At 73.1% G+C, this 50352-nt stretch carries 48 protein-coding genes and 1 pseudogene; 26 read left to right on the forward strand and 23 right to left on the reverse strand.

What is annotated here, in order from left to right; translation table 11 throughout:
- On the forward strand, window positions 1–2421 hold a 2421-nt coding region (locus ABD946_RS22740; RefSeq protein WP_345286428.1), incomplete at its 5' end, for a vitamin B12-dependent ribonucleotide reductase.
- 111 nt (window positions 2422–2532) lie between these two features.
- Entirely contained in the window at window positions 2533–3078 is a 546-nt protein-coding gene (locus ABD946_RS22745) for an FHA domain-containing protein (RefSeq protein WP_345286430.1), read from the forward strand.
- A gap of 8 nt (window positions 3079–3086) precedes the next feature.
- Here ABD946_RS22745 and ABD946_RS22750 read toward each other — a convergent pair whose 3' ends face one another.
- Window positions 3087–3473 (reverse strand): winged helix-turn-helix transcriptional regulator, encoded by a 387-nt coding sequence (locus ABD946_RS22750; protein ID WP_345286432.1) that lies wholly within the window; start codon window positions 3471–3473, stop codon window positions 3087–3089.
- Window positions 3474–3541: 68 nt separating this feature from the next.
- Here ABD946_RS22750 and ABD946_RS22755 point away from each other — a divergent pair, with 68 nt between their 5' ends.
- Both ABD946_RS22755 and ABD946_RS22760 read left to right on the forward strand, forming a co-directional pair.
- Window positions 3542–4201 (forward strand): nitroreductase family protein, encoded by a 660-nt coding sequence (locus ABD946_RS22755; protein ID WP_345286434.1) that lies wholly within the window; start codon window positions 3542–3544, stop codon window positions 4199–4201.
- Window positions 4202–4352: 151 nt separating this feature from the next.
- Window positions 4353–4772, forward strand: coding sequence for a hypothetical protein (locus ABD946_RS22760; RefSeq protein ID WP_345286436.1), 420 nt, complete (start codon window positions 4353–4355; stop codon window positions 4770–4772).
- Here ABD946_RS22760 and ABD946_RS22765 read toward each other — a convergent pair.
- Window positions 4759–5577, reverse strand: a complete 819-nt coding sequence (locus ABD946_RS22765) for a helix-turn-helix domain-containing protein (RefSeq protein WP_345286438.1) — start codon at window positions 5575–5577, stop codon at window positions 4759–4761. The genes ABD946_RS22760 and ABD946_RS22765 overlap by 14 nt on opposite strands.
- A 10-nt stretch (window positions 5578–5587) precedes the next feature.
- Window positions 5588–6481: an alpha/beta fold hydrolase gene (locus ABD946_RS22770; RefSeq protein WP_345286440.1), complete on the reverse strand. Its 894-nt coding sequence runs from the start codon at window positions 6479–6481 to the stop codon at window positions 5588–5590.
- 94 nt (window positions 6482–6575) lie between these two features.
- Here ABD946_RS22770 and ABD946_RS22775 point away from each other — a divergent pair, with 94 nt between their 5' ends.
- The 16 genes from ABD946_RS22775 (at window position 6576) to ABD946_RS22850 (ending at window position 24456) form a co-directional block, all read left to right on the forward strand.
- Window positions 6576–7196, forward strand: a complete 621-nt coding sequence (locus ABD946_RS22775) for a TetR/AcrR family transcriptional regulator (protein ID WP_345286442.1) — start codon at window positions 6576–6578, stop codon at window positions 7194–7196.
- A 32-nt stretch (window positions 7197–7228) separates the two neighbouring features.
- A complete protein-coding gene (locus tag ABD946_RS22780) occupies window positions 7229–7447 on the forward strand; it encodes an RNA polymerase subunit sigma-70 (RefSeq protein ID WP_345286444.1) in 219 nt (72 codons plus the stop codon).
- A gap of 3 nt (window positions 7448–7450) precedes the next feature.
- Window positions 7451–8026 carry a Clp protease N-terminal domain-containing protein gene (locus tag ABD946_RS22785; protein WP_345286446.1) on the forward strand — a complete coding sequence of 192 codons (576 nt, stop codon included), beginning with the start codon at window positions 7451–7453 and terminating at the stop codon, window positions 8024–8026.
- 205 nt (window positions 8027–8231) lie between these two features.
- Window positions 8232–9935 (forward strand): sensor histidine kinase, encoded by a 1704-nt coding sequence (locus ABD946_RS22790; RefSeq protein WP_345286448.1) that lies wholly within the window; start codon window positions 8232–8234, stop codon window positions 9933–9935.
- Entirely contained in the window at window positions 9932–10342 is a 411-nt protein-coding gene (locus ABD946_RS22795) for a roadblock/LC7 domain-containing protein (RefSeq protein WP_345286451.1), read from the forward strand. The genes ABD946_RS22790 and ABD946_RS22795 overlap by 4 nt, the downstream gene beginning before the upstream one ends.
- On the forward strand, window positions 10339–10707 hold the full coding sequence (locus ABD946_RS22800) for a DUF742 domain-containing protein (protein ID WP_345286453.1): 369 nt from the start codon (window positions 10339–10341) through the stop codon (window positions 10705–10707). The genes ABD946_RS22795 and ABD946_RS22800 overlap by 4 nt, the downstream gene beginning before the upstream one ends.
- Window positions 10688–11341, forward strand: coding sequence for a GTP-binding protein (locus ABD946_RS22805; RefSeq protein ID WP_345286455.1), 654 nt, complete (start codon window positions 10688–10690; stop codon window positions 11339–11341). The genes ABD946_RS22800 and ABD946_RS22805 overlap by 20 nt, the downstream gene beginning before the upstream one ends.
- Window positions 11338–12582 carry a cytochrome P450 gene (locus ABD946_RS22810; RefSeq protein WP_345286457.1) on the forward strand — a complete coding sequence of 415 codons (1245 nt, stop codon included), beginning with the start codon at window positions 11338–11340 and terminating at the stop codon, window positions 12580–12582. Before ABD946_RS22805 ends, ABD946_RS22810 begins: the two co-directional genes overlap by 4 nt.
- Before the next feature lie 79 nt (window positions 12583–12661).
- Window positions 12662–13894 carry a cytochrome P450 family protein gene (locus ABD946_RS22815; RefSeq protein ID WP_345286459.1) on the forward strand — a complete coding sequence of 411 codons (1233 nt, stop codon included), beginning with the start codon at window positions 12662–12664 and terminating at the stop codon, window positions 13892–13894.
- A gap of 243 nt (window positions 13895–14137) precedes the next feature.
- Window positions 14138–15496, forward strand: a complete 1359-nt coding sequence (locus ABD946_RS22820; RefSeq protein WP_345286461.1) for an ABC transporter substrate-binding protein — start codon at window positions 14138–14140, stop codon at window positions 15494–15496.
- 179 nt (window positions 15497–15675) lie between these two features.
- The gene (locus tag ABD946_RS22825) at window positions 15676–16674 is read left to right on the forward strand and encodes a carbohydrate ABC transporter permease (protein WP_345286464.1); all 999 of its coding nucleotides are present in this window, start codon (window positions 15676–15678) and stop codon (window positions 16672–16674) included.
- Window positions 16671–17570, forward strand: a complete 900-nt coding sequence (locus ABD946_RS22830) for a carbohydrate ABC transporter permease (protein WP_345286466.1) — start codon at window positions 16671–16673, stop codon at window positions 17568–17570. Before ABD946_RS22825 ends, ABD946_RS22830 begins: the two co-directional genes overlap by 4 nt.
- Before the next feature lie 146 nt (window positions 17571–17716).
- The gene (locus ABD946_RS22835; protein WP_345286468.1) at window positions 17717–20800 is read left to right on the forward strand and encodes an Ig-like domain-containing protein; all 3084 of its coding nucleotides are present in this window, start codon (window positions 17717–17719) and stop codon (window positions 20798–20800) included.
- Window positions 20801–21295: 495 nt separating this feature from the next.
- The gene (locus ABD946_RS22840) at window positions 21296–22735 is read left to right on the forward strand and encodes a DUF4153 domain-containing protein (protein ID WP_345286470.1); all 1440 of its coding nucleotides are present in this window, start codon (window positions 21296–21298) and stop codon (window positions 22733–22735) included.
- 312 nt (window positions 22736–23047) lie between these two features.
- On the forward strand, window positions 23048–23731 hold the full coding sequence (locus ABD946_RS22845) for a ribonuclease HII (protein ID WP_345286472.1): 684 nt from the start codon (window positions 23048–23050) through the stop codon (window positions 23729–23731).
- 341 nt (window positions 23732–24072) lie between these two features.
- Window positions 24073–24456, forward strand: coding sequence for a hypothetical protein (locus ABD946_RS22850; RefSeq protein WP_345286474.1), 384 nt, complete (start codon window positions 24073–24075; stop codon window positions 24454–24456).
- A 136-nt stretch (window positions 24457–24592) separates the two neighbouring features.
- Here the strand turns inward: ABD946_RS22850 and ABD946_RS22855 are convergent, their stop codons facing one another.
- The 6 genes from ABD946_RS22855 to ABD946_RS22880 form a co-directional block, all read right to left on the reverse strand.
- Complete coding sequence (locus ABD946_RS22855; RefSeq protein WP_345286476.1) at window positions 24593–25156, reverse strand: hypothetical protein; 564 nt, start codon at window positions 25154–25156, stop codon at window positions 24593–24595.
- A gap of 482 nt (window positions 25157–25638) precedes the next feature.
- Entirely contained in the window at window positions 25639–27876 is a 2238-nt protein-coding gene (locus ABD946_RS22860) for a DEAD/DEAH box helicase (protein ID WP_345286478.1), read from the reverse strand.
- Between the two features lie 453 nt (window positions 27877–28329).
- On the reverse strand, window positions 28330–28491 hold the full coding sequence (locus tag ABD946_RS22865; protein ID WP_345286480.1) for a hypothetical protein: 162 nt from the start codon (window positions 28489–28491) through the stop codon (window positions 28330–28332).
- Window positions 28491–28754, reverse strand: coding sequence for a DUF7848 domain-containing protein (locus ABD946_RS22870; protein WP_345286482.1), 264 nt, complete (start codon window positions 28752–28754; stop codon window positions 28491–28493). The genes ABD946_RS22865 and ABD946_RS22870 overlap by 1 nt, the downstream gene beginning before the upstream one ends.
- Window positions 28755–28979: 225 nt before the next feature.
- Window positions 28980–29165 (reverse strand): hypothetical protein, encoded by a 186-nt coding sequence (locus tag ABD946_RS22875; protein ID WP_345286484.1) that lies wholly within the window; start codon window positions 29163–29165, stop codon window positions 28980–28982.
- The gene (locus ABD946_RS22880) at window positions 29162–29362 is read right to left on the reverse strand and encodes a hypothetical protein (protein ID WP_345286486.1); all 201 of its coding nucleotides are present in this window, start codon (window positions 29360–29362) and stop codon (window positions 29162–29164) included. Before ABD946_RS22880 ends, ABD946_RS22875 begins: the two co-directional genes overlap by 4 nt.
- A gap of 122 nt (window positions 29363–29484) precedes the next feature.
- On the opposite strand from ABD946_RS22880, the gene ABD946_RS22885 reads away from it, so the two are divergent.
- Window positions 29485–30228, forward strand: coding sequence for a GntR family transcriptional regulator (locus ABD946_RS22885; RefSeq protein ID WP_345286488.1), 744 nt, complete (start codon window positions 29485–29487; stop codon window positions 30226–30228).
- 49 nt (window positions 30229–30277) lie between these two features.
- Here the strand turns inward: ABD946_RS22885 and ABD946_RS22890 are convergent, their stop codons facing one another.
- The 12 genes from ABD946_RS22890 to ABD946_RS22945 all read right to left on the reverse strand — a co-directional run bounded on the left by ABD946_RS22890 (window position 30278) and on the right by ABD946_RS22945 (window position 40186).
- Window positions 30278–30649 (reverse strand): hypothetical protein, encoded by a 372-nt coding sequence (locus tag ABD946_RS22890; protein WP_345286490.1) that lies wholly within the window; start codon window positions 30647–30649, stop codon window positions 30278–30280.
- Window positions 30646–30933 carry a DUF5403 family protein gene (locus ABD946_RS22895; RefSeq protein ID WP_345286492.1) on the reverse strand — a complete coding sequence of 96 codons (288 nt, stop codon included), beginning with the start codon at window positions 30931–30933 and terminating at the stop codon, window positions 30646–30648. Before ABD946_RS22895 ends, ABD946_RS22890 begins: the two co-directional genes overlap by 4 nt.
- Window positions 30933–31637 (reverse strand): VG15 protein, encoded by a 705-nt coding sequence (locus tag ABD946_RS22900; RefSeq protein ID WP_446685253.1) that lies wholly within the window; start codon window positions 31635–31637, stop codon window positions 30933–30935. The genes ABD946_RS22895 and ABD946_RS22900 overlap by 1 nt, the downstream gene beginning before the upstream one ends.
- Window positions 31621–32907 (reverse strand): phage portal protein, encoded by a 1287-nt coding sequence (locus tag ABD946_RS22905; protein WP_345286496.1) that lies wholly within the window; start codon window positions 32905–32907, stop codon window positions 31621–31623. The genes ABD946_RS22900 and ABD946_RS22905 overlap by 17 nt, the downstream gene beginning before the upstream one ends.
- Window positions 32904–34490 (reverse strand): hypothetical protein, encoded by a 1587-nt coding sequence (locus ABD946_RS22910; protein ID WP_345286498.1) that lies wholly within the window; start codon window positions 34488–34490, stop codon window positions 32904–32906. Before ABD946_RS22910 ends, ABD946_RS22905 begins: the two co-directional genes overlap by 4 nt.
- 4 nt (window positions 34491–34494) lie before the next feature.
- The gene (locus ABD946_RS22915) at window positions 34495–34740 is read right to left on the reverse strand and encodes a hypothetical protein (protein ID WP_345286500.1); all 246 of its coding nucleotides are present in this window, start codon (window positions 34738–34740) and stop codon (window positions 34495–34497) included.
- Window positions 34741–35146: 406 nt separating this feature from the next.
- On the reverse strand, window positions 35147–35539 hold the full coding sequence (locus ABD946_RS22920) for a hypothetical protein (protein WP_345286502.1): 393 nt from the start codon (window positions 35537–35539) through the stop codon (window positions 35147–35149).
- A 9-nt stretch (window positions 35540–35548) separates the two neighbouring features.
- Window positions 35549–35797, reverse strand: coding sequence for an HNH endonuclease (locus ABD946_RS22925; RefSeq protein WP_345286504.1), 249 nt, complete (start codon window positions 35795–35797; stop codon window positions 35549–35551).
- A 59-nt stretch (window positions 35798–35856) separates the two neighbouring features.
- Window positions 35857–36204 carry a hypothetical protein gene (locus ABD946_RS22930; protein ID WP_345286506.1) on the reverse strand — a complete coding sequence of 116 codons (348 nt, stop codon included), beginning with the start codon at window positions 36202–36204 and terminating at the stop codon, window positions 35857–35859.
- A 59-nt stretch (window positions 36205–36263) separates the two neighbouring features.
- On the reverse strand, window positions 36264–37121 hold the full coding sequence (locus ABD946_RS22935; protein WP_345286508.1) for a phage major capsid protein: 858 nt from the start codon (window positions 37119–37121) through the stop codon (window positions 36264–36266).
- Window positions 37122–37186: 65 nt separating this feature from the next.
- Window positions 37187–37459 (reverse strand): hypothetical protein, encoded by a 273-nt coding sequence (locus tag ABD946_RS22940; protein ID WP_345286510.1) that lies wholly within the window; start codon window positions 37457–37459, stop codon window positions 37187–37189.
- A 1221-nt stretch (window positions 37460–38680) separates the two neighbouring features.
- Window positions 38681–40186 (reverse strand): recombinase family protein, encoded by a 1506-nt coding sequence (locus ABD946_RS22945; RefSeq protein ID WP_345286512.1) that lies wholly within the window; start codon window positions 40184–40186, stop codon window positions 38681–38683.
- 29 nt (window positions 40187–40215) lie between these two features.
- Between ABD946_RS22945 and ABD946_RS22950 the strand changes: the two genes are divergently transcribed.
- On the forward strand, window positions 40216–41634 hold the full coding sequence (locus ABD946_RS22950; RefSeq protein ID WP_345286513.1) for a DUF4192 domain-containing protein: 1419 nt from the start codon (window positions 40216–40218) through the stop codon (window positions 41632–41634).
- A gap of 566 nt (window positions 41635–42200) precedes the next feature.
- On the opposite strand, the gene ABD946_RS22955 is transcribed toward ABD946_RS22950, so the two are convergent.
- Window positions 42201–43514, reverse strand: a complete 1314-nt coding sequence (locus ABD946_RS22955; RefSeq protein ID WP_345286515.1) for an alpha/beta fold hydrolase — start codon at window positions 43512–43514, stop codon at window positions 42201–42203.
- A 1338-nt stretch (window positions 43515–44852) separates the two neighbouring features.
- On the opposite strand from ABD946_RS22955, the gene ABD946_RS22960 reads away from it, so the two are divergent.
- From ABD946_RS22960 to ABD946_RS22970, 3 genes and pseudogenes are all read left to right on the forward strand, one after another.
- The gene (locus ABD946_RS22960) at window positions 44853–46916 is read left to right on the forward strand and encodes a glycogen debranching N-terminal domain-containing protein (RefSeq protein ID WP_345286517.1); all 2064 of its coding nucleotides are present in this window, start codon (window positions 44853–44855) and stop codon (window positions 46914–46916) included.
- Between the two features lie 102 nt (window positions 46917–47018).
- A pseudogene (locus ABD946_RS22965) lies at window positions 47019–47846 on the forward strand (NUDIX hydrolase).
- Between the two features lie 174 nt (window positions 47847–48020).
- Window positions 48021–48629 carry an ATP-binding cassette domain-containing protein gene (locus tag ABD946_RS22970; protein ID WP_345286519.1) on the forward strand — a complete coding sequence of 203 codons (609 nt, stop codon included), beginning with the start codon at window positions 48021–48023 and terminating at the stop codon, window positions 48627–48629.
- A 373-nt stretch (window positions 48630–49002) separates the two neighbouring features.
- Here the strand turns inward: ABD946_RS22970 and ABD946_RS22975 are convergent, their stop codons facing one another.
- Complete coding sequence (locus ABD946_RS22975) at window positions 49003–49206, reverse strand: hypothetical protein (protein ID WP_345286521.1); 204 nt, start codon at window positions 49204–49206, stop codon at window positions 49003–49005.
- A 620-nt stretch (window positions 49207–49826) separates the two neighbouring features.
- Here ABD946_RS22975 and ABD946_RS22980 point away from each other — a divergent pair.
- On the forward strand, window positions 49827–50303 hold the full coding sequence (locus ABD946_RS22980; protein WP_345286523.1) for a hypothetical protein: 477 nt from the start codon (window positions 49827–49829) through the stop codon (window positions 50301–50303).
- The last annotated feature ends 49 nt before the right edge of the window (window positions 50304–50352 follow it).

The following is a 50352-nucleotide window of genomic DNA, read 5'->3' on the forward strand; positions in this document are numbered from 1 at the left end:
TGGTTCAACGTCGGCACCAAGCAGCCCCAGCAGGTCTCGGCCTGCTTCATCCTGGCCGTCGACGACTCCATGGAGTCGATCCTCGACTGGTACAAGGAAGAGGGCATGATCTTCAAGGGCGGCTCCGGCGCCGGCCTGAACCTCTCCCGCATCCGCTCCTCCAAGGAGCTGCTCTCCTCCGGCGGCAACGCCTCCGGCCCGGTCTCCTTCATGCGCGGCGCCGACGCCTCGGCCGGCACCATCAAGTCCGGTGGCGCCACCCGCCGGGCGGCCAAGATGGTCGTCCTGGACGTGGACCACCCGGACGTCGAGGCCTTCATCGAGACCAAGGTGAAGGAGGAGGAGAAGATCCGCGCGCTGCGCGACGCGGGCTTCGACATGGACCTGGGCGGCGACGACATCACGTCCGTCCAGTACCAGAACGCCAACAACTCCGTCCGGGTCTCCGACGAGTTCATGACCGCGGTCGAGAACGGCACCGAGTTCGGCCTGCGGGCCCGGATGACCGGCGAGGTCATCGAGACCGTCGACGCCAAGAAGCTCTTCCGCAAGATGGCCGAGGCGGCCTGGGCCTGCGCCGACCCGGGCATCCAGTACGACTCCACGATCAACCACTGGCACACCTGCCCGGAGTCGGGCCGGATCAACGCGTCCAACCCCTGCTCCGAGTACATGCACCTGGACAACTCCAGCTGCAACCTCGCCTCGCTCAACCTGATGAAGTTCCTGCGCGACGACGACTCCTTCGACGCCACCACCTTCGCCAAGGTGGTCGAGCTGGTCATCACCGCGATGGACATCTCCATCTGCTTCGCCGACTTCCCGACCGAGAAGATCGGCGAGACCACCCGCGCCTACCGCCAGCTGGGCATCGGCTACGCCAACCTCGGCGCCCTGCTGATGGCCACCGGCCACGCCTACGACTCCGAGGGCGGCCGCGCGCTGGCCGGATCCATCACCTCGCTGATGACCGGCACCGCCTACCGCCGCGGCGCCGAGCTGGCCGGCGTGGTCGGCCCGTACGACGGCTACGCCCGCAACGCGGCCCCGCACCAGCAGGTCATGCGGCAGCACGCCGAGGCCAACGCCGCCGCGCACTCCTACGACGACCTGGACGCCCCCGTCTGGGCCGCCGCCACCGAGACCTGGGCCGACGTGCTCCGCCTCGGCGCGCAGAACGGTTTCCGTAACGCGCAGGCCTCCGTGCTGGCCCCGACCGGCACCATCGGCCTGATGATGGACTGCGACACCACCGGCGTGGAGCCGGACCTGGCGCTGGTGAAGTTCAAGAAGCTGGTCGGCGGCGGCTCGATGCAGATCGTGAACAACACCGTGCCGCGCGCCCTCAAGCGCCTCGGCTACCAGCAGGAGCAGATCGAGGCGGTCGTCGCCCACATCGCCGAGCACGGCAACGTGGTGGACGCGCCCGGCCTGAAGCCGGCCGACTACGAGGTCTTCGACTGCGCGATGGGCGAGCGGGTCATCTCCGCGATGGGCCACGTGCGGATGATGGCGGCGATCCAGCCGTGGATCTCCGGCGCCATCTCCAAGACCGTCAACATGCCGTCCGTCGCGACCGTCGAAGAGGTCGAGGAGATCTACTTCGAGGCCTGGAAGCTGGGCGTCAAGGCGCTCGCCATCTACCGCGAAAACTCCAAGGTCGGCCAGCCGCTCTCGGCGAAGAAGTCCAAGGAGGAGGAGCAGACTGCGGCTGCCCCGGTCCCGGCCCCGGTGGTCGAGTACCGTCCGGTCCGCAAGCGCCTCCCGAAGGGCCGTCCCGGCATCACCACCTCCTTCACGGTGGGCGGCGCCGAGGGCTACATGACCGCCAACTCCTACCCGGACGACGGTCTGGGCGAGGTCTTCCTGAAGATGTCCAAGCAGGGCTCGACCCTCGCGGGCATGATGGACGCCTTCTCGATCGCGGTGTCGGTCGGCATGCAGTACGGGGTCCCGCTGGAGACCTACGTCGCGAAGTTCACCAACATGCGCTTCGAGCCGGCCGGTCTGACCGACGACCCGGACGTGCGGATGGCCCAGTCGATCGTCGACTACATCTTCCGCCGCCTGGCGCTGGACTTCCTGCCCTTCGAGACCCGCTCCGCGCTGGGCATCCACTCCGTCGAGGAGCGCACCCGGCACCTGGAGACCGGCTCCTACGAGCCGATCGACTCGGAGGACGTGGACGTCGAGGGCCTGGCCCAGTCCGTCCCGGCCCCCGCCCCGGTGGTCATCCAGGCGGCCCCGGTCGCCCCGGCCGCCGCCGCCCCGAAGCAGGCGCACAACTCCACCGAACTGATGGAGATCCAGCTCGGCCTCAACGCCGACGCGCCGCTCTGCTTCTCCTGCGGCACCAAGATGCGCCGGGCCGGCAGCTGCTACCTCTGCGAGGGCTGCGGCTCCACCAGCGGCTGCAGCTGACCCCGAGCCGGACCGTCGAGGCGGGCCCCGACCACCTGGTGGTCGGGGCCCGCCTCCGTCGTGCCGACCGGTGCTGGACAGGGCCGGTGGGCGGCGCGGAGAATCGCTGACATGGCGTCACTCGAGTTCCGCACCGCGCTGGTACGGCCGTCCGAAGCGGAGCGGGACCGTGCGCTGGAGGTGCTGCGCGAAGGGGTGGGCGTGGGGCGGCTCTCCCACGACACCTTCATCCGGCGGATGGAGCTGGTGCTCACCGCCCGGACCAAGGCCGAACTCGACGACGTGGTGGGCGACTTGGACGCCCATGATCCGGTCTCTCGGTTCCTGCTGCGCACCGTGGCACGGGCCTCGGCGCTGCGGGTCGGGCTGCGGCGGAGCTGGCGGGCGGAGGAGCTGCCCGGGCTGGGCCTGCCCGGGCCCGGGGTGACGGTGCTGCGGATCGGCCGGATCTCCGGCTCCGGGCTGCGGCTGGGCGACGCCACCGTGTCCCGGCACCACGCGGAGCTGCGGCTGGAGGGCTACGAGTGGGTGCTGCACGACCTCGGCTCCAGCAACGGGACCTTCGTGAACGAGCGCCGGGTGGCCGGCGCGGTGGTGGTCCGGGCCGGTGACCGGGTGCGGTTCGGGCGGCTGGCCTTCCGGCTCACCGCGCTCTGACGGCCGGGTCAGTGCTCCGCCGGGTGGCCGGCCCGGGCCCGGAGGATCTCGTTGATGTGGGTCTCGGTCCACCGGCGCAATGCGCTGATCGGTTCGGCCAGGCTCAGGCCGAGCGGGGTGAGCCGGTACTCCACGCGGGGCGGGACGGTGGGGTGGACGGTGCGGGTGACGAAGCCGTCGGTCTCCAGGGTGCGCAGGGTCTGGGTGAGCATCTTCTGCGAGACGCCCTCGATCCGGCGGCTGAGCTCGGTGTAGCGCATCGTCCCGCCGTCGAGCAGGGCGTCCACCACCAGGACCGTCCACTTGCCGGCGATGTGGTCGATGACCTGGCGGGTCGGGCACTTGGCGGAGTACGTGTCGGCGGGCAGGCCGGAGGTTTCCACGAAGGTGGTCATGCCCGGAGAGTAACGCACTTTCAGGTGCCTACTTCCCGTTGGAGAGTGGCTCCCGGAGAGTGGACGGCATGACGATCACTCAGCAGACGCTGTCCGTGGTCGAGGCCATCCGCACCCGCCGTACCGTCCGTCACTACCGGCCCGATCCGGTCTCCGAGCGAGATCTGGACGTGCTGCTGGAGCTGGCCGCCGAGGCGCCCAGCAGCTGGAACCTGCAGGACCGTTCGATCGTGGTGGTCAGCTCCGAGGAGGGCCGGGCGGCGCTGGCCGCCGCCACCGGGGGGCAGCCGCAGGCGCTGGAGGCGCCGGTGCTGCTGGTCTTCCTGGCCGAGCCGCAGGCCTGGCGGGAGGACCGGGCCGACGTGCGGCGCCGGGCGGTGGCGAGCGGAGCGGGGAACGAGGAGTTCGCGGCGGCCTTCGCGGAGGCGTCCACGGCGTTCCAACTGGACCTGGAGGAGCGGGGGTTGACCAGGGAGTACGCCGTCAAGGACGCGGTGATCGCGGCCTCCTTCCTGCTGCTGGCCGCGACCGAACTCGGCCTGGCCACCTCGCCGATGAACGGCTGGGGGGAGGAGGCGGTGAAGGCCGCGGTCGGGGTCGGCGGCCGGGAGGACATCGCGGTGGCGCTGCTGGTCGCGCTCGGGCACCCGGCGGAGAACCGGCCGCATCCGGGGCGGCGGAGCCTGGCCCGGGTGGTCTCCCGGGAGCGGTACCCGGCGGGCCGGTGAGGTGCCCGGCGGGCCGCTGAGCTGGGCCTGCCCGCATTACCTCGGACGTAATCGACCCCCGCCCGGCCGCGCGGCAGAGTTGGTGTCAGCCGCCCGGGGATCTCCCGGGAGGGGCTCCAAGGAGATCGTGTCCCGAGAGGGTGGGTTCGGCATGGCTGTGAACTCGGTTGCCGGTGTGGTCCGTTCGGTCGGTGCTCCGCAGCGTTGGCTGCGGCAGGTGTTGGGGCTGGACGCGGTGGTGACGGGTGGGAACGGGCTGGCGTACGTGGCGTTCGCCGGTCCGTTGGGGGAGTTGCTGGGGGTCTCGGAGGGGGTGCTCCGGGAGATCGGGGTGTTCCTGCTCGGGTACGCGGCGTTGGTCGCGGTGCTGGCCGGGCAGCGGCGGCCCGCGCCGCTGGGCGTGAAGGCGGTGATCGACGCGAACCTGGTCTGGCCGGTGCTGAGCGTGGTGGCGATGGAGCTCTGGCTGGAGCCGACCACCGCCGGAATGGTGTGGATCCCGGTGCAGGCGGCCACGGTGGCCGGCTTCGCGGTGCTGCAGTGGAGGGCGCTGCGGGCTACCTCGGCATGAGGGAGTGCAGGTGGGCGGCGGTCTCCGGGTCGGCCGGGAGGAAGGTCTCCATGGCCAGCTCGGAGACCGTCACGTCGGTGGGGGTGTTGAAGGTGGCGATGGTGGAGAGGAAGGACAGCACCCGGCCGCCGTGCTCGATCCGCAGCGGCAGGGCGAAGGGGAAGACCTCGTGGGCGTCCTGCGGCTCGTCGACGGTGTCGGGCAGCGGGTAGGCGCGGACCTCCTCGAAGAGGGCGCGCACCGTCTCGGAGCGGACCAGGGCGATCTGACGCTCCATCTGCTCCAGCAGGTGGGCGCGCCACTGGCGCAGGTTGCGGATGCGCGGGGCGATGCCGCGCGGGTGCAGGGTGAGCCGCATGGCGTTCAGCGGTTCGGTGAGCAGCTCCGGGTCGACCCCGTCGAGCAGCAGCCCGATGCCGCGGTTGGCGGCCAGCACCCGGTAGCCGCCGTCCACGATCAGTGCGGGGTAGGGCTCGTGGGCGGCCAGCAGGCGCTCCATGCCCTCGCGGAGGGCGTCCAGGGCGGGGTCGTCCAGCGGGGTCTCCGTGTAGTGCGGGGCGTAACCGGCGGCCAGCAGCAGGGAGTTGCGCTCGCGGACCGGGACGTCCAGGTGCTCGGCGAGCCGGAGCAGCAGCTCCTGGCCGGGCCGGGAGCGGCCGGTCTCGATGAAGCTGATGTGCCGGGCGGAGGAGTCGGCGCCCAGGGCGAGTTGGAGCTGGCTCAGGCCGCGCCGCTCGCGCCAGCCGCGCAGCAGGGCCCCCGCCCCGGTGGCCGTTCCCGTGTCGGTGGTCGCGGTACCAGTCATGCCGGGCAACCTACCCGATGAACTCCCTGATCAGCCGGGCCGTCTCGACGGGGCGTTCCAGGTGGAGCAGGTGGCCGGCCGCCACGTCGGCGGTGTGCGGGAGGGTGGCGAGCTCGCGGTCGATCCCGGCGACCAGGGCGGTGGTCAACTCGGCCAGCCGGGGCGGCAGGTGGTCGACGGCGGGTGGCACCGCGCCGCGGACGAAGAGGGCCGGGCAGGTCAGCGCGCGGGCCTCGGCGAACATGTCCCAGCCGTCCAGGGGAGCCATCAGGGCGGGGAGCTCGGCGGGGGCGGGGCGGGCGCCGCCGTCGGCGGTCCGGGCCCGCAGGGCGGTGGCCTCCTCGGCGCCGGGGTCGGTGCCGAGCAGGGCGGCGCGGGCCCGGGCGCGGGCCGCGCACTCCTCGGCGGTGAGGGGTTCGGCGGGCAGGGCGGCGAAGAGGGCGAGCTGCTCGGCCCGGCGCTCGGTCACCTCGGCGGTGGTGAGGCCGGGGTAGAGGGACGGCACGCCGGGGCCGAAGCCGTCCAGGTCGACGATGCCCCGGACGGCGCCGGGGCGGGTGGCCGCGTAGCGGACGGCGAGCATGCCGCCGAGCGAGTGGCCGACCAGCCAGGGGGTGTGCAGGCCGAGGGCGGCGATCACGGCGTCCAGGTCAGCGAGCAGGGCGGGCCAGCCGTGGTCGCCGTCGCCGTCGGAGCGGCCGTGGCCGCGCAGGTCGGGGGCGGCCAGGCGCAGGCCCGGGAGGTGCGGGCGCAGCGGCTCCCAGTCGAGGGCGGTGCGGGTGGCGCCGTGCAGGAGGAGGACGTCGGGGCCGGTGCCGCCGTGGTCGAGGACGGCGAGGCGGCCGGCCGGGCCGTCGACATGGATCTCGGCGGTGGCGGTCGTGGTGAAGGTGGTGGCGGTCAAAGAGTGCCTCTCGTTAAGGCGACGGGCGTCGCGTTAACCTGAGCCTGCCAGTTCGGCCGAGAGCTGGCAAGCCTTAATGCGACTGGAGTCGACTTTGTCCGACGAGCCTGAGCCGAAGCCCGCCGAGAAGCGCCCCGGCGGCCGGAGCGCCCGCGTCCTGGCCGATGTGGTCGCCGCGACCCTGGCAGAGGTGACCGAGAAGCCCTACGACCAGCTGACGGCCGAGGCGGTCGCCATCCGCGCCGGCGTCCACAAGGCGACCCTCTATCGCCGGTGGGGCGGGGTGGACGGGCTGGTCGCCCAGGCGTTGGAGAGTTCCGCCGAGCGGGAGTGGCCCGTCCCCGACGCCGGCTCGGTGGGGCGCGACCTGCGGCTGCTCGCCGGTGAGGTCCAGCGGGTGTTCGCCGATCCGGAGGCCGGGGCCACGCCCAGGGCGCTGATCGCCGCCGCCCTCCGCTCGGAGCGTGGCGCCGCCGCGCTGCACGCCTTCTTCGCCGCCCGCCACCGCCAGGCGGCCGCGCTGGTCTCGCGGGCCGTGGTCCGGGGCGAACTCCCGGACGGCACCGACCCGGTGGCGGTGGTCCGGGCGGCCACCGCGCCGCTCTACCACTGCCTGTTCCTGACCGGCGAGCCGCTGGACGGGCGGGACGCCGACCGGGCGGCCGAGGCCGCACTGGTGGCCGCGCGGGCGGGTGTCTTTGTCAACCAGGGTTGACAGACGCCGGAGTGTCAACCAAAGTTGACGTCATGAGCGACACCAAGCAGCTCGCGGCAGCCGCGGGCAGTCGTGACCCGGCGGTCGGCCTGCGCGCGGTGCGGGCCCTGCGGGACCTGGCGGACCGGCTGGAGGACCTCCAGGTCGGGAACGCGCGGAGCCAGGGCTGGTCCTGGCAGGAGATCGCGGTCTGTCTCGGCGTCAGCCGGCAGGCCGTCCACAAGAAGCACGCCAAGCGGGACGGAGGCTGAGGGATGTTCGAACGGTTCACGGTGGCGGCCCGTCAGGTGGTGGTGCGGGCCCGGGCCGAGGCGGAGGAGCTGGGTCACGCGTACACCGGCACCGAGCACCTGCTGCTCGGGATGCTGGCCGATCCGTCCGACCCGGCGGCCGCGCTGCTGGTGGAGCTGGGGCTGGACCACGCCACGGCGCGGGCCGAGGTGGTCCGGCTGGTCGGCGGCCCGGACGGGGACGCCGAGGCGCTGGCCTCGATCGGGGTGGACCTGGACGCCGTCCGGGCCGCCGTGGAGGCCGAGTTCGGCGCGGGGGCGCTGGACGGCGGGCAGGCGGAGCCGAAGCGGCGCGGCTGGCTGCGCAGCGCGGTGGTCGACCGCAGCCCGTTCACCCCGCGGGCCAAGAAGGTGCTGGAGCTGTCGCTGCGGGAGGCGCTGCGGTTGAAGGACCGGGAGATCGCGGTGCGTCACCTGCTGCTCGGCCTGCTCCGCGAGGGCGGCGGCCTCGGGGCCCGGGTGATCACCGACCGGGTGATCACCGACCGGGGGATCGACCTGACGCTGCTGCGCCGGGAGTTGGAGTCCCGTACGGCTTGATTCCACGGGTCGTTCGGACACCGTCCGCCGAACGTGACGGACGGTGTCCGAAAGACGGACGGTGCGTCAGATGCCGTCTTGAGTACAAGTGGTGAATGGATATGATCTGCTGACCGCGTGTACTGATCAACCACCCGGAGCGTGACGGGTGCGGTGCGCTGGTCGACCGCCCAGCAGCAGCCGTCCGCCCCCGAGGATCAGTCTGATGAGAGCTCAGCCCCGCCGTGCCACCGGCGGTCGCAGCGGCACGGCCAGGTGGGCCGCGGTCGGCCTGCTGACCGGTGCCGCCGCAGGCGCCGCCGCGATCGCGTCCGCCCCCTCCGGCCACCGGGCCGCCGTGTCCGCCACGGTGGCCGGGGCCCTGCTGCTCTGGTTCGCGCTGCTCGTGCTGAGCTGCCGTCAGCTCGACCGGCGGCAGCGCGCCGAGGCCGACCTGGACGCCACCCGGTACGAGCTCACCGAGGCGACCAGCCGGGCCGCGGCCCTGCACGCCGAGCTCGGCGCCACCCACGCCGCGGCCGCCCAGCTGCGCGCCGCGCTGGCCACCGCCCAGGCCGAGGCCGACGCCCTGCGCGGCGACCTGCACGCCGCCAACGAGGCGCTGCACGAGAGCCGGGCCGAGGCCCACGAGCTGCACGGGCTGGCCCGGATGGCGCACGAGGAGCGCACCGCGCTCGACCGGCTGACCGGTGAGGTGCTGCCCGGGGTGCTCCGCCGGCTGCGCTCCGGCAGCTCGGTGGAGACGGTGCTGGCCGGCCACGCCGGGATCCCGCACGCCGCGCTGCTGCGCACCGTGGCCACCGAGGTGGGCCGCGGCGAGCGGCAGCGGGCCGCCGCGCTGGCGGTCTGCGCGACCGCCGCCGGACGGGTCCAGGCGCTGGCCACCAGCATGCACGCGGAGCTGCGCGAGATGCAGCACCGGCACGGCGAGGACGTGCTCGGCGACCTGCTGACGCTCGATCACTCCACCGCCCAGGCCGGGCGGATGGCCGACTCGATCGCGGTGCTCACCGGAGCGAGGACCGGCCGCCGGTGGACCAGGCCGATCGGGGTGGAGTCGATCCTGCGCGGCGCGCTCGGCCGGATCGGCGGGTACCAGCGGGTCCGGCTGCACTCGGCCAGCACGGCGGCGGTGGCCGGCTTCGCGGCCGAGGGCGTGATGCACGCGCTGGCCGAGATCCTGGACAACGCGGCCAACTTCTCCGCCCCGCCCGCCGAGGTGCACGTCTACGTGGAGGAGGTGCACTCCGGCCTGGTGATCACCGTCGAGGACGGCGGCCTCGGCCTCGGCGAGAGCTGGCTGCGCCGGGCCGAACAGGCCGTCTCCGCCGAGCCGCTGGACCTCGCCGCGCTCTCCTCCGGCACCCGGCTGGGCCTCGCGGTGGTCGGCGTGCTGGCCCGCAAGCACGGGCTCCAGGTCTCCTTCCGGCCGTCCGCCCGGGGCGGCACCGGCGTGGTGGTGCTGATCCCCGAGCAGCTGATCACCCACCCGGCGCCCGAGCGCTCCCAGCCGCCCGTCCAGGTCGTCCCGGCCGTCGAGCCGACTCCCGTGCACGAGCGCCCGGCGGCCCAGCCGGTGGTCACCGCGACCACCGAGCACGGCCTGCCGCAGCGCCGCCGGGGCCAGACCCTGAGCACGGCCCGGGCCGCCACCGGCTCGCCGACGTCCGAGGCCGGGCCCACGCCCGCCTCCGCGCCCGCCGTGGTGCCCGCGCCGCGCGCCGACGCGGCGGTGGCGGCCTCCCGGTTCGGCGCCTTCCGCCGGGCCCTGCAGGCCGCCGAGGCGGCCGACCCCGAGACCGCCCCTGAGACCGCCCCCGGTCCGGCCGCCACACCGGCCCGGGAGACGGAGGCCGCCACCACAGCGGCCACCTCCGACGACGCCTCCCCGAAGGACGACCCCCGATGAGCAGCAGCACCGACCGCGACCTCGACTGGCTGTTGGAGAACCTGCTGGCCTCCACCCCCGGCGCCCGGCACGCCCTGGTGCTCTCTGCCGACGGCCTCAAGCTCTGCCACAGCGCGGGCCTGACGGTCGATCAGGCCGACCAGCTGGCGGCGATAGCCTCCGGCATGCAGAGCCTGGCGCACGGCGCCTCGATCGAGTTCGGCGACCGCACCGGAGGGGTGCGGCAGTCGATGACCGAGTTCCACGGCGGCATCCTGTGCATCGTCGCGGCGGGCGAGGGCGCCCACCTGGCGGTGGTCACCGAGGAGAGCGCCGACGTCGGCGTGGTCGGCCACAACATGCACGGCCTGGTCGAGCAGATCGGCACCTACCTGACCTCCCCGGCCCGCGCGACCTCCTCGGCATGAGCGCCGCGAGGGCCGTCCCCGGGCCGGACGACTCGCCGGACCGGCTCTACACCGTGACCGGGGGCCGCAGCCGTCCGTCCCAGGACGCCTTCGACCTGGTGACGCTGATCGTCGCGGAGCAGGACCCGGTGCCGGGCATGCAGTCCGAGCTGGCCCGGATCCTGGAGCTGGCCGCCTCGCCGACCGCGGTGGTCGAGCTGGCGGCCGAACTCGCCCTGCCGGTCAGCGTGGTGAAGATCCTGCTCGGCGACCTGCTGGAGGGCGGCCGGATCACCGCCCGCCACCCCCGGTTCGCGCCCAGCAAGGCGCGGCTGCCCGACCTCGACACGTTGAAGCAGGTGCTGAATGGACTCCAACGGCTCTGACCGGGCCCTGCTGCGCGGTCGGGCGGTCGCCCCGCTGCGCTCCACCGCCGCCAGCGGGCTGAAGATCGTGGTGGTCGGTGGCTTCGGCGTCGGCAAGACCACCCTGGTCGGTTCGGTGAGCGAGATCCGTCCGCTGAACACCGAGGAGACCATGACCCGGGCCGGCGAGGGCGTGGACGACCTCACGCTGGTCGGCTCCAAGCGCTCCACCACGGTGGCCTTCGACTTCGGCCGGATCACCCTGGACGAGCGCAACGTGCTCTACCTGTTCGGCGCGCCCGGCCAGGAGCGGTTCTGGTTCCTCTGGGACCGGCTGTTCAGCGGCGCGCTCGGCGCGGTGGTGCTGGTCGACACCCGCCGCCTGGAGGAGTCCTGGTACGCGATCGACCGGCTGGAGCAGCACGGCACCCCGTTCATCGTGGCCCGCAACAACTTCGGCCCGCCCGGCCACGGCCTGGCCGAGGTCCGGGCCGCCCTCGACCTGCCCGAGCACGTCCCGCTGGTGGACTGCGACGCCCGCGACCGGGAGTCCGGCAAGCAGGTGCTGATCGGACTGGTCCGCCACATCCAGCAGTTGGCCGAGCAGGCGCACGCGCGGCAGCCGGCCCCCAGAGCGTACGAGGAGACCCCGTGACCGAGCCCGCGCCGACCCCGCCACCGGGCTGCCCGGCCCACACCGAAGCCGCCCCGCTGTACGGCCCGCGGTTCCAGACCGACCCGCGCGGGGTCTACCAGGAGCTGCGCGAGAAGCACGGCCCGGTGGCCCCGGTCGAGCTGGCCGGCGGGGTGCCGGCCTGGCTGGTGATCGGCTACCGCGAGCTCCAGTTGATGACCAGTCAGCCCAAGGTCTACGGCCGGGACTCCAGCCGGTGGAACCAGTGGCCGCACATCCCGGCGGACTGGCCGCTGAAGCCGATGATGGCGCCCGTCCCCTCGATCCTGTACGCGGAGGGCGCCGAGCACCAGCGCCGCAAGGCCGCGATCACCGACGCGCTGGCGGCGGTGGACCAGTACGAGCTCAAGCAGTACTGCGAGGAGGTCGCGGACCGGCTGATCGACGGCTTCGCCGGGAAGGGCGAGGCCGAGCTGGTCGCCGACTACGCGCACCGGCTGCCGCTGCTGGTGCTCTGCCGGCTGTTCGGGCTGGACGAGGACGAGGCCCCGGTGCTGATCGCCGGGCTGGTCGCGATGCTGGACGGCGGGGCCGAGGCCCAGGCGGGTGCGCAGCGGCTGCTCGACGTGATGCTCAAGCTGGTGCTGCGCAAGCGCGAGCAGCCGGGCCCGGACATCACCTCCCGGCTGGTCGCCCACGAGGCCGGGCTGACCGACGAGGAGGTCATGCGCGACATGCGGGTGATCCTGATCGCCGGTCACCAGCCCTCCGCCTACTGGATCTCCAACGCGCTGCGGCTGATGCTCACCGACGAGCGCTTCGCCGCCTCGCTCTCCGGCGGCCGGCGGTCGATCGGCCAGGCGCTCTCCGAGGCGCTCTGGGAGGACACCCCGACGCAGATCTTCGCCGGGCGCTGGGCCACCCGGGACACCCAGCTCGGCGGCCAGCGGATCACCGCCGGGGACATGCTGCTGCTCGGCATCGCCGGGGCCAACACCGACCCCTCGGTGCGGCAGGCCGACGGCGCCGCGGCCGAGGGCAACCGCGCCTACCTGAGCTACTCCTACGGGCCGCACAGCTGCCCCTTCCCCGCCCAGGAGACCGCCGAGGTGATCGCCACCACGGCGATCGAGGTGCTGCTCGACCGGCTGCCCGACCTGCGGCTGGCGGTCACCGAGTCGGCGCTGGTCTGGCGTCCGTCCGCCTGGGTCCGCGCGCTGGTCGCGCTGCCGGTGGCCTTCACCCCGGGCTACGCGGGCTGAGCCCGCGTCAGATCCCGCTCCGCCCCGCTCCCTCCACCCGTCCCCGTCGTCCCCCGTTCCCCGAACCACCGGAGGAAGCATGACCACCGCCCCGACCGCCGCGACCACCCCCGTCCTCCCGGTCCCGATGGACCCGCTGGCCACCGACAACGCCGCCGAGGGCGCGCTGCTGCGCGCCGCCGGCCCGGTGGTGCCGGTCGAGCTGATGGGCGGGGTGCGCGGCTGGGCCGTCACCTCGCACGAGGCCGCCCGGGCCCTGCTGACCGACGACCGGCTGGTGAAGAACGCGCAGCACTGGGCCGCGTACCAGCGCGGCGAGGTGCCGAAGACCTGGCCGCTGATCGGGCTGGCGGTGCCGGGGCCGAGCATGGTCACCACGGACGGGGCCGAGCACCGGCGGCTGCGCTCGATCGTGGCGCAGGCCTTCACCCCGCGCCGGGTGGAGGCGATGCGGCCGGGCATCGAGCGGATGACCGCCGAACTGCTGGACCGGGTCGCGGAGCTCGGGCCCGAGGTGGACCTGAAGACGGTCTTCGCCTTCCCGCTGCCGATGACGGTGATCGGCACCCTGCTGGGCGTCCCGGTCGAGGACCACGTCCGGATCCGGGAGCTGTACGAGCGCTTCTTCAGCAGCGTGAAGGACCCGGCCGAGGTGCCCGCGATCATCGCCGCGCTGAACGCCTTCGTGAACGACCTGGTGGCGAAGCGGCGTTCGGCCCCGGGGGACGACCTGACGACCGCCCTGCTGGCCGCCGACGTGGAGGGCGGGGCGCTCACCGACGCGGAGGCGGCCGCCACCCTCCGGGTGATCATCGCGGCCGGGCACGAGACCACCGTCAACCTGATCACCAACGCCGTCCGGGCCCTGCTCACCCACCCGGACCAGCTGGAGCTGGTCCGCAAGGGTGAGGTCGAGTGGGCCGCGGTGGTCGAGGAGTCGCTGCGCTGGACCCCGCCCACCTCCAACTTCCTGTTCCGCTTCACCACCGAGGAGGTGGTGTACGGGGACGTGGTGATACCGGCCGGCGAGGCGGTGCTGGTCTCGTACAACGCGATCGGGCGGGACCCGGCGCAGCACGGCGTCACCGCCGAGGTCTTCGACGTGACCCGGGAGCCGTCCCGGATCCTCTCCTTCGGCCACGGCCCGCACGTCTGCCCCGGGGCGTCGCTGGCGCGCCTGGAGGCGGGCATCGCGCTGCCCGCGCTCTTCGCGCGCTTCCCCGGGCTCCGGCTGGCGGTGGACGACGCGGAGCTGCGGCCGAGCCCGTCGATGGTGGTCAACTCCCTGCGGGGGCTGCCGGTCGTGCTCTGACCGGGCGTCGGTCCTGACCCGGCCGGGTGACACGGCCGGGTCACGACTGCGGCACCGGCCGATGAAGGTCGAACGCACACCTTGGCGCGGGATGACGGTTGGGTTAACGTCTTCGAGCCAGCCCGACCCCCGGGCGCACGGATTCCGGTACAGCGCAGTGTTGTTCGTCCCACCGCTGGCATGTCATGCCCTGGCTAGGAGGACTTCGTTGACCACCACCCTGACCGCGACCGGAGGCCGCCGATGACGCTCCGCCCCCGGCAGTTGGCCGTTCCGGCCGCCCTGCTGCTCGCGCTCACGGCCGCCTGCTCCAACTCCTCCTCCTCGGGCGGCGGTGGTGGCGGATCGGCCGCCCCGCTGACCGGTGACTGCGCCAAGTACCAGGCCTACGCCGGTCACTCGGGCACCAAGGTCACCATGTACGCCTCGATCCTCAGCCCGGAGTCGGACTCGCTGGAGAAGTCCTGGGCCGAGTTCAGTTCTTGTACGGGCATCAAGATCGCCTACGAGGGCTCCAGCGACTTCGAGTCCCAGCTCCAGGTGCGCGTGACCGGCGGCAACGCCCCGGACTTCGCGATCATCCCGCAGCCCGGGCTGCTGGCGCAGATGGTGAAGACCGGAAAGGTCGTGAAGCCACCGGCCGAGACCGAGGCCAACCAGGCCAAGTGGAGCCCGGTCTGGAAGACCTACGGCTCGGTCAACGGCACCTTCTACGCGGCCCCGATGAGCGCCAACATGAAGTCGCTGGTCTGGTACTCGCCCAAGTACTTCAAGCAGGCCGGCTACGAAGTGCCGAAGAGCTGGGCCGAGTTGACGGCGCTGAGCGACAAGATCGCGGCGGCCGGCAACGGCGCCAAGCCCTGGTGCGGCGGCATCGGCTCCGGCACCGCGACCGGCTGGCCGGCCACCGACTGGCTGGAGGAGGTCGTGCTCGGCACCCACGGCGGCGAGGTCTACGACCAGTGGGTCGGCCACCAGGTGAAGTTCAGCGACCCGAAGATCACCGCCGCGATGCAGACGGTGGCCGGCTGGATGCAGAACCCGGCCTGGGTCAACGGCGGCATCGGCGACGTGAAGTCGATCGCCACCACCACCTTCCAGGACGCCGGGGCGCCGATCCTCACCAACAAGTGCGCCATGCTCCAGCAGGCGTCCTTCTACGCCGCCCAGTGGCCCAAGGGCACCGCGGTCGGCCCGGACGGCGACGTCTTCGCCTTCCGCTTCCCGGCGGTGAACCCGGCGGTGGCGAGCCCGGTCGAGGGCGGCGGCGAGTTCCTGGCCGCCTTCAGCAACCGCCCGGAGGTGCAGGCGGTGCAGAACTACCTCTCCACCAGCGAGTGGGCCAGCAGCCGGGTCAAGGTCTCCAAGGGCTGGGTCTCCGCCAACCAGGGCGTGGACAAGAGCCTCTACACCGACCCGATCGACCAGCTCTCGGCCGCCGCGCTGACCGACCCCGCGGCGACCTTCCGGTTCGACGCCTCCGACCTGATGCCCGCCGCCGTCGGCGCGGGCGCCGAGTGGAAGGCGCTCACCGCCTGGTTCGCCGAGGGACAGGCCATCCCGAAGGTGGCGGCGGACATCGACGCGGCCTGGCCGCAGTAGGACCGTCGCCACGGGCGGCGCGGGTCCACCCGCCCGCGCCGCCCTCACCCTCCGCGCGCTCCCGCCGTCCGGCTCCGATCGCCGCCGGTCTCGCCGCCCGCCCATCCGCCCGCTCATCCGCCCGCCCGACACTCTCCCAGTCCGCTCCGACCAAGGACCGCCGAGGGAAGGACTCCTGAATGACCGTCGGCCTGGCCGCCTCCGCGTGGACCGACGCCGGGATCAAGTTCGGCAACAGCCTGGGCGCCGTGGCCGGCTTCCTGGGCATCCTGCTGGTGGTCTTCTTCGCCGCCGGCCGGGCGAGCGGCCGCTTCGGCAGACCGCTGGCGATCGCGGTGATGCTCGGCCCGGCCGTGCTGCTGCTGGTGGTCGGCCTGGTCGCCCCGCTGGTCCGCACGCTCTTCCTGAGCCTCTACAGCTCGGACAGCTCGCGGTTCACCGGCTTCGACAACTACGCCTGGGCGTTCACCACCGAGTCCATCCACAGCGTGCTGCTGAACACCGCGCTCTGGCTGCTGGTCGCCCCGCTGACCGCCACCGGGCTCGGCCTGGTGCTGGCCCTGCTGGTGGAGCGGATGCGCTGGCAGGCGGTCTACAAGTCGCTGATCTTCCTGCCGATGGCGGTCTCGCTGGTCGGCGCGGGCATCATCTGGAAGTTCGTCTACGAGTCCCGCGGGGCCGGCCAGCCGCAGATCGGCCTGCTCAGCCAGCTCGCCGTCTCGCTCGGCTGGGAGGACCCGCCGAACTGGATCCTCAGCCAGCCGCTGAACAACTTCCTGCTGATGGCGGTCATGGTCTGGGTGCAGACCGGCTTCGCCATGGTGGTGCTGTCGGCCGCCATCAAGGCCATCCCGGACGAGGTCACCGAGGCGGCCCGGCTGGACGGCGCGCAGGGCTTCCGGCTGTTCAAGGACATCACCGTGCCGATGATCCGCACCACCCTGGTGGTGGTGCTCACCACCGTGATGATCACCACGCTGAAGGCCTTCGACATCGTCCGCACCATGACCGGCGGCAACTTCGGCACCCAGGTGCTGGCCAACGAGATGTACTCGCAGTCCTTCGTCCAGTTCGACGTCGGCCGCGGCTCGACCCTGGCGGTCATCCTCTTCCTGGCCGTGCTGCCGCTGGTGGCCTACAACATCGTCCAGCTGCGCAAGGAGCGTGAGACCAGGTGAAGTCCGTGCGCAAGGCCTTCGGCGGGCCGCTCGGCTCGGTCTTCGTGATCGCCGTGACGGTGCTCTGGACCATCCCCACCCTCGGCCTGCTGGTCACCTCGCTGCGTCCCAAGCAGCAGGTGGCGACCACGGGGTGGTGGGAGGTGTTCTCCGATCCGTCGATCGGCTTCGGGAACTACCACGCGGTGCTGTTCGAGGGCGGCTTCGGCAACAGCAACGGCCTGATGCCCTTCCTGGTGAACTCGCTGGCGATCGCCGTCCCGGCCACCGTCTTCCCGCTGGTACTGGCCTCGATGGCGGCCTACGCGCTGGCCTGGGTGCGGTTCCGGGGGAGCGACACGGTCTTCTTCGTGATCTTCGCGCTGCAGGTGGTGCCGCTGCAGATGGCGCTGATCCCGCTGCTCCAACTCTTCTCCGGCGGCGCCCACCTGGGCTCGGTGACCATCATCCCGGCGGTGAACCTGAGCGACACCTACGTCCCGGTCTGGCTGGCGCACACCATGTTCGCCCTGCCGCTGGCCACCTTCCTGCTGCACAACTTCGTCTCCCAGCTGCCCAGGGACCTGATGGAGGCGGCGATCGTGGACGGCGCCTCGCACTTCAAGATCTTCCGCTCCATCGTGCTGCCGCTCTGCACCCCCGCGCTGGCCTCCTTCGCCATCTTCGAGTTCCTCTGGGTCTGGAACGACCTGCTGGTCGCGCTGACCTTCTCCGGCGGCCTCGCCGAGGTGGCCCCGATGACGGTGCGGCTGGCCCAGCTGTCGGGAAGTTTCGGCGGCCGCTGGGAGCTGCTGACGGCCGGCGCCTTCCTGTCGCTCATCGTTCCGCTGCTCGTCTTCTTCGCGCTGCAACGGTACTTCGTGCGAGGCCTGTTGGCCGGTTCTGTCAAGGGATGACCGGCTGACGAACTGTCATGGCGCAGGAATGTGTGGATTCTGCGGACATGCGCCCGCTCCACCAGGTACACAGGGTGGCGGCATTTCGCCGTTGACAGACCTGGGGGCAGTGCGTGCGGTACAGAGAACGACTTTCGGGCCTACTGGTGGCCCTGCTCGCGGCGGCCAGCCTGGCCACCCCGACCAACGCGTCCGCCCTGGACGCGACGGCGAAGCTCGGCAACACCACGACGGGCACCGCCACCGACTCCGGCGACTCCAACCACCTGAACGCCTCCCGTTACGTGATCGGCAGCAAGGGCGGACAGGTCAGCAGCATCTCGGTGTACGTCGGCGCGGTCGACGCGGCGCCGAACAACCAGTACCAGGTGGCCGTCTACGGTGACGCCGGCGGCAAGCCGGGCACCCTGCTGGCCAACAGCGCGGCGGGCACGCTGACCGCCAACTCCTGGAACTCGCTGCCGGTTTCGGCCAACCTGAGCCCGAACACCGCGTACTGGCTGGCCTACAACAGCAACGGCTCCAGCCAGGCCGTGAACAACCTGCGCTACTCCACCGGCGGCAAGGGCGCGTACAGCAACTCCTCGTCCCCGTACGGGAGCTGGCCGTCCAGCTTCGGGCCGTCCACCAACACCGGCCTGGACTTCTCCATCAACGCGACCTACACGCCCGGCAACCCGCCGGCCTGGACCCCGGGCGCCGGGCCGGGCGCGAGCGGTCCGGTGCTGCTGGTCACCACCGCGGCCAACCCGTACTCCAAGTACCTCGCGGAGATCCTGAAGGCCGAGGGGCTGAACAGCTTCAAGACCGTGGACCTCTCGCAGGTGAACAGCCTGATGCTGACCCAGCAGAGCCTGGTGCTGCTCGGCGAGACCGCCCTGACGGACGCCCAGGTCTCGATGTTCACCTCCTGGACCAACACGGGTGGCCGGCTGATCGCGATGCGGCCGGACAAGAAGCTGGCCCCGCTGCTGGGCCTGACCGCCACCCCGGACACGCTGGCCGACACCTACCTGAAGATCGACACCTCGGCCGCCCCCGGCGCCGGGCTGACCGCCGACACCATGGGCTTCCACGGCACCGCCGACCGGTACGCCCTGAACGGCGCCACCGCCGTCGCCACGCTCTACAGCGACGTCTCCAGCGCCACCGCCAACCCGGCGGTCTCGCTCCGGGCGGCCGGCAGCGGCCAGGCGGCCGCGTTCACCTTCGACCTGGCCCGCTCGGTGGTGCAGACCCGGCAGGGCAACGTCGCCTGGGCCGGCCAGCAGCGCGACGGCGTGGACGGCTACGAGGCCAGCGAGATGTTCTTCGGCCAGACCGGCCAGGCGAACTGGAACAACCTCGACAAGGCGCTGATCCCGATCGCCGACGAGCAGCAGCGCCTGCTCGCCAACCTGGTGACCCGGATGAACCTCTCCAAGGCCCCGCTGCCGCGGTTCTGGTACTTCCCCCGGGACGTCAAGGCGGTCGTGGTGATGACCGGTGACGACCACGGCGTGGGCGGCACCTCCGGCCGCTGGGACAGCTTCATCTCGCAGAGCCCGGCCGGCTGCAAGGTGGCCGACTGGGAGTGCGTGCGCGCCTCCTCGTACCTCTACAGCGGCGGCCCGCTGACGGCGGCGCAGGCGCAGGCCTACTCCGACGAGGGCTTCGAGATCGGCTCGCACATCACCACCGACTGCCGCCCGTGGGGCACCACGGCCAACCTGCAGTCGATGTACACCACCCAGCTGAACGCCTGGAAGGCCAAGTACCCGGCGCTGCCGACGCCTTCGAGCAGCCGCACGCACTGCGTGGAGTGGGACGACTGGGCCACCCAGGCCAAGACCAAGCTTGCCAACGGCATCCGGATGGACCACGACTACTACTACTACCCGGCCTCCTTCGTGAACGACCGGCCGGGCTACTTCAACGGCACCGGGCTGCCGATGAAGTTCGCCGACACCGACGGCAGCCTCATCGACGTCTACCAGGCCACCACCCAGCTCACCGACGAGTCCGGCCAGTCCGAGCCGGGCACCGTCAACACCCTGCTGAACGCGGCCTACGGCGCGCAGGGCTACTACGCCGCGCTGACCGCCAACATCCACACCGACTTCGCCCCCTCGCAGACCGCCGACCAGATCGTGGCGGCGGCCAAGGCCAAGGGCGCGCCGGTGGTCTCCAGCCGCCAGCTGCTCAACTGGCTGGACGGGCGCAACGGTTCGGCCTTCGGCGGGATCAGCTGGAACGGCACCACGCTGTCCTTCTCGATCACCGGCGGGGTCAACGGCCTGCGGTCCATGCTGCCCGTGCAGGCCGCCAGCGGCACGCTGGTCGGGATCAAGCAGGGCGGGGTGTCGGTGCCCTACCGGGTGGAGACGGTCAAGGGCGTCAACTACGCCTTCTTCGACGGCAACGTCGGCTCCTACACCGCCACCTACGGCCAGGACACCACCAAGCCGACCGTCACCGGCACCACCCCGGCCAACGGCGCCGTCAACGTGCCGGGGCAGAACGCGCTGCGCTTCGCCTTCAGCGAGCCGCTGGACGGCTCCTCGGTGGGCCAGTCCGATGTCACGGTGGTCCCGACCGCCGGTGGTGCGGCGGTGAGCGGCACGGTGTCGTACGACTCCACGACCAGCGGGGTGGTCTTCACCCCCTCCGCGCCGCTGGAGGTGACGACCGGTTACACCGCCACCGTGCAGGGGGTGAAGGACGTGGCCGGGAACGCGCTGGCCGCGCCGTACACCATCTCCTTCACCACGGCCGCGCCGCCGCCGCTGACCATCGGCAACGCCGGCATCGGCGTCCAGACCGACGACAACGACGCCAACCACCTGAACGGCAGCCGGATCGTCACGGGCTCCTCGCCGGTGACCCTCAAGCAGCTCAGCGTGCACGTCGGGTCGATCAGCGCCGCACCCAACAACCAGTACCAGATGGCGGTCTACAGCGACGCCGGCGGCGTGCCGGGTGACCTGGTGGTCAGCACCGGCACCGGGACGCTGACGGCGGACTCGTGGAACTCGCTGCCGGTGGACGTCACGCTGACGGCGGGGACGGCGTACTGGCTGGTCTACAACACCAACGGCACCGGGCCGGCGCTGAACAACATGCACTACAGCGCGGGCAGCTTCGGCGACGGGGCGTACCAGGGCGCGGCGGTGCCGTTCGGCACCTGGCCCGGCAGCTTCGGGCCGGCCAACCGGACCTCGCTGTCGTACTCGCTGTACGGGACGTACTGAGGCGCGGGCTTGATGCTTCGTCACAGCTCCGTGACAGAAGCCGACAGGGTTTTGAACCTGTTCAGATAGGTGGATAGTCTCCAAGGGTCTCGGGCACGGCGCAGCATCCCTGAGTGGTGCTGCGCCGTGCCCGTCGAACTCTGAGGGAGCGTCATGTCCACACCTTCCAGCCCCGGTTCGCCGGTTCCACCGAAGGATTCCGAGTCGACCTCCGCGCCGGTTCCTCCGAAGGCTCCGGAGTCGGCCTCCGCGCCGGTTCCTCCGAAGGCTCCGGAGTCGGCCTCTGCGCCGGTTCCTCCGAAGGCTTCCGCGACGGCGTCCGGGGCGGTTCCCGGGGCGGCGTCCGGGGCGGTTCCGCCGAGGGCCTCCGGGCCGGTTCCTCCGCAGGGGCAGCGGCCTCCGGCCGGGAACGTCTGGGCACCGCCGAAGCCCGCTCCGAAGCCGCTGTGGGACACCGGCACCGCGCCCGAGCGGCTGGCCCCGCCCGGTGGGCGGGTGCTGCTCGGAGTCCTGCTGAGCGGGGTGGTCGCGGCCACCGTGCTCAGCGACGGCGCGGGCGTGAACCTGCTGCTGGTCGCGCTGGCCGCCGCCGTGGCGGCCGGGTCGGCCGCACTGGCGCGCGGGCGGCGGGCCAGGCCGTGGACGCTGGTCTGGGGCCTCTCGGCCTTCGCGCTGCTGCTGGTGCCGGTGCTGAGCGACGCGGGCTGGCCCAGCTTCCTGGCCGTCACGGCCGCGATCGGCACGGCCACCCTGGCCCTGCACGGCGGGACCCGGTGGGCGTCCGTGCTGCTCGGCCCGATCTGGCTGCTGCCGCACTTCTTCACCGCCCTGCCGTGGGCGGCCCGCGGCCTGAAGGGCCGCTCGGTCCCCGCTTCGGCCCGGACCAAGGCGCTGCCGCTGGCCGGGTCGGTGGTGGTGACGGGTCTGCTGGTGCTGGTCTTCGGTGCGCTGTTCGCCAGCGCCGACGCGGCGGTGGGTGAGCTGGTCGACGACCTGGTGCCCACCTTCGACCTGGGCGAACTCCCGTTGCGCGTCATCCTGTTCGGTGTCGGCGCGGCGATCGCCCTGGCCGCCGCCCACCTGGCCGCCGCACCGCGCCGCTTCGACCGGCTCCCGGTCGGGCCCGGCCGCGAGCGCGGCCGGACCGAGTGGGCCCTGCCGATGGTCGCGCTCAACCTGCTCTTCGGCGGCTTCGTCGCCATCCAGGCGGTGGTCTTCTTCGGCGGCTACGAGGCCGTGACGAGCAAGCCCGGGCTCGTTCCGGCCGAGTACGCCCGGCAGGGGTTCTGGCAGCTGCTCTGGGTCACCGTGCTGGCCCTCGCCGTGGTGGCGCTGGCGCAGCGTTGGGCGCCCCGGCAGAACGCCTCCGACCGGCTGCTGGCCAAGGGTCTGGTCGGCCTGCTCTGCGTGCTCACCCTGGTCGTGGTCGCCTCCGCGTACTACCGGATGCAGCGCTACGTCGACGTCTTCGGGCTGACCCGGCTGCGGGTGACGGTCACGGCGGCGGAGCTCTGGCTCGGGGTGGTCTTCCTGCTGGTGCTGGCCGCGGTCCTGGCCGGGGCCTCGGTCGCGCGGCTGCTGCCCCGGGCCGTGGCGTTCAGCGTGGTCGCCGGGGTGGCCGTCTTCGGCCTGGTGCGGCCGGACGCGCTGATCGCCGAGCAGAACGTCGCCCGCTTCGAGCGACTCGGCACCATCGACCTCGCCTACCTCAGCAGCCTCTCCGCCGACGCCGTCCCGGCGCTCGACCGGCTGCCAGCGGACCGGCGGACCTGCGCCCTCCAGGCCATCGCCGAGTCGCTCGGAGGCCAGGACACCCCCTGGTACGCGTCCAGCCTCTCGGAGGGCCGGGCCAAGGAGGTGCTGCGGGAGCGGCCGGTGGACATGCTGGTGCGGTGCGGCAGCAGCCGCTACCCGGACGGTGAGCAACTGCCGTAGCGGGTGGCGGGGTTGGGCTCTGGGGCTGGGGCTGGGGCTGGGGGTCTGGGTCTGGGCCGGGGCGAGGTGAGGCCGGGGCGTCGGGTTCGGCCGTGGTGCCGAGTCGGGCAGACCGCCGTGGGCGTGCCGGGGGGCACGTCCGCGGCGGTCTGCCAGGTGCCGTCGTGTCGGTCGTCGCGCCGGTGGTCGCGCCGGTGGTCGGACGTCCGGTGCCGTCTCCGTGACCGTCCCGGGGGCGGTCGGGAGTGTCCTAGGCTGGACGGTGCACGGGGCTGGTCTCCGTCGAGCCGCCCCGAAACCGAAGGACCCGCCATGCCGTACGACCCGCCCAGCCACTCGGTCGAACGCTCGCTGCGACGGGCGGGCGCCCAGGTGGTGGTCGGGCTGGACGAGGTCGGCCGGGGCGCCTGGGCCGGGCCGGTCACCGTCGGCGCGGCGGTCACCGGGCTGCGCAAGCCGCCCGCCGGGCTCACCGACTCCAAGCTGCTCACCGAGAAGCGCCGGGCCGAACTCGCCCCCGTGCTCGCCGAGTGGGTCACCGCCTACGCGCTCGGCCACGCCTCGCCCGAGGAGTGCGACGAGCTCGGCATGACCGCCGCCCTGCGGTTGGCGGCGGTGCGCGCGCTGGAGGCCCTGCCGGTCACGCCGGACGCGGTGATCCTCGACGGCAAGCACGACTACCTCGGCGGCCCGTGGCGGGTCCGCACCGTGATCAAGGGCGACCAGTCCTGCATCTGCGTCTCCGCCGCCTCGGTCCTCGCCAAGGTGGAGCGGGACATGATGATGGCCGAGCTCGGCGTGGAGTACCCCGAGTTCGCGTTCGCCGAGAACGCGGGCTACCCCTCACCGGTGCACCGCGCCGCGCTGGAGGAGCACGGACCGACCCGTCACCACCGGCTCTCCTGGGCCTACATGGACGCACTGCCCCGGTGGAGCCACCTCAAGCGGGTGCGCGAGCCGGAGCCCCAGGACGAGCAGCTGACGCTGGGCTTCTGACACGGTGTCGGGCGGATGACCACTCGATCCCAACTGGTGGGGTGCCCGTGCGCGTTCGGGCGCCATTTGATAGACATCGGGTCATGCCTGTTTCCCCCGAGGATCCGGAAAACCACGTGCGCGTGGGGCCGGAGATCCACGAGAGTGTCCCGGGCCCCGGTGTCCCCCTCCCGCGAGAGTCTTCCCCCCGTATGCCTGATGCCCAGTCCGCTGGTGTCCCTTCTGCCGCCTCCATCCGACCCGTTCCGCTGCCTGGGCCGCGTCCGGCTCCCAAGCCCGGGCCCCGACCCGGCCCGCCGCCGGCCACCGCGTCCCGAAAGCCGGGCGTCGCGGTGCAGTTGGTGCCCGCCACCGCGCACGACGCGCTCGATCGGGCCGACGAGACCGTGGACGGGCTGCTCGAGTCGGGCCGCGGGCCGGAGACCGTCCTGGTCCTGACGGTGGGTGACCCGCACCCCTGGCAGCAGCACGAACTCACCTTCGGCGAGGAGCGCTACTGGGCGCAGCTCACCGAAGGCGGCGACGTCTTCTACGCCGACGCCGCGGCGACCCGGGCGGTCGGCCGTCCGGTGGTGGTCCTGGTGGCCAACTCGGCCGACGGGGAGCGGCTGACCGCGGCCGCCCGCAGCGCGCAGGCGCTGGCCGGCGAGCTGCTGGTGGTCTGCGGCGAGGCCGCCGTGGTCGGCCCGCTGTTCCCGGGGGCGAAGAGCCCGGTCGGCGTCTGAGCCGTCCGTTTCCGTTCGGTCGACGGCGGTGGTCCCGTGGTACCGGGGCCACCGCCGTTCGCCGTTCGCTGTCCGCGCCCCCGTGGTCGACCGGACGCGCCGGCTGTCGGGCCGGGTGGCCGGTTCGGGGCCGGCGTCAGCCGGTCGCGGTGCGGCGCAGCGGGCTGACCGGGGCGACCTGGCTTGGGTGGCTGCGGGTGGAGCGGGGCGCGAGCTCGGTGACGGTGTGCACCGGGCCGTCGGTCCAGGAAGCCGAGTTGGGGGTCCGGCCGTTGCGGCCGTCCCCGAGCGACTGCCAGCCGGTCGGCGTCAGCGCGATGTACGAGCCGCAGCGCAGCCCGTGCAGCGCGGCCGCGTCGCGCAGGGCCCACATCCACGCCCCGTCCTGCTCCGTCCAGCCCGGTGAACCCTCGCGGCAGCGCAGCAGGACCGCCGTCCGGTTCGGCCGGGACAGGCGGAGGTCGTGCGGGGTGACCATCCGGAGGTGGGCGAGGATCTCGTTCCGGTACTGCCAGCCGTCCTGGACGGGCAGGCGGGAGGGGAACGAGGCGGAGGCGGTGACCTGGTGCAGGGGATCCAGCACCGCGACCACCGTGGTGCCCGGCTGCGGGAGGTGACGCTGGTGCAGCTCGGAGACGAACTCGCGGGGGTCGCGGAGCAGCGGGACGTCGGCCTCCGCCCAGCCTTCGAGGTCGAGCATGCGTCTCCGGGAGAACCGGGGTCGGTCGCTGCCGCTGATCACGATCCTCCTTCCCGGCCCGTCGCCCGCGTGTCGCGGGGCAGGCGGGTATCTGCGTACGCCGAAGGCCGGGTCCACCGGACCGGGCTCTGGGTACCTCCCAATTCTCAGGTCAGAACGGCCGAGCGGCAACGATGAAATGACGAACGCCGCCCGAATGCCTATGGTCTGCCGGATATATTCCACCTCGGGCTGACTGCCATTCGGCTGACGGAGGATCGGATCTGTCAGGTTCGCGGTCACGGGGCGTCAGGTCGGCCGTCGGGCAAGGGCTTCGCCAAGCCCCTTCCGCTCCGCGCGCACCTCCGTTCCCGCCTGCTCCCGTCCGACCGCCCTGTCCCGCCGGTCGGGGCAGTACGGCTCGGCCCCGTGCGGCTCGCTCCGGACGACCCGTCCCGGTGGGCTCCTTCCGTGGGTCCTCTCCGTGGGGGTCCTCCGTGTGCTCAGGCCTGGACCGCGAGGGTCAGGGGGAGGACCGGGCCCGTACCGGCGCGGCGGAGCAGGCGGGCCGCCACGGTGACCGTCCAGCCCGAGTCGACCAGGTCGTCCACCAGCAGGACCGGACCGGGGTTGGCCGCGATCGCCTGCTGCAGTTCGTCGGGGACCACCAGGGCGCCGGCCAGCGAGTGCAGGCGCTGGGCGCTGTTGCTCCGCGGGCCGTGCGGCGGGCGGCCGTCGACGTAGGAGACGCGGCCGAGCAGCTGCAGCCGCCCCACCTCCGCGATCCGGGCGCCCAGCGAGGCCACCAGTCGGGGGCGGCGGGCCGAGTCCATCGTGACCACGCCGACCGGGCGGGCCGCCCGCCCGCCCTCGGCGTCCTCCGGGCCGGCCCAGCCGCCCGGGCCGCGCGCCCAGTCGGCCAGCACGCTGACCATCGCGTCCAGCACCTCGGGCGGGACGGGGCCGTCGGGGGCGTCGTCGGCGAGCAGGCTCCGCAGCCGGGTGCCCCAGCCGATGTCCGACAGCCGGCCGAGGGCCCGGCCGGTCTCCGCCTGCTCGCCCGCCGGGATGCGGCCCTTGAGCGGCACCCCGATCGCCTCCATGCCGGTCGGCCAGAGGCGGCGCGGCTCGAAACTGACGCCGGGTCGGCCGAGGGCGGCCCGGGCCGCGGCCATCGCCTCGTCCGACACCTCGGGGGAGCGGCGCACCCCGGTGCAGTTGTCGCACCGGCCGCACGGGGCGGCCTGCTCGTCGTCCAGCTGACGGCGCAGGTACTCCATCCGGCAGGCGCCGGTGGTGGCGTACTCCCGCATGGCCCGCTGCTCGGCGGTGCGGGACTCGGCGACCTTCGCGTAGCGGGCCGCGTCGTACGTCCACTCCTGGCCGGTGGACGTCCAACCGCCGCGCACCCGGCGGACCGCGCCGTCCACGTCGAGCACCTTGAGCATGGTCTCGAGCCGGGCCCGGCGGAGGTCGACCCGCGGCTCGAGGGCGGCGGTGGAGAGCGGACGCCCGGCCTCTGCCAGGGCGTCCAGGGTGCGCCGCACCTGCTCCTCGGCGGGGAAGCCGAGCGAGGCGAAGTAGCGCCAGATCGCCTCGTCCTCGCGGCCGGGCAGCAGCAGCACCTCGGCCCGGTCCACCCCGCGCCCGGCGCGGCCGACCTGCTGGTAGTAGGCGATCGGGGAGCCGGGCGAGCCGAGGTGCACCACGAATCCGAGGTCCGGCTTGTCGAATCCCATGCCCAGGGCGGAGGTGGCGACCAGGGCCTTGACCCTGTTCGCCAGCAGGTCGGCCTCGGCGGTGCGGCGCTCGGCGTCCTCGGTGCGGCCGGAGTAGGACGCGACCGGGTAACCGCGCTGGCGGAGGAAGGCGGTCACCTCGTCGGCGGCGGCCACCGTGAGGGTGTAGACGATGCCCGAGCCGGGGAGCTCGGCCAGGTGGTCGGCCAGCCAGGCGAGGCGGTGGGCGGGGTCGGGCAGGTCGAGCACGCCGAGGCCGAGGCTCTCGCGGTCGAGCGGGCCGCGCAGCACCAGGGCGGTGCCGTCGGAGCCCCGGGCGGCTCCGCCGACGCCGGTGCCGAGCTGCTCGGCGACGTCGGCGGTGACGCGGGCGTTGGCGGTCGCGGTGGTGGCCAGCACCGGGACGCCGGGGGAGAGCTCGGCCAGCATGGTGCGGAGGCGGCGGTAGTCGGGGCGGAAGTCGTGGCCCCAGTCGGAGATGCAGTGCGCCTCGTCGACCACCAGCAGGCCGGTCGAGGCGGCCAGCTTGGGCAGCACCTGATCGCGGAAGTCGGGGTTGTTCAACCGCTCGGGGCTGACCAGCAGGACGTCCACCTGACCGGCCGCCACCTCGGCCTGGATGTCGTCCCACTCCTCCGGATTGGCCGAGTTGATGGTGCGGGCGTGGATGCCGGCCTTGGCTGCGGAGTCGACCTGATTGCGCATCAGGGCGAGGAGCGGGGAGACGATCACCGTCGGCCCGGCGCCCCGGGCCCGGAGCAGCGCCGTGGAGATGAAGTAGACGGCCGACTTCCCCCAGCCGGTGCGCTGCACCACCAGGGCCCGGCGGTGGTCGACCACCAGGGCCTCGATCGCCAGCCACTGGTCCTCGCGCAGGACGGCGGCCGGGCCGGCCAGCTCGCGGAGCACGGCCTCGGCCCGCGCCCGGACGGCGGCGCGGTCCGTCGTCGGGGCCTCGGGGCGGTCGGTGGCGGTGGCGGGGTGCTGCGGCGGCTGGGTCATGGCTCATGGATACAGGTTCGGAGCGACAGTCCGCGAACAGCGGCGGCGAGGCCCCTCTGGTCGGTTCATCAGCACATCATCCAAGTCGGTGCTGTTTGACCACTTTTGGGTCGATATACGGCTGACCCGAACGAGTGAGCAATTGCTGGCCCCCCGGGGTTATCCACAGGAACGGCCGGTTCGCCGGGGCCTGCACCCTCGGCGCGGCACGCTTCCGGACATGAACGAGGAACACGTCATCCAGTCCTCCGCCCCGCTCTCCGGCCAGTTCCCGCTCCGGATGCGCGGCCCGGCCGACATGTCGCTAGGACCAAAGTGCACACCTTGAGATCCCCAGGCTACCCGGACGGCCGAAAGCCCCGGCCGCACGCTCCGGGGGCAGCGCGCAGACGGGGCTGGGCCACTCCGACCGCGACCCTTTCCACGGACGACCGGAGCGGGGCTCAGGGGGGATTACTCCGGCTTGGCCGGGGGCACCAGGAAGGGCTTGCCGCTCTCGGGGTCCAGCCCGATCAGGGGTCGCTGACCCTCCGGGACCGACTGGCCCGTGATGGTCTCCGCAAGGCTCCGGGCGACGTCCTCGACCGCCTTACGGGCATCCTCCTCAGCGCCCATCACGCCTCCCCGTCCCACTTGCCGGGGACCACGGTCACGGAGTGCCGGACGGTCTGCCCGTACTCGGTGTGGTCCGTCTCGGCACAGTGCTTCCCCAGGGCCTTGGTCAGGGCGTCCAGGGCCATGGGCAGGCCGCTCGTCCAGTCGCACCCGGGGCCGCCATCCTCCGCCTCCCACAGGCAGCGGGCCGTGCCGGTGGTCGGCTTGGTCTGGTCGTGCTGGACGGTGTACTCCCGGAACCGGTAACGCTCGCGGACGCTCACGCGGTCTCCTCCTCGCTCGTCTCGGGCAGGTCATCGGCGGACTGCACCACTGGCACGCACCGGGAGTGCGCGGGCATGAAGCGCTCACGGGACGGGTGACCCTCCCAGTAGCCGACCCCTTGGCGCACTCGCCTCAGCGCGTCCGACTCGGGGACCGGTTCGAGCGCGGGCCGGTGCTCGGCCTGCGATGCCTCCGGCGTCGCCGGGGAAAGGGCTGCTGAGTCGTCATGCCGCATCGGCGTCCATCTCCGGCCGGGTCGGGCACCACTCGGTGCGCTTGTGCGTCGCCCTCCACCCGTCGATCTTGCGGGCGATGGTCGGGTTCGTCGCGGCCGGATACTGCTGGGCCAGCTGGTCGAAGTACGTGCAGGACGGACAGAGCGCCTGCGCCGACCCTTGCTCGGCGCTCACTCGGCCTCCCCCATGGCGGCGGGGATCTCGAACGAGTCGGGGTCCACCCAGGAGACCGGCGGCGACCCCTTGGCCCTCCGGGCGTCCTCAGCCGCCTTGAACTCCTTGGCCATGGCCTTGAAGTCCTCCGCCGTGGCCTTCCGCGTGCTCCTGCCGTTGGCGTCGTACATGGGTTCGCTGTGCACTGCTGCGCTCAAGGGGGGTCACCTCCTGCAATCCCGACTGTCGTAGCGCACCGTACCCGTGCGCTAGCGCAGTGCAGTAGCCTTGTCGGTGCGCTAGGACACTGACGGCAAGTCAAGATCCCCAGGGGGCACCCGTGGCAGGCAGCTCGTTCCCGTTCACCCGCATCGCAGACCACTTCCGCGCAGCCATACTGTCCGGCGACATGGAGCCCGGCGAGAAGCTGCCGAGCCAGCGCGAGCTGTGCCAGCGCTTCAACGTCGCCTCGGCCACCGTCGGCAAGGCCCTCGGCCAGCTCGCCGTGGAGGGCCTGATCCGGACCACCGCCCGGGGCACCTTCGTGGCGGACGGCCCCGTGTCGGCCGCCACCGGCCGCGACCGGCTATTGCAGGTGCAGCGGCTCCGGTCCACCCACATGGCCGGGGAGAGCACCATCGTCACGGCGGCCCAGCTCAAGGTGCCCGACCACCTGTACGTGGCCGATATCTTCGACCTCGACTCTGGCGACCAGCTCGTGCACCGCGAGTTCACCACCGGCAAGGGCCGCGTCAGGCTCATGTTCGCCGCCAGCTACCACCCGGCCGAATTCGCCGCACAGGTACCGGATTTGCTGTCCACGGCCCCCGGCAAGCACGCCGGACTCCTCGGCAAGATTCTCGATGCCACCGGCCGGACCATCACCCACGCACGTGACGACATGCACGGTAGGGCGGCCAAGGCCAAGGAAGCGTCCATGCTGGGAATCCCCGTGGGTGCCCCCGTCCTGGCCGGGGTGCACCGCTGGTCGGACGCCCAGGGAGTGATCGAGTACGGGGAGTGGGTCATCCCGACCCAGCACACCATCGGCTACGAGTACGACCCCCGAAACCTCGGGACCTGACAGCCCGCCAGGGTCACTCTCTGTCTCAGCCGGCAGCCGCTCTGTGTAATCAATGGACCGAGACCACGGCCGTGAAGGAGTACCGCTCCGACCCGGCCGGGGCACCGGTCAGCCACGCCGGGCCGGACACGGAGCGGAACGCCGACACGCCCCTGTGTCCCCGGCGGGCGGCGTCGTAGAGGGCGGACTGCGCGGCGTGGGCCAGGCTGGACGCCTCGGCGTGGGAGGCGGCGAACGCGGACACGGTGAACATCGGTCGGTCCAGGCCGTGCCGCACGCTGGTGACCGGCCCGCCCACCCGACGGCACAGGACGAGGGCCTTCGCGGCGGGCCAGTCGTCCGGCATCGAGATGGCCACCCGCGTGCCGTCCGGCAGTGCCTCGCGGATCACCGACAGGGCGAGGGCGTTGGCGTCCTTCATGCCAGCCCCTTTTCGATCGCGTGGATACCGTCCTGGTACTTGCCCGTGCGGTGGTTCACCCCGCCGTAGTTCTTCACCGCCGCGTCCGGGTCGTCAATGGTCACGAAGGCGTCCAGCTTGCCGTGCGTGACCTTGATCGAGCCCAGGAAGCGGCCCGTCTTTACGTGGGGTGCGGCAGCCGCCCGGACCAGCGCGGCCCGCTTGGTGGCTTCGGCGGTCAACTCCGCCCGGACTCCCGGAAGGTGGGCGACCATGTCGTCCAGGTCCAGCCGAACGTCAGCCATCAGATACTGCCCTCTCGTCGTAGTCGCTCCAGCTCCCGGCGGAACTGGTTCAGATTGCTCCCGGACAGCTCTCGCCATGCCTTGGCGTAGACCTGCGATTGGAGGGGCGGGAGCGTGCCCCGGGTGAACACCGGCTCCACCTGGCACGCGCAGTGCGGGTGGAACGAACGGCCGACACCCGCCGTCCACTTGGTCTCGTAGACCGCGCCACGGGCGGCCAGCATCGCGCAGAACGCGCAGCAGCCGGGCCCGGCGACCCGCTGCCAGCCGACCGCTCGGGGGTCACGGCGGATGTGGTCGGCCAGCACTCCCCGGCCGCCGTCCAGCGCGTGCTTGATCGCGGTGCCGGAGTCCACCGAGTCCGCGTCCCGGCGGAACTCGTCCTCCAGGGCCTCCAGGTCGGCCAGCAGCTCCGGGGAGTCCAGGCCGGAGGCGTCGCGGGGCGGGTCGTAGGCCGGGAACGAGTCGGCGGTGTCCTCGGCCGCCCGGAACTCCCGGTAGTACCGATCCGCCAGCCGCTCGGATGCCCGGCGGGCCGTCTGCGTCTCGGCGGCGGCCCGGCGGAAGGTGTCGCCCGTGGTGCCTGAGCGGCCCGTGAACAGCCTGCGGAGCCGTCCCGCCAGGGAGCGGCCCACGGACGCCTGAGCGCGCCTGTGCGCCTCGGTCAGCGCTTCCCCGGTCCTGGTCCTAGCCAACGCCAGCACCCGCCAGCAGTTCCCCGGCCATGTCGTCCAGGCGGGAAGAGCTGGCCTGAGCCTCCCGGATCTCGTCCTCGGTGAAGTCCCCGAAGCGGCGCATCAGGGTGCCGAGCGGCACCCCGGCAGCCTTCCACCCGGACATGGCCTGAGCCTGTGCCTGCGGGTTCTTCGAGCGGGGGTCGGACCACTGCACGTCGGAAAGGCCGGCGGGCCGACCACCCGCAGCAACTTCCGCCAGCCACAGGGCTTGTGACCACGCGGTACCAAACGACTGCTGCCGGTCCTCCACCTTGCGCATGAGGCCGATCTCCAGGGCGGCCATGGCCTCGGCGGACAGGTTGCTGACCGCGTTGTCCAGGGCCGACAGCGGCACCCGGGACTTGGTGGCCAGCTTCTTGGTCGCGGCCACCTCGGCGGCGATGTACTGCTCCAGCGTCGCCGCGTCGAAGCTGCCCACGTTCAGGCTCTCGCCCTCCAGGGCCATCACCCGATCGGGGCCGGTCTTGGTGGCGTCCTCCATGCCCTCGGGCAGGGTCGGGCCGGTGATGAACTTCTGGGGGAACGCCCCGAAGCGGCCCGCCACGATCTGATCGAACTTCAACAGGTTGATCTGTCGCTGGATCGGGAACAGCGGTTCGATCTCCGAGCGTGGCGGCAGGTGCGATGCCATCGGCTGCTCGTTGACGAAGCGGACCACCGGGACGACGCCCAGCGAGTGCTTGGCCCCGCCGACCTTCCGCATGCCGTTCGCGGCGGCCCCGGCCCGGCCCCGGTAGATCGAGACGGCGGACGGGGTGAAGACGCTCCACTCCTCCTCGGTGCCCGTGCCGGTCAGGGTGCGCACCCGGCGGCAGGTCGCAGCCGCCACCGGCCACATGTCCGTCACCGGGTCGTCGTACAGCGCCACCATCTCCAGCGGCGAGTGCGGCCGGACCACCGGGCCCCGTGCGCCCGGAAGGACCGAGACGTACGACGCGCCGAAGGTCAGCGCGGACGAGTGCACCGCGTCTTGCAGGGTCTCCATCCGGGACGCCCGGAAGGCATCCCAGGCGCGCGAATCCCCGCCGTAGGAGACGACGTTCAGGTTCTCCGCGATGCTGTGGACGATGGTGTCCATGTAGTTGGTCACCGCTATACCGGCGATCTCCTTGAGGTCCGCCGAAGCGTCCTCGGGGAGAGTCGGCAACGGGTGGTTGCCGTCGTAGTAGTCGGCTATGCGGGCCAGGCGGCCCCGGCCCGCAGCGTGCTCCTGCCGGAGCTGGTCAAAGTAGTTCATCCGAGCCCTCCATAGGTTCGAGCGCGGCCCCGACGCTTCGGCCGGAGACCCTTCTCCACGGCGGCCCGGAACGCCCGGTACGCCAGCACCGACGCAACGGCGGCGTCGATCTTGTTGTCTGAGTGGCGGGACTCCTTGGTCAGCCAGTAGCCCCAGCTGGAGTCACGGCGCTTGCCGTTCTTCATGTGGAGCGCCAGCACCGGGTGCCCGTCATGGGTCACCGAGCCCGCTTCGATCTCCTCGGCCAACCCCTCGCAGCCCAGGACGTGCGCCTTGTCCAGGCGTCGCATGTCCTGGGCAATGTGGCCGTCCCGGGCCCGCAACTTGAGCCGGTCCCCGTAGTCCCGGGTCCAGGCGGTGATCATGTCGTCCCACCCGTGGCGGTCGGCGAAGAAGCCGACAACGTCGAAGCGCTCGAAGGCACTTCGGACCGTGGCGTCCACCTCGGCACGGGGCACGGACCATCGGCCGGCCGATGGCCCGTCAGGCTTGGTCCAGACCCCGAGGGTGAAGAGATGGTTCTGCACCACGTCCAGGCCAACCAGGGCCGTCGCGTCGTTGTTGTGCGAGCCGTCGAAGCCCAGGACGACCATCGCGCCGTCGCTCACGGCGGTGTCCCGGCAGACGGCCAAGTCCACGGCCTGAGCGTCCACCCACGCATCCGAGGCGGACACGATCATGTTCAGCTGGAAGCGCTGGAACAGCTCCACGTCCCCGCCCTCGAAGAGGCGGTTCGCGCGCCGCTCGATCAGGGCCGGGGTCACCCACGGACACCCCGCGAAGACCACGCGGAGAGCCCCGCGGACTGACTCCGGGTCAGACAGGTCGGTGTCCGGCGGGGCCTGCACGCCGAACAGCAGGGAGCGGGTCGCGGACCCGGAGGCTATTCGCCGGCTGATCTGGCTGAACTTCCGCTCAAGGGCGGAGTCCTGGCCGGGCTGGTAGGCGTTGGAGGTGGTGAAGATCCGGCCGCCCAGCTTGTCCGCGTCGCGCTCCAGCACGTCCCACAGAGCGTGGGACTCCGGGGTTGACCACAGGTGGGTTTCGTCGGCCAGTGTCGCCGTGCAGCGGCCCCCCTCCAGCGACTTGGCGGAGGCGGTCACGGAGACGATCCGGCCCGGACGGGACTTGTCGGCGAACGAGACCTTCGTCTTGTCCACCACGATGCGGTATCGGCGCTGAGTGCGGCGGTTGGCCAGCAACTCCCGGATGGCGTCGAAGGTGTTGGCCGCCTGAGCCTCCGAGACGGCCGCGATGCGGACGAGGGGGTCCGGCACCGGCCGGGCCAGCGGTCGGCCGTCAACGGCCCACCCGGCGAACCGCACGGGGCCCAGCATCTCGGCGCAGGCCACGGCCCCGGCCACGATGGACTTGCCCGCCCCCTTGGCCATGATCCACGTCATGTCGTCGTAGATGAACTCCCCAGCGTCATCTACGGCGTAGGCCCAATCGATCATGTGGGCCTGCTCGTCCGTGAAGCGGTACGGGCGGCCCTCCCAGGTGAGCCACTGGAAGCACCACGCCCGGACCTGTGGCCCGATCGTGAGCCGGGGAGGCTCCACGGGCAGGTTCCCGAACCTCACGGGCTCACCTCCAGTCGTCCGGCAGCGCGTGAGGCGGGTCGATCTCCTCGGGCAACGTCCGGTCGTGCTCCCGCTGGAGCTTCTGGAAGCCCCGGAGAGCGGTGTCGGCGGCGGCCTGCTCCTTGAGCAGCGGGTGACCGGTCGTGTGGCCGCCCGGCCCCCACGGGCCCATGAGCCCGTCGTCCTTGATCTGCTTGTCCAGGGCCCTGATCCGGCGTCGAATCCGGCGAATGTCAGCCTGATACGGCATGGTTTCGGGTCCTTCCAGAGAGCCCCCGGCGCATAAACATGCAGGCCAGGGAGCTGTTGATCTTGTCCCTAGGGAGAAAAATGGGGTCGCGCGCCCGGAGCCGCTATGACTTCCTTGGGGCCGTGGAGGCGCGAGAGGGTCACCGGGGGGTCAGGCTCGTGCATAGCTATCCACGAGCGCACATAGCGCCTGGTGATCACGGTCGTTGAGCTTGCTGTCTTCGATCAACTTCGCTCGAAGGTCGTTGATCAGTTCTCGATCAACGTGCTTGTCACGTCCTCGACTTGCTCCACCTTCGGCGAAGGCATGAGCCACGCGAGCCCAGCGCGTGCACGTGACTCGACAACCTCTGAAACGCCCGCCGTTCTTCATCACCGCGATTCGCCCGCAGGCCGGGCACGCCCGCTTACGCATGGCTGTACCTCACGACCCGCTGACTCAGGTGCCGGACCCTGCCGAGCGACCCGGCCACCGCGCGGGCAGCACCGTCCGGCTTCCACGTCAGGGGGCGGTCGTCAGACAGGCCGGGCGTCACCACGAAGCGGGGGGCCGCAGCGGCGTGCACGGTGGACGGCCGGTCGAGAGCGCGCGGAGGCAGCAGCAGGCGGGCCCGCTGCTCGTCCAGGGGCGCGTCATCGGCGGACCCCGTCAGCGAGCCCAGGCGGGCCCGCGTGTGGCCCGTGTGCACAGGCTGGTCGTAGTCCCACGTGTCCAGTCCGCTGAACTCGTCGTAGGTGTGGGCTGGCCAGACCACACGCACCGAGTGCGTCAGGGCCATGGACGTGGCAAGGGTGAGCATCGTGGTTCCTCAGAGGTAGGGATTCATCCGGCGCGGCCGGTGGAGCGTCCGGCGCGGGACGGCGGAGCGGGCCCGGTTCGCTTCACGGGCCGTCTTCCGGCGGTGGTGGTACTCGCACAGCGCCCGCAGGTTGGACACGTCGTCCGACCCGCCCTCGAAGGCGGGGACGATGTGGTCCACGTGGGTGGCGAGTTGAAGGCACGGGGTCTGCGTGTCGGTCCGGACGTGCTGGCAGGCCCGGCCGTCCCGCACCAGCACTCGGCGGCGCAGGGACGACCAATCGGCCGGCAAATCCCGCCCGCCCCAACTCCCCCGGCTCAACGCCGGGTTAGGCCGAAGGAGGCCACCGTCCGGCGGCCGGTCGCCCGGCGGATCGCAGCCCGCTCCGCCGCCGTCAGCCGCATGCCGACCGAGAGAGCGGGGTTCACGTTGGTGGAGTAGTCGGCGGCCTGCTCCGTGGTCAGCCCGTTGGGGTTCGCCAGCGTCCGATAGGCCACGTTGTAGACCGTCAGCGCCAGCACCGGCCGGGCGGCCTCCGCCATGTCCGGCCCGGCCTCGGCGGAGACCAGCGTCACCGCGTCCGCCAGGATCGCCGACGTGCGTTCCTCCCCGGCGGCGGCGACCAGCTCCGGCGCGCGGGTCCGGAAGTCGTCAAGGGTCAGCATTGGATATCCAATCAGTAGGGCCGACCCGGAGGACGGCCCCAACTCGACTGCGGAACGGGTTACTTGGTCGGAACCTTCACGGTCCGGAGCTGGTCGGCGTTGGTCACGAGCCAGCCCGCGCGGAAGGTGCCACGGCACCCGATCTCGTCCGTCTCGGCGTACAGCTCGGTGAGGAGCTTGACCTCAGTGGCCTTACGCACCACCACAGTTGCCGCGCCGGTGTCGGCAATCAGGGCCAGACCGGCCTTCATGTGCTCGGACTCGACCACCCGGAGGCCGTCGGCGATGGTGTCGCCCTGGAGCAGGTACTCGTTCGAGTCGGTGCCGTCGGCCAGCTTGCGCTTGATCTTCCGCAGGGCGTTCGCAGAGGTCGGGTGGACGATGAACACCGACGCGGTACCGCGCGCGAGGCGGATGGCAGCCTTGGCGTCCTTCACCGCGTCCAGGTTGTCCTTGATCTCGCCCGCCGACTCGACGCCCAGCAGGATGCCCGCGTTGGGAGAGCTGTTCTCCTTGCCCGACTCCGGCTTGGCGGCGTTCAGGAAGTCGTCGTCAGCGCCCAGGGTGATCGCGTCGGCGATCCGGCGGACACGGCGCTCCAGGACGGACGGGTTCGAGTCGTCAATGTTCTCCTGGGTCAGTCGGCCCATCTCGCCGTACTTGACCGGGGCGCACTCGACCTCGGACGCGGTGTCCTTCTTGCTCGGGATGGTCTCGCCCTCGCCAACGACGCCAGCGCGGGTGACCTTGGTGCCCACCAGCAGCTTGACGGACTGGGTACTGATGTCCTGGCGGGAGAACAGGCCGAAGAAGTCGGAGCCGCCCACGATGTGCTCGTGGAGCATGGTGGCAATGCGGGTCTCCGGCAGGACGACCGGGTTGTCCGGGCGAGCCTGGGACTTGGGGTTGATGGCCATACGTGTGCCTCCAAAGGCGTTAGCGGGACGGCCCATTGCCATCCCGGCGGGGGTGTTGGTGGGGGTCAGCGGCCCAGTGCCGCGCGGAAGGCGGCAGCGAAGCTGTCAGGGGCCTCGGGTGCCGCGTCGGCCGGGGCCGTGCCGGACACCGGCGCGGACTCCCCGGCGGACAGCGGGACGGCCGGGGGCGCGGCGTCCACCCGGGCGCGTAGTTCGGCCAACTCGGCACGAAGTGTGGTCAGTTCGTCCGGCTGGGTTTCGGCCGGCTGCTGGGCCTCGGCAGGCTGGCCGGGCGTCTCGGTGGCCGGGGTCTCGGCCGTGGGGTCAACATCGCTCATGAGGGGTCTCTCCGGCGTTTTCGTTTCGGGTTGGACAGGTGGGACCTAGAAGTCCCGAACCTCGGCCGTGGGCCCCCCCATCGGGCCGGGACGGGCTTTGTGTGCGCACGGGGGCAACCCCCCGGCGGTGCTGGTCGGCGATCAGGGCCAGGGCGTTCTCACGGCGGAGCTGGGCACCACGGAGGAGAAACCAGCGGCGGGCGGCGTAGGGGTCTTTGGTGGTCACGGAGTCTCCGGGCACGCAAAAAGGCCCGGTCCCGCCCCTGTAGTTGCCGCTACAGGGACGGGCCGGGCCACGTCGTCGGACAGTCGTCGTCCGGGTACAACACCGCAGCCCAGCGCGCGGCAACGCGCTGGGGGCGGAAGCAGAGGACCCCGCCAGCGCCCGGAGCACTGCGGGGTCATGTCGGCGGTTGCTCCCCTGTGGCCGTCGAAACGCCACCTACGCACTTGGCCCACGCGGCGTGCGCTGCCGCGTCGCACCACCCCGCCGGAGCGGCCCCGTGCGCTGGGGGAGAAAGGGGCACCAAGGTGCCTGCCGCTTACGGCGCAAGTCGCTACATGATCGACACCCGACCTCTGCTTTCAGCAGGCCGATCTGTGTCGTAGTGGATGCCCTTGGGCATCCCTCCCGGCCGTGTGCCGGAAGCAGAGGACCCCGGCGACTCAACCCGTAGGGAGTTCGAGCCGGGGGTCGGCCCGACCAGCGCCCGGAGAAGTGGGCGGGTCGGGCAGTCCAGTGCCCGTGCGCGCACGCGCGCGAGGGGCCTACTAGCCACTAAGGCGGGCGCGTGACACGCCCCCTACCCATTAACGGGGGCGCGTCCCAGGCGTGGTCGCCGTGGGCCCCGGGGCTGCCCCATGTAGGCATGTAGATGAAGTTTCGGGCTCTGGGTTAGTAGGGCTATAGAGCCTAGAGCTTCTGTATATTTATTTAGTTTTATCTACACTTCATACATAACTACACTAACCACGCCGCCGTAGCCCCCTGACCTGGCTATATAGCTCTATGTCATGATCAAACTACGGCATCCGAACTGCATTACTCGTGCACTTCGGACCGGCCCCCCGGGCCGACCCTCCGTCAGAGTTACGCTCTGTCGCAGCCGGCAGTCGTTGTGAGTAACCGTCGCCGACGGACCGCCCCCGGATCGAAGTCCCAGGGGTGGCCCGTAGAGAGCACTCCTACGGGGTTGTGCTCCATCTCGAAACGCCATGATCTCAGCGTGGATGATCTCGTGGTCCAGCTCGCCGAGCCGGAAGGACAGGCGCGACTCCACGTCCCGAGCGCCCCGGCGGCCGGGACCTACCTCGACCCGCGCACCCATCTGCCGGAGCAACACGCTGTGCCGCTCCCCGTCCTCGGTGGCGTTTCCAGTCGTCGGCGAAGGTCCGGCCGGTGTCCACCTCCACCCGCTCCGGGGCCACGACCGGCTGAGCCTGGAAGGACTCCAACCGGCGCTCCATGGCATCCAACTGCTGAGCCACGGCGTCGGCGGCCACTCCCCGGAGCTGGGCCAGCCGGGGGGCAAGGTCCCGGATCTGGGCTTCCATGTCGATGATCTCGGCCCGGTGATCCACCCCGCCGACCATGTGAACCTCGACCACCCGCGCGAACCCAACCCGGGCCAGGAACTCACGCGCGGCGAACGCCTCCACCGGGGCCGCCGTCACCGTGGCCGGAGAGGGGCAAGGCTCGCCGCTGTAGCGCCCGGACGGGCATCGGTAGGTCCGGAGCTTCCGGCCGTCCTTCCGGCCGCTCTGCGAGGCCGTCATGAACCGCTTGCAGGTCCCGCAGCAGACCACACCGACCAGAGCAGGGGAGTCCACCCGGCGGCGGGTGTCCGTGCCCTTGTTCGCCCGTAGGTCCAGCACCGCCCGCAGCGCCCGCCACTCGTCATCCGAGATGATCGGCTCCGCCGTGAACATCCTGGGGGTTCCATCGGCGGCGTACTGGACGGCGTCCTTGTGGATCACGTAGCCGCGCAGCGTCGGGCTCACCAACCGCCGGACGGCCGGAGGCGTCCACCGGACCGCCTTGCCCCGGGGCGGGACTCCGTCCTCATTCAGGCGCTCGGCCACGGTCCCCGGCAGGGTGCCCGCCGTCAGCTCCTCCACCACCCGGCGCACCACGGCGGCAGTCTTGGGGTTCTGGACCAGAACCCAGCCCTCGCCGTCCGGGTTCTTGGCGGGGGTGTAGCCGTAGTGGGGCACCCCTCCGTGCCAGCGGCCGACCCGGCGCAGCTCTGAGCGGGAGGAGAGCACGCGCTCACTGATCGACTGGGCTTCCATCTGAGCGGCGAAGGCCAGAATCATCATGATCAGCTCGGAGAGGCTGGAAGACATGTCCAGCTCCATCCGAGCCCCGCCCGGTCCCTCGGCGAAGATCAGCCGCTTGCCGTGCTGCTTGGCCCACCGGCCCAGGTCGGCCATGTCCGCCATGGACCGGACCGCGCGGTCCAGGCGCTGCCACACAATGGCGTCGTACTCGTCAGGCTGGGCCAGCCACGCCCCCAGCTCCTCCCGATCGAACGGGGCCGTCTTGGTGGCCGACACGTCGATATCGTTCGCCCACCCGATGATCGGGCCCGGGGCCGCTCGCTCGATGGCGGCTGCCTGGCGCTCGGGGGACGTGGTCTCGTCCGTTCGCCGTGACAGGCGCTTCGCGCCCAGGGTCCGAAGACTGCCCATGATCACACCTTGAGTCCGGGCGGCCGGGGCCGCCATCTGGAGGTGTGCACTCTGAGCCGTCCGGCATGGCCGAGATGCTCCCCTACCTCCTCGGCTTCTTCCCCGACGACAGCATCGTCGCGGTCGGTCTCCAGGGGCCGGCCCTCCAGCAGGGCGGCGTCATCCGGCTCGACATCCCGGCCGACCCGGCGACGTGGCCGACGGTCGCCGCCGACACCGCCCGGCTGCTGGTCGGGCTCTCCGAGCAGCGGGACAGGCGGCCCGAGCAGGTGCTCCTCTACCTCTGCCGGGACGCCGCGGACCCGCCCGGCGCCGCACCGCCGCCGGACCCCGCACCGCCGACCGCCCCGGGGCCGCTCCCGCTGGTGCTATCCCGGGGTGCACCCGGCTTCGACCGGGTCTGGCCGCCCGGAGCCGAGGGGCCGACGGAGCCGGGCCCTCCTGACGGGCCGTCGGCGGAGCCGGTGGCCGGCCCGGGGGTGGTGGCACTGCTGCGGCCGCTGGCCGAGCAGCTGGCACAGGAGTTCCGCGCCGTGGGGGTCGTGGTGAAGGAGTCCCTGTGCGTCTCGGACGGGAGGTGGTGGTCCTTCCTCTGCGGTGAGGCGGGCTGCTGCGATCCGGCCGGCGTGGTGATCCGGTCCATCCGGCTGCCCAGCCCCATCGCGGCGGCGGCCGCCTACGCGGGCGTGGCGCCGCGGGGCAGCCGCAAGGCGATCGCCGCCGGCCTCGCCCCGATCGGCCCGCCTGGCGATGACGCGCAGAGGGAGGCCCTGGAGCTGGCCGGGCCCGAGCTGATCGGCGAACTCGCGGGGCCCGGGGGCCGGTTCGCGGTCCTGGAGCGCACCGCCGGGCTGCTGGCCGAGGCACTGGCCGACTTCGGCGCCGGAGCCCGCGAGCTCGACCCGGCCAGGACGGCCCGCCTGCTGGTCGGCCTCCAGGACAAGCTGGCCCGGGACCGGGGCGCCGAGTACGCCGAGCCGGACGAGCTGGTCCCGGCCCAGCGCCTGTGGCGCTACCTCGCCCGCCGCTGCGTCCCGCCGTTCGAGCACTACGCGGCCCCGCCGCTCACCCTGCTGGCCTGGACGTCCTGGCTGGCCGGAGACACCGCCACGGCCAGGGTGGTGCTGGCCAGGGTGCTCGACCTCGACCAGGCGTACACGCTGGCCCAGTTGCTCTACGAATCGCTGAACGGCGGTCTCCATCCCGGGGAGCTGCTCGACCGGGTCCGCCGGGAGCGCCTGGCCCGGCAGCAGCTGGCCGGGCTCCAGCGCCCGGCCGGCGACGGGCTGGGGCTCTACGGGGTGCGCGGCCCGAGGGCCGGGGCAGGGCCGAGCGCGGGAGCGGGGCCGGGGGGCGCGTGCCGGAGGCGGTCCGGCGGCCTCCGCGCCGGCGGACCGCAGGGCACCGTCCCCCGGGGAGGACGCGGAGCCGTGGGCCGGCCACGGCGTGTCCGGCCCCGACGATCCGTCCGAGCCGCGCGGTGAGCGGGCCGCCCCCGGCCGACTGCGCGGGGCCGGCGGACGGGGGCGGCCGGAAGAGCGGTGGCCCCGGAGCGCCCCCGCCCCCGCCCGCGGCCGGCGGGCGGAGCCGGGGCCGGACCAGAGGCGGTCCCCGCGGCCGCGCCGGTCGGCAGGGCGGTGCGGCCACGGCACCGGAGCCGGGGGAAGAGCCGCCCGGAGCCAGCCGGACGCCCCGTCAACCGCCGCGCACCGCACGCCGCAAGGGCCGCCGGAACGGGGGGCCGGAGCCTGGGTGCGGCTCCGGTGCCACCCCTGGTGCCTGGTGACGGGGCGGCCGGCCACCACCAGCCGGAGCCGACGGCCCGCGCCCGCCGGTCGGGGCGCTCCGCATGACGGAGCATCAGCGGAGCGGCCGGGCCGGCCGGGTCCGGTCCGCTCCGGCCGGGCACGGGCACTGGCGCCACGGCCCGGCCGTACGGCGGCCCACGGCGCCGGACCACCCCTCGACGACCGGGGCCAACCCGCCCGGTGCGGCTCCGTGGCCGCCGTGCCGGGCGCCCCGGACGCCGAGCTGGGGCGCACTGCGGCGGCTAGACCTCCCCGCGCGCCATCTTGATCAGCCGGTCGAGCACCGCGCCGCCGCTCACCCGGAGGCCGTCGTGCTCCCACTCGTTGGTGACCCAGACCCGGGCCCCGGCCACCGCGTCCGCCGTGGCCAGCGAGTCGGCGGTGTCCACGTACATGTCGTCGTGGTAGACGGCCGCCAGCACCGGCACCTGATTGGCCGCCAGCCGGGACGGGTCGTAGAGGTCGGGCCAGTCCGTGCGCTCGGCGAGAAGCCGCGCGGTCTCCCGCAGCGGCCGCAGCGCCGGATCGGTCTCGAACAGCGCGGGGTAGATCATCTCCCCGGTGAAGAACACGGCCTCACCCGCACTCAGCGCAGCCTCGGCGTCGAACTCGGGGAACTCCTTGCGCACCCGCTCCGCCGCCCACTCGGTCCCACCGGCGTCCACGGAACGCTGCCCGTAGATCGACTCGTGCATGACCGCGTAGAGCGGCCCCTGCGCGAAGGAGAGGTGGGACTGCACCCCGGCCAGGAAGGTGTCCGAGAGCACCGGCCCCTCCGCACCCTCCACCCAGGCCTCTTCCAGCAGGTAGTGCAGCACGTGCGCGCCGCTGCCGCTGCCCAGCAGCATCCCGAGGCCCTGGAAGGCCTGCACGGTGAGCAGCCCACCGTCCGGCAGCTCGGCCGGCCGCTCGACCAGGTGGGCGGCGATCCGCCGCACCGCCGCCACGTCCTGCGGGTAGCGCGCGTAGTAGGCCCTGTTCTTCCGGGCGGTCCGGGGGTAGGCCGCCCGGTAGACGTCCTCGGCGGAACTGCGCAGCCCGGCCAGTCCTCCGGTCACGAAGGCCTCGCGCAGGCCCTCGGGGGCGATCGAGAGGTAGGTGAGGATGCAGAAGCCGCCGTAGCTCTGCCCCAGCAGGCTCCACCGGCCGGCTTCGCCGAGCAGCTGACGGCGGATCAGCTCCGCGTCCCGGACGATCGAGTCGGCCCGGAAGAGGGTCAGGTAGTCGGCCTGCTCGCGGGGGCCGCCGCGTCGAGCCAGGGTCTGGCGGGTGGCGGGGGTGGACCGGCCGGTGCCGCGCTGGTCGAGCAGCAGCACCCGGTAGTCGTCCAGCGCGCGGTCGACCCAGCCGTCCCGGCCGATCGGGCGGTTGGCCTTGCCGCCCGGCCCTCCCTGGAGGAAGAGCAGCCAGGGAAGCTCGTCGTGCTCGCGGCCCGAGGCGACCACCTCGCGGGCGTACACCTCGATCTGCTCTCCCTCGGGCGCCTGATGGTCGAGCGGGAGCTGGAAGACGTGGTCGGTGGTGACGGTCCCGGGCAGCCTGTTGCGGGTGGACATACAACTCCTCGGTACGTGCTGGTCACAGACGTGCGGCGGCGGGCGCCCACGGTGTTCCCGGTGCACCCGCCGTTGCCCCCGCACCGTATCCTGACGCGGGCAGGGAGTGACCGGGCGGCGGACCGGTCGGCGCGAGCCGCGCCGACACCGCGCGGGGCGCCGTCACCGTCCGCACGACCGGGGGGCGTGCGGGCAGCGGCCGACCAGGGAAGACCTGTCCACGGACCGGTACGGCGTGACCTGGGGGAGGGGCGGTGCGTTCAATCTGCTGGGCGGTGCCCGCGACCGCCGGTCCCGGCCAGCGCCGTGCGGTCGGTGTCGTGGCCGTCCGGGACGGCCGCCTCCGGAGCACGTCCTCGCCGGGTGGCAACGTCACCGGGCGTCCCGCCCCCGCGACGACGGCCGGAGCGACGACGGGCGCCGCTCCGGGTGGCCAGGCCGGCCCCGTGCCCGTCCGCACCGCCGCCGTGGCATCCGGCCGGACCTCACGGCTCGGGCGCCCGGAGCGGGGTCCGGCGCGGGGGAGCGCCGCACCCGACCGCCCCCGGCTCCGGCCGACCTGCCGACGGGCCGCCCGCCCGACGGCACGAGCAAGCAGCACCAGATCGTGATCGAGGACATATCCGGCCGACCGGCAGCACCGCCGTCGCCCGGTCGAAGAAGGAGAGCCAGGTGAACGACCCGAGGCCGCTGCGGGACGCACCGCCCACCGTCGGGTCTGCCGCACCGTCAGCTCCCGTCCCGGTACCGACTCCCGCCGGGGCCGAGGCGACGGCACCCTCGTACGCCACCGCGGCGGCCGGGCCGTCCGGTGACGGGCCGTCCGGCGACGGGCGGTCGAGTGCCGACCGGTTCGGTGCGGGTCCGACCGCTCCGTCCTTCGCTCCGCCATCAGGGGGGCACGACCTGCCTCCGCGCGCCCCCGGCGCAACTCCGCCGGCCGCTGCCGCTCCCTTCCCGGGCGCACCGAGGACCGCACCTCCCGCCGTCGCCCCGTGGGGGCCACCGACCGCCTCCGGCGCGCCCGCTGACGCCCCGTCGAGGCCCCGGCCCCACCCCGAGCACCAGACCGCCCCGATGCCCGGCACGGGGCCCGGTGCCCCCGCCTCCGGGCTCCCGCACACCCCGCCCGGCGCCCCGGGGGCCCCGGGCGCGGCCCCCGGCGGATTCCTCGGCGGCCCCGGCAACCCAGGCGGCCCTGTCGGGTCGTCACACACGCCGCCCGGCGGGACACAGGTCCCGGCGCCGGGGGCGGTCGGGGCGCCGCGCGCATCCGGCCCCTTCCGCCCGCAGCCGCCCGCCACGCACGCCACCGTCCTCTGCGTCAGTGCCCCGGCGATGGCGCTCTCCGGCCTGGACGGTCAGCTCCGCGGCCAGGCGCTGCACGGCTTCTACCGTTCGGGCGTCCGCACGCTCGCCCGGATGGAGCTGCGCCTCGGCGGGATGGAGCCGCTGCCGCTCCAGGGCACGCTGACCTCGGCCGCGGAGGCGCGCTTCGTCGGCGCCGTCCGGGTGCCCGGTGACCCGGATCCGGACCCGGCCCTGACGGTCGAACGGCTCCGCCACGCCAACGGCGTCGAGACCGTGACGGTGCGGAACACGGGCAGCAGGCCGGCCCGGATACCGCTGGAGATCACCCTCGGCACCGACCTCGGCCAGCTCGCCGAGATCTCCGCGGGCCAGCGCCTGGCGGACCTGCCGGGGCAGGTCCAGTCGGCCGGCCTGCGCTGGGCCGGTCCGCAGCACAGCGCCTCCGTGGCGGCCCGTCCCTCGCCGCACGCCGTCCTGGCCGGAGCGGGTGTGCTCCGCTGGGACTTGGAGGTGCAGCCGGGCGCCCGTTGGTCGGTCGAGCTCAGCACCACGCTGGAGACCTCCGCCCAGACCGGCCCGCGCCCGCCCACGGGCCGTGGCCCCGGGGTGCCGCTGCCCTGGTCGGAGCCCGAGGTCCGCTGCGACGACACCCGCACGGCCCCGCTGGTGGCGCGCTCCCTGGACGCCCTCGGCGGGCTGCTGATCGCCGACGCCGACCGGCCCACCGACCTGTACGCCGTCTCCGGGGCGCCCTGGCGGTTCGGGCTGACCGCCGCCGACGCGCTCTGGGCGGCCCGGCTCACCCTGCCGCTCGGCACCCGGCTCGCGGCCGGAACGCTCCGCGCGCTGGCCCGCCGTCAGGCGACCACCGGTCCGCAGGCCGGGGTGGTCCCCGGCCCGCTCCGGCACGGCGGCCCCGAGCTGCCGCCCTCCTGCACCGCGACCGAGGCCACCCTGCTCTTCGTCACCGTGCTGGCGGAGGCGTGGCGTTGGGGCCTGCCCCGCCAGGAGGTGGCCGAGCTGCTGCCCGCGGCCGAGCGGGCGCTGGCCGCGCTGCGGAGCAACGTCACCGACGCCCCCGCCACGGCAGGGCCGGACGGCGCGTCAGGCGACGGCCGGTCGGCCGGTCTCCCGTTCGGGGGAACCGCCGGCGGTGCGGGGGTCCCCGGTGGGCCGGAGACCGACGGTGCCCTGCCGGGCCCGGTCGGATTCGTGACCGACCTGGGCCGGTCGGCCGAGGAGCGCGCGGCCAGACCGGTGCCCGCCCGCTGCGAGGTGCAGGCCCAGGCCCACCGGGCGGCGCTGCACGGGGCCGAACTGCTGGAGGCCTTCGGACGTCCCGGCGCCGCCGAGTGGCGCTCCTGGGCGGCCGGGCTGCGGGAGCGTTTCCGCGAGCAGTTCTGGATCGACGACCTGTCGGGCGGCCGCCCGGCGGCGGCCCTGCTCGCCCCCGACCGGCCGCTGCCCGCCGTGGCCTCCTCCTTCGTCCACCTGCTGGACCTCGGTCTGGCCGCCGAGGGCGACCGGCACGAGGGCCTGCTCGACCGGGAGCAGACCAGGGTGCTGGCCCAGCGCCTGGTCACCCCGGAGTTCGACTGCGGCTGGGGCCTGCGGACGCTCAGTGCCAGATCGCCCCGGTTCAACCCGCTCGGGCACCGCAGCGGCGCGGTCCGGGTGCACGAGACGGCGCTCGCGGTGGTCGGCCTCACCGAGGCCGGGTTCGAGCGGGAGGCCGGGATACTGCTGGAGGGCCTGCTCGACGCCTCCGCCCAGTTCGAGGGCCGGCTGCCCGAGATGTACGCGGGGGAGCAGCGGGTCGCCGGGTGCCCGCCGGTGCCGCACCCCTCCGCCTGCCGCCCGGCGGCGCTCTCCTCCGCTGCGGCCGTGCACCTGGTCGCGGGCCTGGCCGGGGTCCGACCCGACGTCCCGTCCGGCCGGGTCACCGTCCGCCCGGCCAGCACCGCCCCGCTGGGAGAGCTGGAGCTCGGCGGCCTGCGGGTGGCCGGGGAGCCCTTCTCGGTGCGGATCAGCCGGATCGGCGTCGCGGTCGTGGAGGAGGCCTCCCCGACGCTCCAGCTCGGCACCCGCTGAGCCCGGGGCGGCGCCTCGCCGACGCCGCCCCGGACCTCGTCCAGGACCCGTCCCCCGGGGCGGCCGGGAGCGTCCTCCGGCGCCTTCCGGCCCGGGCGCTCCGTGGACGGAGCAGGATCTGATGGACGCCCGTCCGGGCCCTGTGCTTATCGTCAGAGAGACGACTATGATCGTCGCCATGTCTCGCTATGACCCGTCGGCCTTCCCCCCGTTCGCTGTCACGGTCGACCTGGTGGTGCTGACGGTCAGGGAGCACGCGCTCTGTGCCCTGCTCGTCCGCCGGGGCGAGCCACCGTTCCAGGGCTACTGGGCACTGCCCGGTGGCTTCGTCCGCCTGGACGAGGGCCTGGCCGAGGCGGCCTCCCGCGAGCTGGCCGAGGAGACCGGCCTGCGCGCCCTCTCCGCCCCCGGCCAGGGTCCCAGCACGGTCGGGGGCCCACCTGGAGCAGCTCGCGACCTACGGGCACCCGCAGCGCGACCCCCGCATGCGGGTGGTCAGCGTGGCCCACCTCGCCCTGGCCCCCGACCTGCCCACGCCCCGCCCCGGCGGCGACGCCAGCGGTGCCCGTTGGGCGCCGGTCGGCGACCTGCTCGGCCCCACCCCGGCGGAGGGGGTGCCGCTCGCCTTCGACCACGGGAAGATCCTCGCCGACGGCGTGGAGCGGGCCCCGCTCGAAGATCGAGTACTCCTCGCTGGCCACCGCCTTCTGCCCGCCGGAGTTCACCGTCGGCGAGCTCCGCCAGGTCTACGAGGCGGTCTGGGGCGTGGTCCTCGACCCCCGGAACTTCCACCGGAAGGTCACCGGCACCCCGGGCTTCCTGCTGCCCACCGGTGGCACGACGACCCGTCAGGGCGGCCGTCCCGCGCAGCTCTTCAAGGCCGGCGGTGCCACGGTCCTCAACCCGCCGATGCTCCGCCCGGAGTCCTGAGCCGCCTCCACCGCGACTCCCCAGGGGCGACTGTCCCCTGATCGAGTGAGGTGGGCGGCCACGCCGTCCGCTCCGCGTCCGTAATGCCCGATTTCACTGCCTGCTCGCCCTACTGTGCTCCAGCGGGGCGCAAGAGCTCCGCTGCCCGGTCGGCCGAGACAGGAGCAGGCAGCGATGATCCAGATCACCGGACTGACCAAGGTCCACCGCCGAGGTCGCCCCCCGGCCCTGCTCGACCTCACCTTCGACGCCCGCCCGGGGCTGGTCACCGCCCTGCTCGGCGCCGAGGGGGCCGGCAAGACCACGGCGCTCCGGCTGATGGTCGAGCTGGAGCGCGGCCTGGGCGTCACGCTCTTCAACGGCCGGACGTACCGCAGGCTCCGCCACCCCGAGCGCGAGGTCGGCGTCCTGCTGCCCGAGGGCGGGCACGGCAGTGGCCACCCGGGCATGCGGGCCCGCGCTCACCTGCGGATGCTGGCCGCCGCCGCAGGCGTGCCGGCCTCGCGGGCCGACGAACTCCTGGAGCAGACCAGGCTGGCCGGTGTCGCCGGCCACCGTCTGCGCTCCTTCTCGCCCGGCATGCACCGCCGCCTCGCCCTCGCCGCGGCCCTGCTCGGTTCGCCCGGCACCCTGCTGCTGGACGGGCCGACCGAGGGCCTCTCCCCGCGCAACATCGAGTGGTTCCACTCCTTCCTGCGCTCGTTCGGCGTCTCCGGAGGCACCGTCCTGGTCACCACCCGCACCCCTCAGGAGGCCGCCGACCTGGCCGACCGGTTTGTGTGACGCTCAGATCAGGCCGCCTGGTGGCCGACCAGTCGGTCACCGAGTTCCGCCGCCACCCGGCTGCACCCGGAGGTCTCGGTCCGCGGCCCGCAGATGGCCCGGTCTGGCCGACCTGCTGACCGAGCAGGGCCACCAGGTCCGCCGCGACGGCGGCACCGGCCTCGCCGTGAGCGGTCTGACCCGGACCGAGGTCGGCGAACTCGCCTACCGCCACGGCATCCTGCTCCACGAGCTCGCCGACCGAGTGGTCGAGCAGCCCGTCCCGCACCCCGGTGCTCCCCGCCGCCTCCGGCCGATCCGGTCACGTCCAGCCCGTCCCGGTCCCCGCTGCCGCACCCTCAGTCGACGGGCCCGGCCCCGGCACCGCCGTCCGTCACACCTCCCGGCTCCGGCCCACCCGACGGCTGAGACCGAGGCCGAGGCCCCGGTGCCCGCTGCCCTCGCAACCTTGGCCGTCGGTGGCGTCGGTGGCGTCGGTGGCGTCGGTGCCGTCGGCGCACGGTCCGCAGCACGCACCGAGCAGCCCGAGGAACAGACCGCCGTCCTGCTCGGCCGCCCCATCGCTCCCGGGGTGCACCCCGTCCCGGCACCCACCCAGGCCGAGCCGTACGCCACGGCCCCCGGCGACACCCGGCCGCCGGGCCCGGACGAGGCGGGTACGGCCCCTCGCGCCATCACCCTGAGCGGCCGTCAGCTCTTCCGCGACGAACTCCCCGGTTCCGCCCCCGGCTTCGTCACCGCCCCGCCCCCGCGGCCGCTCCCACCCCTCTCGCCACGCCCGCCGATCCCACGACCCCCGGAAGCCCGGAGACCCCGGCAACTCCACCGCCCCCCACCCGAACGCCCCCGAGCCCCGGAGCGAGTGACCGTGCGCGTACTGGCCTACGAGCTGCGCCGCCCTGCGCGGCCTCCGCTCCACCTGGCTGATCCTGGCCGCCGTCCTGCTGGTCGACGCCGCCGTGGCCGCCGTGCTGGCGCGCCAACTGCCCGCCGGGCCGCTCGGTGCGGCCGCGGCCGTCCGCTGCCTGACGGCCGTGGTCCCGCTGCTGCCGCTCCCGATCGCCGCCCTCGGCGCGGGCGCCCCTCGGCGCCCTCTCCTACGGGCACGAGGTGCGCCACCCCGGCCTGGTGGCCGGCCGGTCGCCCTCGGCCGGCGGCTCGGGCTGCTCACCGCGAAGCTGGCCGTCACCGGGGCCGGTGGCACTGCTGCTCGCCGCCGTCACCGTCGCCGTGAACGCGGCGCTGGTGCTCGCCGTCGCCCCGGGCGCACAGGCGGGCACGCTCACCGACCCGTCCGCAGCGGCCTTCGGCGACCTGCTCCGTCCGCTCGCGCTCTTCGCCGGCCTGACGGTGCTGGCCGGCTGGGCCGGCCTGCTGCTGACCTCGCTGCTCCGGAGCGGCGGCGGCGGGCCTGCTGGTGCTGTGCGCGGTGCCCGCTCTGCTCGAACCGGCGCTCGCCCTGCTGCTGCGCCGCAGCGGGCCGGGGCTGGCCGGCCCAGGCCCGCGGAGCTCCTCCCGTTCCAGTACGGCCTGGACCTGGTCCGGGGTGTCGACCCGCAGCGGTTGGGGGCGGCACCGGCCCTGGACGGTGCCTTCGTCGCGGCCGTGCTGGCGTCCGCTCGCCCTGCTCCTGGTCGCGCGGTCCTCGCCCAACTCCGCCGTCGAGCGCTCTGACTCGTCGCGCTCTGACTCGGAGTGCTCCGAGCCGGAGCGCGCCGAGTCG

Source organism: Kitasatospora albolonga (genome assembly GCF_039535905.1).
GTDB lineage: Bacteria > Actinomycetota > Actinomycetes > Streptomycetales > Streptomycetaceae > Kitasatospora > Kitasatospora albolonga.

Bases quoted from the DNA above. Each gene is read 5' to 3' on its own strand.
- ABD946_RS22745 (WP_345286430.1), top strand. From the start codon at position 2,533: ATGGCGTCACTCGAGTTCCGCACCGCGCTGGTACGGCCGTCCGAAGCG.
- ABD946_RS22750 (WP_345286432.1), bottom strand. From the start codon at position 3,473: ATGACCACCTTCGTGGAAACCTCCGGCCTGCCCGCCGACACGTACTCC.
- ABD946_RS22755 (WP_345286434.1), top strand. From the start codon at position 3,542: ATGACGATCACTCAGCAGACGCTGTCCGTGGTCGAGGCCATCCGCACC.
- ABD946_RS22760 (WP_345286436.1), top strand. From the start codon at position 4,353: ATGGCTGTGAACTCGGTTGCCGGTGTGGTCCGTTCGGTCGGTGCTCCG.
- ABD946_RS22765 (WP_345286438.1), bottom strand. From the start codon at position 5,577: ATGACTGGTACCGCGACCACCGACACGGGAACGGCCACCGGGGCGGGG.
- ABD946_RS22780 (WP_345286444.1), top strand. From the start codon at position 7,229: ATGAGCGACACCAAGCAGCTCGCGGCAGCCGCGGGCAGTCGTGACCCG.
- ABD946_RS22785 (WP_345286446.1), top strand. From the start codon at position 7,451: ATGTTCGAACGGTTCACGGTGGCGGCCCGTCAGGTGGTGGTGCGGGCC.
- ABD946_RS22790 (WP_345286448.1), top strand. From the start codon at position 8,232: ATGAGAGCTCAGCCCCGCCGTGCCACCGGCGGTCGCAGCGGCACGGCC.
- ABD946_RS22795 (WP_345286451.1), top strand. From the start codon at position 9,932: ATGAGCAGCAGCACCGACCGCGACCTCGACTGGCTGTTGGAGAACCTG.
- ABD946_RS22800 (WP_345286453.1), top strand. From the start codon at position 10,339: ATGAGCGCCGCGAGGGCCGTCCCCGGGCCGGACGACTCGCCGGACCGG.
- ABD946_RS22805 (WP_345286455.1), top strand. From the start codon at position 10,688: ATGGACTCCAACGGCTCTGACCGGGCCCTGCTGCGCGGTCGGGCGGTC.
- ABD946_RS22815 (WP_345286459.1), top strand. From the start codon at position 12,662: ATGACCACCGCCCCGACCGCCGCGACCACCCCCGTCCTCCCGGTCCCG.
- ABD946_RS22820 (WP_345286461.1), top strand. From the start codon at position 14,138: ATGACGCTCCGCCCCCGGCAGTTGGCCGTTCCGGCCGCCCTGCTGCTC.
- ABD946_RS22825 (WP_345286464.1), top strand. From the start codon at position 15,676: ATGACCGTCGGCCTGGCCGCCTCCGCGTGGACCGACGCCGGGATCAAG.
- ABD946_RS22845 (WP_345286472.1), top strand. From the start codon at position 23,048: ATGCCGTACGACCCGCCCAGCCACTCGGTCGAACGCTCGCTGCGACGG.
- ABD946_RS22855 (WP_345286476.1), bottom strand. From the start codon at position 25,156: ATGCTCGACCTCGAAGGCTGGGCGGAGGCCGACGTCCCGCTGCTCCGC.
- ABD946_RS22860 (WP_345286478.1), bottom strand. From the start codon at position 27,876: ATGACCCAGCCGCCGCAGCACCCCGCCACCGCCACCGACCGCCCCGAG.
- ABD946_RS22865 (WP_345286480.1), bottom strand. From the start codon at position 28,491: ATGGGCGCTGAGGAGGATGCCCGTAAGGCGGTCGAGGACGTCGCCCGG.
- ABD946_RS22890 (WP_345286490.1), bottom strand. From the start codon at position 30,649: ATGAAGGACGCCAACGCCCTCGCCCTGTCGGTGATCCGCGAGGCACTG.
- ABD946_RS22895 (WP_345286492.1), bottom strand. From the start codon at position 30,933: ATGGCTGACGTTCGGCTGGACCTGGACGACATGGTCGCCCACCTTCCG.
- ABD946_RS22905 (WP_345286496.1), bottom strand. From the start codon at position 32,907: ATGAACTACTTTGACCAGCTCCGGCAGGAGCACGCTGCGGGCCGGGGC.
- ABD946_RS22915 (WP_345286500.1), bottom strand. From the start codon at position 34,740: ATGCCGTATCAGGCTGACATTCGCCGGATTCGACGCCGGATCAGGGCC.
- ABD946_RS22920 (WP_345286502.1), bottom strand. From the start codon at position 35,539: ATGCTCACCCTTGCCACGTCCATGGCCCTGACGCACTCGGTGCGTGTG.
- ABD946_RS22930 (WP_345286506.1), bottom strand. From the start codon at position 36,204: ATGCTGACCCTTGACGACTTCCGGACCCGCGCGCCGGAGCTGGTCGCC.
- ABD946_RS22935 (WP_345286508.1), bottom strand. From the start codon at position 37,121: ATGGCCATCAACCCCAAGTCCCAGGCTCGCCCGGACAACCCGGTCGTC.
- ABD946_RS22940 (WP_345286510.1), bottom strand. From the start codon at position 37,459: ATGAGCGATGTTGACCCCACGGCCGAGACCCCGGCCACCGAGACGCCC.
- ABD946_RS22945 (WP_345286512.1), bottom strand. From the start codon at position 40,186: ATGGCGGCCCCGGCCGCCCGGACTCAAGGTGTGATCATGGGCAGTCTT.
- ABD946_RS22950 (WP_345286513.1), top strand. From the start codon at position 40,216: ATGGCCGAGATGCTCCCCTACCTCCTCGGCTTCTTCCCCGACGACAGC.
- ABD946_RS22955 (WP_345286515.1), bottom strand. From the start codon at position 43,514: ATGTCCACCCGCAACAGGCTGCCCGGGACCGTCACCACCGACCACGTC.
- ABD946_RS22960 (WP_345286517.1), top strand. From the start codon at position 44,853: ATGGCGCTCTCCGGCCTGGACGGTCAGCTCCGCGGCCAGGCGCTGCAC.
- ABD946_RS22970 (WP_345286519.1), top strand. From the start codon at position 48,021: ATGATCCAGATCACCGGACTGACCAAGGTCCACCGCCGAGGTCGCCCC.